Here is a 57,671-nt window from a genome sequence, read left to right as displayed (position 1 = left end):
GGAAATGTGGTGAGGGTATCGGCAAGGGCCTGCATCTTTTCACTTTGTTCAACGTAATAGTTACTCTATCACTGCGCTTCAGCAATCGTACCTAGGAAACTCCGCCACTTTTGGGGTGTTGGCCAGACGTTCAGCCTTTAGAATTTAAGCCTATGCCATTGCTGATTTAGGGAAGGAACCAGTTTGCTACCGTTGCCATCTATACGAGTATCCACCGGCATCAGACAGATTGATTTCGAAGCACCTCAGCCATGCCAGAATTACCAACCCTGTGAGTTCCCGATGCCTGTTGCTGCCTGTAAGCTGTTGACCCATAAGGGTCAGTACAGTACTTGTTATATTAAGGTGCCAGATGTTGATGCCAAACTGCCCGCCATTAAAGTAGATGGCCACTATTACAGCCTGTTTCGCCGGTTTGGCCATGGGGCAGCGACCATGAAGGCTTTGGGTAAGCTGGCCCAAAATGGTGATCAGCTGGCCTTAATTAAGCAGGAGAACGGCAGTTATACGATTTGGGCATGGGAAGCAGACGCCCAGGAGTTTAAACCGCCCAGAGATGCAGGACGGGCTTGGCCCACCCATGGTCCGGCCACCTGCTTAATGTTGGGGGATGCCCACCAGTACCACCAGTGTTATGTACAAGTGCCCGATCTGGCGCTGCCCATAGTGGCCATCCACTACACAGATCGATTTTATAGTGTCTATCAGCCTGCCCTAGACGAGACCGCAGCCCTGGAGTTGGCCGCCCAGCTGACTGGGCGCGGTAATGATTGTGCGATCGCATCCACCCCTAAGGGGTTTGCTGTTTGTCTATGGGAACCCGAAGCGATGCCCAAAGCCTCGAGCGAAGTTTCTAATTAGTCCATCCCCCGAGTAGCCAACCCCAAAAAAGGCAGGCCCAAAAAAGGCAGGCCCAAAAAAGGCAGGCCCAAAAAAGGCAGGAAGATTACCGGTAATCTTCCTGCCTTTTTTATCGGTGTATTTATATATTCTTAAATCGACATCCGTCCTGGCAAAATGGGTTGCTCCACCGCATCGCGGAAGCGCTGTACATCTTCACCAAAGTCGATGGGTAGCACGGCAACTACGTTCTCGTGGGGCCGAGGAATGATCACCCAAGTTTCCAGAACGCCACCATAGGTTCTTTCTGCCGCTTCAACCCCCGCAGCCATGGCCGCTTTAACTTCAGATACATCGCCCCGAATATTAATGCAGAAGCGGGCACTCCCAGCTCGAATGTAATTGACCAATGTGACTCGTCCTGCCTTGACCATCGCATCTGCGGCGGCTAGCACTGGGGGAAACCCCTTTGTCTCTAGCGATCCTACTGCCTCTGGCATTGCCATTCTCCTTTATTTCGAGCCTAGATTGGCTAATTTTTTTACAACTCCATCGTCTATTCTACGGGAGACCTGGGGGGTTGAATAGACACAGCAGATTGCATTTGCTGAACAAACGTTTCGACCTGTGTAAAGTAGTCCGGTCCCGCCGTCGTGGCGACATTGGTGTGCCCCGCTCCTGGTACCAGCCACAGCCGTTTTGGCGGTGGAGATAGGGCGTGGAGTTGCTCCGACATCATAGCCGCTGTAGTGTCATCTTCGAGACCATGAATATAGAAAACCGGCAGCGACAGCTGGGGGACCTTAGCTGCCGAGTCAAACCGCTGGGTCAAAATCCAGTTCACCGGCATCCATTCATACTGACCGGAAAATCTGACGGCATCGAGCATCGAGCTAAAGGTACTCTGGACAATTAGCCCAGCGGCAGGTCGCTGGGTCGCTAGCTCAATGGCAATGGCTCCCCCCAGGGAATGGCCAAATAACCACAGCTTTTGAGCCGAAATCTGGCGGATTTCTGTGAGATAGCGATGGGCTGCGATCGCATCTTCATACACCCGTTGCTCATTGGGAAACGGTCCAACACTCAGGCCATAGCCCCGATAGTCCACCAGCAGCACATTAAACCCCATGGTCTGATAACGATGGGCCAACCCCAGATTCGACCCAATATTTTCACCATTGCCATGGAGGTAAAGCAGGGTGAGCCCAGAAAGCTTGCCTGGCAACCCCGGTAGCCACCATCCGTGCAGTCCTTGATGGGGTGGCACCGCCGTACCATCCAAGCCAATCCATACCTCTTCATGAGCCAGCTGTTGGTCCGCCGGGGTCTCGGTAATTAGGTCTGTGGGTTTAAAGATCAGCTTGGTTTGATAACCATAAAGCACCCCGCAGAGCACACCATACAGAAGGCCTGCAGCAGAGGCTAACCCTAACAATCCCTTATAAAAAAGCATCGTAAAATATGGCAAGGCCTAGAGGGACCATTCATCTTCCAATGCTTGTAACTGCCACAGCCGGGTCTCCGTCACCGCCGCCAGACAGGCCTGTTCAGCCGAAGCCGATGACCGAGCCACTTCAAATGCACAGTGAGCATCTCGATAGTCTAACCACGTGAGCTGCACATCGGTCAGGGACTCCCCTTGGGCCTCTGTAGCCAGGGCCTGTACGGCCTGATACACCTGGTTGAGTTGAGCATCGGCGTCACCATAGCTACTATCAGGCTGAGTCGTTTGCCGGAGTTCTGCGATGCGATTGTCCGTTATCTGCTCCAGACAGCTAGCCTCTACCATAGGAGCAATGGAGCCCCCCTCAAAGCGATTGGCTTCAAAGTTACACTCGGCATCCCGAAAGACAATCCAGCGTTCTTCAGCAGTGGTCAACTGGGCTTTTACATCGGCATCTAGACCCTGCATCACCGTTTGATAGACCTGGTTTAGCTCCTTGTCCGAAATGCCATAATTTTCCGCTGCACATTGGTTCATCTCTAGCTGGTTAGCCATTTGCCCACAGTCCTTTTTAGCCAGGGCAACGGGGGAGGTACGAGGAGCGGCATTAGTGGCAGCCCCTGCAGGACTGGCAGGTGTGGCCTGGGAGGCATTGTTCTCCGGTGGGGCTGCCGTTGGCGCTGAGGCCTCAGCCGTTGGCGCTGGAACCCCATCAGTGGTGGCCGCTGGGGTCTCCACCGATTCTTCAGGCGCTGTCACCGGTTGCGATCGCCCACAGCCGAACAATCCCAGAATTAAAATTAAGGGGACTAAGGAGACTAATTGATTAGTTAGTTTACCCATGGTTTCACAACACCAGCTTGCACCCTTGGAGTTTAGCGCACTCACCGATCTAGCCTTTAAAAATCTAAAGATTAATCAGTGGTTCTGGCCTCTGGTTTAGCCAAACGCTATAGGTTGAAGAGGAGCCCGATAGTTTGCCTTGCTGCCTAGCCCCATGGTGGGAAAGCTACAGTTCTTAAGTTTATGCAAATCGCCGCCTATCTATATACAGACCCGCAGCTCGACCCACCAGTGGATGGCAATGTGTGGGGCTGGGAGGTGGATCGCATTTATCGGGATACGCCACTCACGGATATACCACTTAAAGAGACGCCGCACAAAGACCAGACCCTGGCCAAGCAGCGCCCCCAGCTGCAGGCACTATTAACTGAAACTACAGCACCTGACTACCTATTGGTGCGACGACTAGAGGAACTGGGGGATTCCTTAGCGGCGGTGGCCGAAAACCTCAGCACCTTAGAATCGGCGGGAACGGTAGTGATTGCCACAGAGCAGGCCTATCAAACCCCAGCTCCCGGCGAATCCCATGGGCAACTGCCAGTCATTTTGGCCCAGGTGCAGGCCGTTCATCGCCAACGCCGCATTCGCCAAGGACATGCGGCTAAACGCTTAAAGGCGCTGCCGCCACCGGGCAAAGCCCCCTATGGCTACCGCCGAGGGAAGCAAGGCTATGTGATTGATCGAACAACGGCTACGGTACTGAAAGCTTTTTTTGAACAGTTTTTACTCTATGGCTCCTTGCGGGGCGCTGTACGTCATATTGCTAAACAATATGGCAAAAAGGTCTCCGCCTCCACCGGGCGGCGGTGGCTCGAACATCCGATCTATCGGGGGCATACCCGCTACGGTGACGGCGGGACAATCCTCAATACCCACCGTCCCCTCTTAGAGGCGGACGAAGCGGCCCAAATCGATCGGTTGCTGCGGCGTAATCGTACCCTTCCCCCCACAACAGCCAGTGCCCCCCGGTCCTTGGCAGGTTTGGTCACCTGCCAACAATGCCAGGCCAAACTGACCGTCAGTCGGGTCAGCGCCCCCCGCCGAGCCCGCGACTATACCTACATGCGTGCCCCTAGCTGCCCAGCCCAGTGCAAAGCTCTATCCTATGAAGCACTGCTGGATCAAACCATTCAAGCTATTTGTACCGATCTCCCCCGGGCGGTAGCCCAGATCCCCCCCTCCGACCGCAATCCTAAAGGGGCGTTAGAGGCTGCGATCGCAACTAAACAATCCGTCCTTCAACAGCTACCCCAGCTAGTCACCCAGGGAATTTTGGACCAGACCACCGCCGACCTACGCACCTACGGTGTTCAGACAGAAATTGCCCAGCTCACGCAGCAACTGGCCCAACTACCACCAGTCAACCTAAAAGAACTCTCCCAGGCCGTGAGCATTCCTCAATTTTGGCAAGACCTCTCCGAACCAGAGCGCCGGTTCTTCTTTCGAGAGTTTATTCGGGACATCCAAATCGTTCGCCACGATAGCGACTGGACATTAAAGCTGATCTTCACCTTCTAACCAACCCGCAGCTAATGCCCCACCGCCTGAAATTAAGCCTTGGCTGCTTAGGGGCCATCAGCATCTTGGCGGATGCTCGATGCTGTTAAACAGTTCGCCTTGAAGACTCTCCGTAAAAACTCCTAGAACTTCCAACAACAACAATTGGTCTTTGTTCAGTTCTCCACAAAAGTCTCCATGAAAGCCATGAGAGCAGCCAATTCTTCACGGGCAACATCCGTATTTACCAGCATCTCATTGAGACTTTTGAGCATTAAATTTGACTTATCAAGGGTGAAAAACACGGATCCCCACAAAACAACAACAAAGGTCATGATGAACAAGTCAAACATTCGCGCTGCACTCGCTATCGCTGCCGTCATTAGCACCATGGGGGCAACCCCTAGTTATGCATTCACCCTTGCCAGAACATCGGCTATTTTTGATAACGCTCAGTTGTCTAATGGAAAAACGGTTGGCAAAGCGGCCACCAATAGCGACTTTGCCAACTATGAGCAGTCTGTTATTAACTACACTAACAATCACGACGGTAACTATGTAGAGTACATCGAGGTTAACGGAGTTTCTCAAGTTCGTTGGGGTGATGGAGTTTATAGCAACACCAACAAAAACTTTGAGGGTGGCGATAAGTTCAATTGGGATTATGGTTGGTATCAAACTGTTGATGGCAATACCAGCTACCAACAAGGTTGGCACAAAGACTACACTGCCAAAAAGAGCGGCCTTGGCTTTGATGGTATTGACAACCTAAACCTGACTGTTGGCCAAATATTTAATCTCGGCACCCTCAAGCATTACAACAACACTATTTGGGGAGATGGTCGCGATGCGAAAAAAACTGACTTTAGTCTTCTGCTAGATTTTGGCGACACAGGCATCGGGCAACAGAAATTTGACTTTGCCCTCAATATTGATGAAACCAATAACAGAGCCAGCAGCCATGCCGGTGGTGTTTGCCCTTACGAAACCACAGGTACCGGCTGCTCCGATAAAATCACTTGGGACTTTGCCCTCGATTCTGAAAGCAGCTTTGAATTTAAAGGGAAACAATACACCCTTGAGTTAGTCGGCTTTAATGACACTGCCAACTTTGATGATGGGGCGGTTACAGACTTCATCTCCCAGGAGAGTGGCACTAGTGAAGCCCACCTGTTTGCCCGTCTCGTTAAAGTAAGGAACGACGACGACACTGAGCAGATCCCCGAGCCTGGTTCCCTACTCGGATTAGGTGCCCTAGGCCTGCTGCTAAGCAAGGCGCGCCGTCAGCAAAAAGAAACTGTCACAGCTGACGTTTAAGACCACACCTTGGCTTGGATTTCTCTTTAATTTCCTCTAAAACAGGTTATATTCTCCAAACTGCAGCGGTTCACTATGCTTCAGTTTGGAGATTTTTTGTGATCACTATTCCCCTGAGACCCACTCGGTTGCCCCCCCAGCATTAATTTGCCATAGGCAGATCAAGGTTTTATGTCCATCCAAGGATCGAGCCATTACCATGAGATGTCAGTTCTACGCCCTTTATCCCCCCATGAGCGTTTTTGACAATATGGCCTTTAGCCTAGATCTGGGGTATCAACTTAAGCCGCAAAAGTTTTGCGTATGAGGGATTCGGCTGCTGTGCTTTAGATGACCTACGGGGCATCGGTAAATCATCGATATGTTCAAGCATCCTAGATCTGCAAGGGCTGTCCAAGGCTGACATTCGGCAGCGGGTGCAGCAGGCGGCCCAGCAACTAGGCACTGAATAAACTCCATAGCGAATTCACCTGTTTGATCGGTATCACGATCAAACGATTTAGACCGTCATTCATTACCCCGATAAAAACAATCCTGTAGAAGTGATCCTTACCTCTACATCGGGCCAACACCCACGCACCAAAGCTATTTTTTTGGCAACCGTAGTATATTAATTTTTGAGGTATCTAATCATTTCTAAACGGTGTAATCTGCTGCCGTTTTTCGTGGGTAGGACTACTAGGGTATAAAGCTATGTATCATTAATCTGGATTATTCTGTCCCGCCCCAATAAAGAGTCAGTGAACTGTGGTAGCCAATTTAGTCCTAAGATGTGAATATTAGTCAAGGTTAAGAACAGCGTCATCTGCTGCCAAATATCATGCCTCCTGATGGTCTTTCGATTGGCTATACCCAACCAACATTTGCCACCAGGCAAGGTGCTATTGAGCAGGCAGTGGAGCGTTTGATCCAGCATCCTCAGCACCTGCGGATCAAGAAACTCTTGTTTAGTGTGTGCTACGGGACATGGGAAAATGAGCCCACTACCCTGGATTCTGTTTCCATAGGGTCGTTGGTTACTATTTTATTAGGCCGCTACTCTACCCTGTCCCAATGTCGAGATAGTCTACATAGGAAAGCCAATAGCCTGAACCGGCGGAAAGTGTATAGTGCGATCGCAAACGTTACGTTGTACTATCTGCGAGACGTCTTTGACCCCCAAGTTCCGTTCTCGCCGTCCACCGATCAGCAGGCAGCTAACCTATCTGCATCGGTCCAGTCCCTGGCAAAATCAAAACTCTATCAGTCCGTTGTAGACGCCATCTCTACATCCAGCAATCTAGAGATGATTCAAACGTTTTTGGGCTACCTGGGCCAGGCACCGGGAACAATTGCCGATACTACTAGCACCGATTTGCTCAGTCTGGTGCAAAATGCCCACCGTCAGTCCCCGACTCCGCTAGAGCTCAAGCAACATCTGATGGCCATCCTCAAATATCAGACGTCCCCCATCCAGTCCCAAGGCGTCATGAAGGAAATCCTCAGGGCATTTCGACCGCTTTACATCTCTGCCAAGACGCCCCCGGTGGTCACCAGCCCCGATAGTCTCACCACCCTAGAGCAGGAACTAGCTCAAAAGTGTGATGTCCATCAAGTCAGGGTATTGCTCTATTCGATCCTCTATGGTCCCTATGCGGATAGTCCACTGCAACGGGAGATGCTGCGCATCAAGACCCTGCGGGATCTCCTGCAAGAAACCTTTGACTATTGTCCAACCTATGGCGATTTTGAAAGCAAGCTAACAATTTTAGCCCACTGTTTAGAGACTTCGGATGGCATCAACCGAGCCCTCAAGGTCATGCTGGTGTCCCTGTATGGCTACTACACTAAGGATAAGCGCAAATCTGACCGCAGCTCTGACCGACGGTAACTCCACGACTCCCCCTAGTTGGCCGATGGGCGTTGACCCAGCAGTTTTTCGCGCAGGTGCTTGATGCGATCGCGAAACTTGGCCGCTTCCTCAAAGTCCAGTTCCTTAGCCGCCGCTTTCATTTGTTTTTCCAACTGGCCAATAAATTCAGGAATGTCCTCTAGGGAAATATCGTCACTGTGCTCATAGACTGCCTCCAGTTCTTGGGCATTGAGACGGCGAGAGACCTCCAAAAACGAGAGAATGGCATTGCTATTACGGCGCACAATCGGTGTCGGGACAACGCCATTCTTTTCATTATGGGCATGTTGAATAGCCCGCCTGCGCTCAGTCTCATCAATGGCTCTGGCCATGCTGTCAGTCATATTGTCAGCATAGAGAATGGCCTTTCCCTCCACATGCCGCGCCGCCCGTCCCATGGTCTGAATCAAGGAACGCTCCGCCCGTAGGAAGCCTTCTTTATCCGCATCTAAAATCGCCACCAGGGAAACCTCCGGTAAATCCAATCCTTCCCTCAGCAGATTGACCCCCACCAGCACATCAAAATTACCGTTGCGCAAATCTTGAATAATCTCAATCCGCTCAATGGAGTGAATCTCCGAATGTAAGTAGCGGACTCTCACCCCATGTTCTTCAAAGTACTCAGTAAGGTCCTCCGCCATGCGCTTCGTCAGGGTGGTCACCAGGGTACGTTCATTGCGCTCCGCTCGATCTTTAATCTCTCCCAGCAGATCATCCACTTGCCCCGCAGTCGGCCGCACAAAAATCTCGGGGTCTAATACCCCGGTGGGTCGAATAATCTGCTCAACAATTTTACCCTCCGAGATTTCCAGCTCCCATTCCCCCGGTGTGGCAGAGGCAAAGATGCAGTTTTTCACCTTTTGCCAAAATTCTTCCGCTTTGAGGGGGCGATTGTCGGCGGCACTAGGTAACCGAAAGCCATGATCGATTAATACTTTTTTGCGGGCCTGGTCGCCGTTATACATCCCCCGCAGCTGGGGAATGGTGACGTGGGACTCATCAATTACCAATAACCAATCCTCAGGAAAGTAGTCCAGGAGACATTCGGGAGACTCCCCAGCCTGTCGCCCAGCCAAATGCCGAGAGTAGTTTTCCACACCGTTGCAGTAGCCTACCTCCCGCAACATTTCCAGGTCATATTTTGTGCGCTGCTCCAGCCGCTGAGCCTCAAGCAGTTTCCCCTCCTTCTCAAACAACTCCAACTGGTTACTCAATTCTTCTTGAATACCGTTGCAGGCTTCCTCCAGCTTGTCATCCGGGGTAACAAAGTGGCGAGCGGGGTAAATATTCAAGGCCTCCATGCTTTGGAGCGTGGCTCCGGTCACTGGGTCCACATAGCGAATGGCATCAACCTCATCCCCAAAGAACTCGACGCGGATAATGCGATCTTCATAGGCGGGGCCAATTTCTAGCACATCGCCTTTCACCCGAAATCGTCCCCGCCCGAGGTCAATGTCATTGCGGGTATACTGCACCGAAGCCAGGTCCCGCAGCACCTGACGCTGGTTGAGTTCCATCCCCACCCGCAACGGGATCGATGCCTTGAGATATTCTGTCGGAATCCCCAAACCATAGATACAGCTGATGGAGGCCACCACAATCACATCCCGCCGCTCAAACAGTGAGCGGGTGGCGGAGTGGCGCAGCATATCGATTTCTTCATTGATCGATGCCGTTTTGGCAATGTAGGTATCGGTGACTGGGATGTAAGCTTCCGGCTGGTAGTAGTCGTAATAGCTGATGAAGTACTCAACGGCGTTATCGGGAAAAAATTCCCGCAGCTCGTTACACAGCTGGGCCGCTAGGGTTTTGTTGTGGGCCAGCACCAGGGTGGGCCGCCCCACCTGATCGATCACCCGCGCCACCGTGTGGGTCTTGCCAGTGCCTGTGGCCCCCAACAATGTCTGGTATTGGCTACCTTGGGATAAATTTTTGAGTAGACTTTCAATGGCTTTGGGCTGGTCGCCCTTGGGTTCAAATGGGGCTTGAATATTGAAGTCTTTCATGGGGCAATCGGGCTAGAGCAGAGATTCGGATCGACCGATGGACCTAACGATCTTAAAAGTAATATCCAAAATCTGCACAGGAGTTTTCTAACCAGGTCTGCATTTAGCCACGGCTACTGCAACACACCATGCCAGTTAAGCAGCTGGGCTGATAGTGATGTGCGATCGCTAGAACTCGCTACCCTAATAGATATAAACAGTAAATGGTCTTATGTGGGGCGATCCACGGAGGTGCTACCGATGAAAATTTGGCGTTGGGGATGGCTCGGCCTGGTGGTTGCAGCCAGTGCCTGTGGTTTAGTCAAACAAGTGGACGGTAGCCCCTCGGTGACAGGTCCCCAAGGCAGCCCCCTAGACGGCACAGAGTCACTGGCAGATGTTACCGATAACAATAGCTGTGGCCCCATGACATCCCAAGTCCCGCTCCAGCCAGCCACCGATACGGAGCTGCCCTCTGAGCGGTTTGACTTTCGACCCACTACAGTGGAGGCGACGGACACCACCCTGACCTTTACGGGGAAACGCTACGAGTTTACCTTTTGCAAACTAGATCGCACCTGGGGCATCCAATCCTTAGAGCCCGCTCCAGCTAAAACGGCAGAGGAGGCAGAAGCAGAGTACGCAGAATACTTTGAGGCCCTGGCTGAGCCGGACTATGAAACGATTACCGCTCAAGAACAGTCGTATCAGGCTCGGGTGCGGCTGGATGCCTCCTGGCTAGATCGAGAGGGTGGCCCAAGTAATAACGACATAGAACAGGTGGTTTTCGAACTGATTAAACCGGGGGAAAGTCAGCCCGTTGCCAAAGTGCTCTACACCAACACCGATATTATCCAGCGCGAACTAGGGGAAACAGCGGGGGTGCCCAACGTAACCCGTGCCCTAGCCACCGATGAGGCCCTGTGGTGGTCCATCGGCTTTGAGCAGGGCGAAGGAGCCAGCGGCATTACTACGGTGGTGCAGTACACCTTTGAAACCGATGAAATCACCCTTTGGCAGCCCACGGACCTGGGAAGTGCCCAAATTACCGATCTTGCCGTCACGAATGCTGAAACAACCTCCGGCACCGAAACCACACTCTGGCTAGGCACCCAATATTCTGGGGAAGGTAATCCATACCTACCGGCCAAGGGTCTGGTGGCCTATAGTCCAGCCAAGAACACCGTCCAAACCTACACCGTGGAAAATAGCCCGTTACCAGGGGCGATCCCCACCCGCCTATGGGCGGAGGGCGACGATCTGCTATGGGTCGCTACCGCTAACGGCGTATGTGAAGTAGACTGGACCGCCATTGATCAGGCCAATAATTGGGACTGCTGGCGGTTTACCGCCATGGCCGATTTACCCATGAATCAGGCGCTATATCCCAGTTTGTTGGCGGAGACCGCCTTGGATAGGCCAGATGGTTCACCCCCGGCAGAGAGCCCGGTCGAATTATTATGGCTGGCTGATACCGACATCACGACACCCGAGTCACCGCTGCGCTACGAAATTAGCTATGCCCCCGGCCTGACTACCGAGCTGAGCCAAGGGGCCGAATACTATGTTGACCCAGAGGATGCCCCCGATGAAGGCTATTTTTGGTGGCCCGGGCAAGATTGGAGCTGGCAGGGGCAACGGTTTGGGCGTTACTGGGATCAGGTGGCTGTCAACTATGTGGGCGGTGGCCCCCAGGGCATTGGCCCCACCGACTATGAGACCTATGTGGCCGACTGGAAAATTATGCGTGGAGAGTTTGAACTGTTGAACCTGACAACAGAAACCACGGAAATTACATACTACTCTGCGTGGATTGATCAGACGGGCATTGAGCCTTGGGTAACCGTTACTGCAGCTACCAATGCAACACGAGATGCAGCCAATCCAACGGAGGCAATCCTAACAGAATTAAAGCAAGCGGCTCAGTAGTGTCTAAGATAGCAGCCTGGAAAGACCCGGCAGATGCATGCCCAATGCTCATGCCACCCATGCCGTATTTACATCACTCTCAGATTCGACTCCGGAGCTTGTTTTACTATCAATAACAACACCTCAACAGATGCTATTGCCATGCTAAGACTGATCTCTTGGCATGGCATATTCGTTGCCATGGACCGTGGGGTTTAGGGACTTTACAGTCCAGAAGTTTTCGTACTACAAAGTGTGCCGATGGGCAAGGGGGCAGAGGCACTCATATCACTGAATTACAGGTTATACGGTCCACATCCAAACGACCTAGGACAGCGTCGAAAATAGCTGTGACCAATTAATGGCAGCCGGTCGTTCACCCTGGTTAATGATCTCAAAGGTTTTATCTGTGGTGGTTGCCTCCCCTAAGCATTCCACACAGGCGGCAGCCACATCTTTGCGGCTAGTCTGTCCCAGCAGCCGATCGCCCTGGCCCAGGACAACCCCCTGTTTCCCCTCGGTCGATGCCTTGATCAAGGTATTGAGATCGTAGGATGTGTAGGGACCATCAATCAACCGCCCAGGGCGTAGGATGGTGTAGCCTAGGCCCGAACTCTTCAACGCATCTTCCGCTAAGGCTTTAGCATCTAAAACACCATAGGCGTTGAGTAGGTTAAAGGGGAGGTTTTCCCTGCGTTCCACCCCCAGGGAGGACACCAGGACAATGCGTTGAACCGAGGAATTTTGGGCGGCGGCAATTAAATTTTGTACGCCTTGACCATCAGCCATGGCGGGAGAGTTTTTTGTATATTGCTGACGATAGTCGGCATCCAAGAAAATGCGACCCCAAGCAAACAACTGCTCTAGGGGCTGGGCTGGCAATTCGACCTGCCACTTGTCCGAGGGAAAGGCCGTTGTGCCACTGCAGCACAGCACGGCATCAATGCCATCTAGGAGGTTGGTCAAGGTTTCTGGCTGCCGCAGATCAGCCTGCACCAGGTCGACTCGCCCGTCAAACAGGGTACGGGCTTTGGCAACATTACGGGTTGAGGCTCGCACCCCATAGCCCTGGTTCAGGGCATAGGCTACGGCCAATTGCCCTACGCCTCCGGTGGCACCGGTGATCAGAATGTGCTGAATAGTGGACAAGGTATTGGGTGTGAAGGGACTCATTTTCTCTCCTCAGTTAAGCTTAAAACGCCTAGACAACGCCTAGACAATTCAACTGAGAACAGCTGCACTAGAATATAGCTTTGCACCCGTAGGTTACGCCAGTGAGTTCATGCCAAGGTTGAGCACCAGAACCTTTGGAGAACAAGAACTTAGGGCACCAAAGCTATGGGCCGCGCACCAAAACATCTACAGCCTATCTCTTCACCACCATGCTGCAACTTCGCCAAACCTGGGATAACCGCCACTTTTTTAAGGGCACTGACGATCCGCAAATTGCAACCACTATTGCGGAAATCCAGGTGAAAATTCCTGAAATTGCAGCGGCCTGTGCCCCCTTTGTCGAAAGGATTGAAACGGCTGAAACTCTAGACGAGGAAGAATTTGATGTATTGATTACTTGCTTGCAAGGCATTCACCAAACCCGTACCGCCTTGGTGAAACAGCTGGGCAATGTGCAGACCTATATCTCCACAGCACTGAGTGTGGATGCAAAGGATGAGCATGCCAGTCCGTTGCGGTCAACACTGCAGCAAATTGGCGCTGAACTGAACCAGGCAATGACGCCCATGGAGGTGTTTTTAAATCGGGTGCGGCCTGAATTTATTCAGGTGTTGAGCCATGATCCGGTGCTAGCTGAGATGGGCTTTTTGCTCACCCACCAGCGCAAACTCAGGGATCAGCTGCTGAGTGTTTCTGAAGAGAATTTAATTGCGGGCCTCTCGGTCAGTGGCTTACAAAGCTGGGGCAACCTTTACACAGAGCTGGCTGGCACCCTCAAATGTGACATTCAAGGTGAAACCGTGGGGCTGGCAAAGGCGGCTAATCTAGTCAGTAGTCCCCAGCGGGAGACTCGCCTGGCCGCCTGGCAGGGGGTTCGCAATGCTTGGATTGGACATCAGGAAACGGCGGCGACGATTCTGAATGCGATTAATGGCTGGCGGCTGGAGGAAACTAAAAAGCGGGGAACGGTTCGAGAGCTGCATTACTTGGATAAAAGCTGTCATCAAAGTCGCATTGAACGCTCCACCTTGAATGCTTTGATGGATACGACCTATGACCATCGAGCCATGGGCCAACGGGCCCTCAAGGCGATGGCTAAGGTGCTCCGGATTACCCAGATGGCTCCTTGGGATTTGAGCGCGCCAGCCCCGGCAGCAGGAGATGTCCAGGCCATCTCTTTTGATGAGGCGATTACGCTGATTGCTGATGCCTTTCGCCAGCTGACGCCAGAAATGGGGGACTTTGCGGTGATGATGGCGGAAAAGGGCTGGATTGATGGGAAATCGACGCCAAATCGGGCAACGGGGGCCTACTGTACCCGGTTTGCTGAACCCCGTGAGCCTCGCATTTTTATGTCCTTTGAGGGCACCATGACCAATGTGATCACCCTGGCCCATGAGCTGGGTCATGCTTGGCATAACTGGGTGATGCGTGATTTGCCGTTGATGAAAACCTATTACCCCATGACCCTGGCGGAGACCGCTAGTATCTTTGCGGAAACCCTGGTGCGGGATGCTCTGCTACGGCGGGCTGAAACCCCGGCGCAAAAACTGGAAATTCTTTGGCAAGATGCGACCAGTGCGGCAGTGTTTTTGCTCAATATTCCGGCTCGGTTTGAGTTTGAGAAACGGCTGGTGGAGGCCCGTAAACAAGGAGTTGCGATCGCACCCAAACTCAAAACCATGATGGCCAACAGCTGGCAGCTGTGGTACGAAGACAGTCTGTCAGAGTATGACGACATGTTTTGGGCCACTAAGCTACATTTTTCCATTGCCCAGCTCGGTTTTTATAACTATCCCTACCTATTTGGCTACTTATTTAGTTTGGGCATTTATGCCCAGCAAGAACACCATGGCAGCGGCTTTAACAGTCTGTATACGGCCATGCTACGGGACACCGGGGCCATGACTGCCGAGGAACTCGTGGCCCACCATCTCCAGCAAGACATTTCCCAACCCCAGTTTTGGCAAGCCAGTCTAGGGATCATTGAAAAGAGTGTTGCCGAGTTTGAAGAATTGGCCAACGCCTACTAAACGATCCCTTTGTCGCGGTGTTAGATGCTGCGTTAGATCCTGATTGCACTCCCCCAATGGCGCTACCCTAGGAAAGAACTTTTGAGCATTTGGGATATAGGGCAGCATTCACTATGGTCACTAGTACATCCCTCGACTGGATCTTTTTTGACTGTTTCAACACCCTAGTCGACGATTTTGATACCTCCGGTCATGAAGCTGGTTTGGCTCCCATGTATCAGGTGCCGGTAGCCGCCGGTCTTTACCAAGATATTGAGGATGTGCGGGCTGACTACCATCGCTGGCGGCTAGATCACATTGCTGGGCAGTCCCATGAGCAGTCACTCCAGCAACGGTTTCGCAATCTACTGGCCACCTACCGTCCGGAGGCAGACCCCGCCACGGTTGACCAAGTGCTGACGGAGATGGAACTGCAGTTTATGGATTGCTTTCCCCAGACCTTAAGACTGCCCGCTGGAGTGGAAAGCATGCTGCAGAGATGGCAAGGTCAGGTATCCATGGGGGTGATTTCTAACTTTTTTCTGGCGGATTGGCCCGCCAAAATGTTAGAGCGCCATGGCCTCAGACCCTACTTTAAATTTGTCTTAGACAGTGCCGACTGTGGCCAGCGTAAGCCTGGAGAGGCGGTTTATCATATGGCCCTGGAACTGGCCGGAAACCCACCACCTGAACGAGTACTGTTTATTGGCGATCATTTGACTAATGATGCGATCGCACCCCAGCAATTGGGGATGCAGTCGATTTACTTTGATCGCTCAGCCGAGCGCAGATCATCATCCGTCGCCCCACCCCATATCAAGGCCATTACCCACTGGGATCAATTCATTCTGGACCCTTAACTGAGGCCAGGAATGGCGCAAAAACGTGATGGAGGACGTGTCACTGACAGAATATCTTCACCTTAGGGCAGCCTAGCGCTAACCTAGGCCGAGCAAAACTGAATGGATAACCTCACCGTATAATAGAAATTATTGACAAAAGTAAATCACTATTTCTAATCCACAATTCAAAAAGTAATCCCTAACCATAGCCCCTTACCCATCCATCTCAAAACAATAAATGCCGAATGGATGTCAGCCCTCAGCGCTTTCAATCCATCAGCCCATTTAATTTTCTGACTCTTTAATTGATTATTAAAACTTATATGTCCCTGAAATCATCTACTAAAGTTGCCAGCCTCGTTTTGTCTGGTTTGATGGCCGCCACCTGCTTTGCTGGCCTGGGGCGTCAGAGCGTTAAGGCAGAAACAGCTAAGACTGAAGCAGCTAAGACTGAAGCAGCTAAGACTGAAGCAGCTAAGACTGAAGCAGCTAAGACTGAAACAGCTAAGACTGAAGCAGCTAAGACTGACACTGTTCCCGCACCTGGCACTACTAATAATAGTCAACCTGATGGTCAGAGCATCCAACCACCAACAGGGCCTATCCCAGCCTCACCCCAGACCAAAAGGCTCCGTAATTCCAAAGTCAAGCACAGCTCAACCACTCCAGAGCCCCTCGAACCCTTTATTCAAGCTGATGCCGTTGCCCTAGGCCAGTGGTTGATGATCAAAAGCGTCAAAACCCTGGTAGCCACCCCCTCCTCCGGCGGGGCTAAACCAACCAGCGCGGCTAAACCAGCCACTGGAGCTAAGCCAGCTAGCCCAGCCACTGGAGCTAAGCCAGCTAACCCAGCCCAGTCTCGTGCCACCGCCCCTACTTCACCGGTGCAGCAATCTGCTCCAGCGCCAAAAGTCAGCGTCAAAGCACTACCCCCAGAGCCATCCAATAATGCGACCATTGATAGCTATACGGAAATGCGGGTAGCCCTGACTAAGCAAGCGTCTAATGTCATGGTGGCCGCATCCTCAGGCGGCGCCCTAATTACCCCTGACGGCAGCCTCATTGAAGACCTGGCCGCCGGAGTTGGCTATCAAGTCAGTGCCAATGGCCAGGGCCTGTTGGTCAATGGTCAGCCTGTCCCAAGCGCAATCTGGCTAGAACCCGATAATGGTTATGTGGCCGTGGGAGATCGCTGGTATCGCGGGCGTCTGCTGCTGCTGTGGCAGGATGGTGGAGTGATGGCGGTAAATTATGTGTTGCTACGGGATTATCTGTACAGCGTGGTGGGAGCTGAAATGTCTGCCAGTTGGTCCTTAGAAGCCCTAAAAGCCCAAGCCGTGGCCGCCCGTTCCTATGCCATTGTGCACACCGTCCGGCACCATGGCCGGGCCTATGACCTGGATGATACCCAACGCTACCAAGCCTATAAAGGGGTATTAACCGAAGCCAGTTCCACCCACCAAGCTGTCCATGACACCGCCGGAGAATTTATTAGCTATGACGGTGGCGTGGTGGAATCCCTATATGCGGCTAACCAAGATATTGTTGACGATGCCCACAGTGGCTATGGCATGAGCCAAACCGGGGCTTTAGATCTGGCTCAGCAGGGCTATCTTTACTACGAAATCCTATCCGCCTATTACCCTGACACATCCGTTGGTCGGATTGATGTTAACTAGAAATACCTGTTTCTAGCTCTAGCTTTCAGAGATTCCCCATGGTGCGACCATCGTTGTTGTCACGTAAAGAGACTAGCGGCTCGCCATTGTCTTTAAAGTGCCTTCACCACCTTGCGAGCTAGGGCACAGGTCAGATTTTGTCCTTCAATAATGACGGGACCCAGAACAGTATGCACCAGCAAACGATTGTTGTCGGCCTTAATCACCTGACGTAGGTTGTCTGGCACCATGATTTGCCCCGAGACAGTCCCCGGCAATTGATTACTCAGTAGATCAGCCCGGACTGGGATCCTAGGGGCAGTTTCCCCAACCTTAGTTTGGTGGTGTTGAGGATACTTCGAAGGCGGTCGATGTTCTTTAGTATTGCGATCAAGCCAAATCACCATCTCTGATATGGACAGGGTTTTCTCTCCTCGCCACGTCTTAACGTAGATAGTACCGGTATCACACAGCATCTCTTGTACTGGGTACCAGCGCTTCTGGCATAACAGCAGCATATCCATCAGCTGCAATTTACGATGGTTGATCCACCAAGTTTTCCAAAAAGCTGAGGCTTCCTGACAGTGGGCATGATAACCTGCTGGCACACTGTGGTAATCGTATTGGGTAAATGTTGCCCCATCTAATTGGTCTTGCTGTAAGTGCAGGGGAAGAAAGCAAGCATCTAGGGTCAGCTGATTGAGCAACTCCCAATAGTCAGATTTGAGCCGGATAACAATATTGGGAAGCCGATCAGTGAGTCGTCCTTTGGCCAGTAAAATGCCCTGGGTTGTCAGCAGCTGGGTTTCATTCAACGCTTTCTCCATCCGCAGTTCTCGATTGGCTAAAAGAGAATCTTCGCCCTTGAGGAACTTCTGGATTAGGGTGATGTTATCAATGGCGGCTTTCATAGGGAACGACAGCGGTCCTAATAGTGCGGCAGATAGTCTAGGGATAGACTATGGATGTCTTGTGGTTCCAGTATTCCCACCTGAGTCCTAAGATGCAGATGCATTTAGGCTGCTGACCATGATTTAGAGAAAATATCGATGACGTCCCATCTGTGTCCGCTTCTGGGCATTGGTCCTATGATGGTTCGTATTCGAGACGCTGTTTGTACTCCATGAGCTCCCCCCGCATCCACCCAGATACCATCGACGATGTTCGCCAACGGGCGGATATCGTCGATGTGGTGTCTGAGCATGTGGTGCTTAAAAAGCAGGGTAAGGACTTTACGGGGCTATGTCCGTTTCACGATGATAAGTCCCCTAGCTTTAGTGTGAGTCCATCGAAGCAGTTTTACTACTGCTTTAGCTGCGGGGCAGGTGGGAATACCTTTAAGTTTTTGATGGAACTGGGGCAGCAGTCCTTTACGGACGTGGTGCTGGACCTGGCCCGCCGTTACCAGGTGCCGGTCAAAACCCTGGAACCGGCCAAGCAGCAGGAGTATCAGCGGACCATTACGCTGAGGGAGCAGCTGTTTGAAATTCTCACGGTGACGGCGAAGTTCTATGAACATGCCCTCTATCAAAGTGCAGGACAGCAGGCCCTGGAGTATTTGCGATCGCAACGCCAGTTCAGCGACGATATTCTCAAACGGTTTACCTTTGGCTATGCCCCCGACGGTTGGCAGACTCTCTATGGCTACCTGGTAGAGCAAAAAAACTACTCAGTCAAGCTCGTCGAGCAGGCGGGGCTGATTGTCCCGAATAAAAACGGTACAGGCTACTACGACCGCTTTCGGGACCGGGTGATGGTCCCCATCTACGATCCCAACGGGCGGATCATTGGCTTTGGCGGCCGTTGTTTGGGGGATGGGAAACCCAAATATCTCAACTCGCCAGAAACTGAGCTATTTGACAAGGGTAAAACCTTGTACGGGTTAGATAAGGCGAAAGGTGCGATCGCAAAGGAAGACCGCGCCATCGTCGTGGAAGGCTACTTCGATGTGGTAGCCCTCCACGCAGCGGGCATTACCAATGCCGTTGCCTCCTTGGGCACGGCCCTCAATGCAGGCCAGGTGCGCCAGCTGCTGCGCTACACCGAATCGAAGCAAATTATTTTCAACTTTGACGCCGATGCCGCCGGAATTAAAGCAGCCCAACGGGCCATTGGGGAAGTGGCCGAAATGGCCCACCGAGGAGATGTGCAGCTACGCATTCTGAACATTCCTGACAGTAAGGACCCCGACGACTATCTCCGCAACCACGTCGCAGACGAATATAACGCCCTGGTGGAATCGGCCCCCCTCTGGCTCGACTGGCAAATCCAACAAACCCTGCTCCCCCTAGATCTAAAACAGGCCGACCAGTTTCAAACCGCATCCCAGGATATCGTTCAACTGCTGGCGGACATTGCCAACGCCGACACCCGCACCCACTACATTCGCCACTGTGCCGAAATCTTTAGCCAGGGAGATGCCCGCCTGGTGCCCCTGCTAGCGGAAAACTTTTTGGCCCAGGTACGCCGGCAGCGCCGCTCCCCCGGGGATGCCCAAAAAAACTTCAAAGTCGCCATCAAAAAAAGTGCCCTAGAAGAAGCGGAGGGCTGGCTGCTAAGGGTATACATTCACATGCCCACCCATCGTCCGGCGGTGAAACAGGCCCTGGAAGAACGGGACTTGCAGCTTAGTTTCTCGCACCACCGAGCCCTCTGGCGCATGATGGTGCAGTGGCAGCTAGCGGATGATGCCCAAACAGAAACCTCCCCTGTGGCCCTACTGGAGCAACTGCGCAACCTAGCCTCAGAATCCACGGGACCGCTGTCCCAGGTGCACCATCTCCTCTATTTAGATGAAAAAACCCAGCGGGATATTCTCCGCGCCCCTTTAATTATTCGGGCCTCGGTGGCCTGCATGGAGAAAACCCTCTGCGAAAAGCGCTACCGCTATTTCCTGAAACTCTGGGAAGAAACGGACATGGAAATCCATCCCAATGAATGCGCCTATTATCAAAAGCAGAGCTATGCCGAGAAAAAACGCATTGCTGAGCTAGAGCGGGAGCGCCAAGTCGCCTTTGAAGACCTAGCAAGTCTCCCTTGGGTGGGGGAGTTTTATGGTCAGTTAGACTCGTGAACCAGGCCTATTATCGGCGCCCTTTAAAGATGCGTCCCCACCCCGTACTGGGGCCATCCACTCTAAGCATTTGGAGAAAATACGTCACGGGAAGCTTTTTACCCTTTTTAGCGGGCTGGGCCGTTACGGGCTTGGAGCTGTCGGTTGGATTATTGCCGGTTGGATCGTTGCTGCTTGGGCTGCTGCCGGTTGGACCAAGCCTTGCACCAATCCCTGGGCGTGCAAATGCTTCAGAATGCCGCCGGCCCCCATCTGCCGGGCCGGGACTGTTAAGACATTGGTGCTGCCCCATACCCAAGTGGATTGATTACCCGAGCCGTACTGGAAACCATTCCACAGGTCAAATCCCCAGAGATAGGCGGCTAAGGTGCGGGGGTTTGCCTGGTGATATTTCTTGGCAATTAGAACGTCAGCAATTTTTTGCTCAAATAGGTCCGGTGCTCGAAAATTCCACTCTTTGTAGTGCAAAATCCCGGCAAACCACCAGGGGACGCTGGTTTTTGTCTCAATTACGTCGTAGTGCGATCGCAAATCCACCATCCGCTTAGCAATGCCATGGGCTAATCCCAGGGACTCTGAACGCACCGTGCATCGGTCAAATGCCTGCTGATACTCCGTGTGAAGAGCGGCTTGTAATTTTGAACTCATGACATTCGGGCACTAGGCCAGGGACTTTTGCCCATGGTACTCAGTTTTTGAACCATCTCAATCGATCGGGAATCGGTCGGTAACGGTACTTAATTTGTCGTCCAGTCCAGTCCCCAGGGCACCCTAGGTGCCAGGATGATGCGGGTTAATTATGGCAGACCAAGACCTGGGCATTTATGGGGAACAACTGGTAAAGGACTGGCTAATCCAACAGGGGTGGGAAATTCTCCATCAGCGTTGGCACTGCCGCTGGGGAGAGTTAGACTTAGTTGCCAAGGGACATAACGCCCAAGGGGGAAACCTGAGCAGCCAAATGTTGGCGTTTATTGAAGTAAAAACCCGCAGTCGAGGCAACTGGGACCTGGATGGCCTGTTATCCATCACCCCAGGAAAACAACGCAAACTCCTCACCACCGCCCGACTATTTTTGACCCGCCATCCCCACCTGGCCAAGCTACCGTGCCGATTGGATGTGGCCTTAGTCAGTTGTCATACCGTTCAGCCTAAATCAGGCAAAGCCTATTTAGCCCTGCCCGATGGGCAACGATATTTAGTTTTGCAGGATTATTTGGTGAATGCCATCTCAGGGTGAGCGAGTTGACGTAGCCTAGTCATCTTCCTAATCCCCCCCGCCTAATGACCAATGGCCCTAAGCCAAGGTCTCAGGGCAATATCCCAACCCTTCCACAAATTGCTGGCGAAACTCTTCGATTTCGTAGCGGTCTGGCTTGCCGTGGGAAACGACGGCAACCTGGTAGCGACGCATTACATCCACCGGAGTTTGGCCCGTTTCTAGCCCCCACAGGGCCATGCGAATCCGATAACCGGGAGTAGAGCGACCACCCACCTCGTCTAAAAAAGCTTGAAAATTCGACGCTGTATCAGCAGCCACGCTTTCATGTAATCTGATCCGAACAATCCAGCCGTCAATGCGATGGATCACGCTGACAAATTCTAGCGGTAGCTGAGTCAGGCGATGTAGCCGTTCAACAACCCGCAGAACAAGACTGGCATTGGATAGATAGTAAACGTAATCCATAGTTATAACGCAGTGCTACAGTCTAGATCGTTTTGATTATGAGGTGGTGCTCATCTTGGGTATAAACCAATATGTCAGAACAAAACATTTAACTAGCTTTACTAACAGTCTGGCATTAAATCGATCGGCTGGGTCTAGCTGACTAGCAGCCTTCATCAAAAAATCAACGGTTGTTTTCCCGCTGTTTCTTTGTCCCATGTCCCAATCAACTAATCCTCCACTGCCCCATAGCTACGACTCCACCCATCAACATCAAGCGAATGGTGATTATGCCTTAGCGGCTTATCAGTATGACTTACCCTCTAACCTCATTGCCCAAGAGCCAACCAACCCTCGAGATCAGTCTCGGTTGATGGTTGTTTCATCTAGAACGGAACATCAGCATGTCCATTTTAGAGACTTGCCTAAGTTTCTGGGGGCTGGGGATCTACTTATCATTAATAATACGCGAGTCATTCCAGCCCGAATGTATGGATACAAACCAAGTGGAGCAAAGGTTGAAGTTTTATTACTAGAGCCTCGTCCTCCCCAATGGCTGGCCCTGGTCAAACCAGGGCGTCGGTTAAAACCGGGGAGTTGGATTCATTTTGGGCCAGATGTGGACCAGCCGTTGCTTAAGGCCCGGGTGGAGGACTGCGATCGCACCACTAACGGTCGATTACTTACCTTTGAATCCACCACAGACACCCCCGTAACTCAGCTAATGGAAGCCTTGGGAGAAGTGCCTTTGCCCCCCTACATTCAGCATTCCCAGGCAGAACCAGAGCAGTACCAAACCATCTATGCCCAACATCCCGGTGCGGTAGCAGCTCCCACTGCCGGTTTGCACTTTACTCCAGAAGTATTTCATGCCCTTGAACAACGGGGCGTCCAGAGAGCCGAGGTCACCCTCCATGTGGGGTTGGGCACCTTTCGCCCCGTGGAATCCGCTGCCATTAAGGACCATCAAATGCATGCTGAATGGGTAGATTTACCCCAAAAAACGGTGGATTTAATCCAGGAAACCAAGGCTCGGAACAACCGTGTTTTTGCCGTCGGTACCACCACCGTTCGTACCTTGGAGGGAGTGGCCACCCAAGAGGGTCAACTCAAGGCTTACCAGGGCCCAGTAAATTTATTTATCTACCCTGGCTATCAGTGGAAAGTCGTAGATGGCTTAATCACGAATTTTCACCTGCCGGGCTCGAGCCTATTAATGCTGGTCAGTGCCCTAGTAGGCCGTCAGCGTTTGATGGAGCTTTATCAAGCGGCGATTAGTCAATCCTATCGATTTTATTCTTTTGGTGATGCCATGGTTATTTTGCCGGATGCCCGTCAGTGATATTAGGGAACTCAGCCATAGCCTATGCGTCATTTTCCATGTCCCCCATGGAGAACGTGTTATCGTACGGACTTCTACTGGAAGCATTGTTTCGATGCCGTTCTCCTTTTCTTACCATGGTTTGCAACACTTTTCAGGATGCTACTGCGGCCATGGAACAAAGAGGGAGTACTTTTCGGCCCACAGTTCTCAGCTGAACTAAGGCAATACGTTTATTTAAGATTGCCTAAAGCAATACAAGTTTACTATAGTGGGTGATGCTGGCTGCCCCATGGCCAGAACTGATGGGATTGCACCACTATGACCTCACTGGCCCAATCAAATCCGGTCATCGGAACTGTCAAAGGCCCCGGCGAAGACGGCAACCAATATCTTTTTATTACCGCCGATAACCATCAGGTCAAAATTGGTGAGTTTGTATTTTATAAAATCGCTGCCCCCAATGACAGCTCTACGACCTGGGAAATTCTAGGCAAGATTTCTGACCGGCGACTGATTGATCATTTGCCCGACCGCCTGTTTGCCGATACCCAAATTAGCCCTGATACCATCGCCTCGTTGATCGGGTTTGCCTACCCCAATCCAGAAATTTATGAAGTCACGGTGGATGTCATCGGCTACTTCCACCCGGCCCTAGGGTTTATCAATCCCCGCATTACCCCCACCCCAGGGGCTAAGGTCTGTATCGTGGCCGACGACCGCCTGCAGCAGGTGGTAAACAAAAAGCAGCCAGGGGAAATGGGGTCTGCCCACATTGGGTCCCTTTTGCTGCGGGCCGGGGAAGCGGTACCTGTGGCCCTAGACGTGAAAGAAATTGTCAGTACCCACATGGCCATTTTGGCCGGTACGGGGTCTGGCAAAAGCTATACGGCAGGGGTGCTGATTGAAGAGCTTTTACGACCCTACAATCGAGCAGCGGTCTTGATCTTTGACCCCCACGGAGAGTACAACACCTTGGCAGAAATGCGTGGCAAGACAGACTTTCAGGGCAGTGATGGCTATGCCCCCAAGGTGCAAATTCTCACCCCCGAAGATATTCAAATTCGCATGTCTTCCCTGGACTATTACGACATTCTCACCCTCTTGCCAGAGATGAGCGACCGACAGCAGTCCATCCTGAATAAGGCATTTACCATTTTGGGTAAGCATAAGCGGGGTGACTATCGATGGAATGTCAACGATCTGATTGCAGCGGTTTATGAAGCGGATACCACCGCCGATGACGAGGGCAATGACAAGGTGGGGTCATCGGCCCCAGCCTTGGAATGGAAGCTGGATCGTCTGGCCCGCTCCCCCTACTTTCATCAGGTGAACCACATGGCCCCCCGTGATCTGTTTGAGCCGGGGCAGGTTACCGTGCTGCAGATGAATGAAATTAGCCAAGAAGAGCAGCAAGTGATCTGTGCGGCGGTGCTGCGCCAGAGTTACCATGCCCGCATCAATACAGCCCGGGACAAAATTGAAGCTGGGGATGAAAACTATCTACCCTTTCCAGTCTTCGTGCTGGTGGAAGAGGCCCACCGGTTTGCCCCCGCCAAGGAACCATCCCGCTGTAAAGCAGTGCTCAGAACCATCCTCAGCGAAGGGCGAAAATTTGGTCTGGGGGTGGGATTGATTACCCAGCGACCGGGCAAACTCGACTCCGATGTCCTCTCCCAATGTATGAGCCAGTTTCTCATGCGCATTGTGAATCCAGTGGACCAGGAGAGTCTGAAGTACGGTGTAGAAGCGGCTGGTCGGGACTTGCTGAAGGAGCTACCGGCCCTAACTAAGGGGCAGGTGATCATTTCGGGGGCCTGTCTCAATACACCGGTGCTTTGCCAAGTACGTCAGCGGCTCACCAGCCACGGTGGAGAAACCCTCAATGCCCCCCAAGCATGGCAAGGCTACTTTCAAAAGCATCGGCTACGTACTCAAGAAATTAAAGACGCTCCAGTGGCTGCCAAGTCGAAGTCAACCACATTTAATGGGGTCAGTATTGAATAACTGAGGTGAATCATTGAGCTGAGAGGATGAAGCCAGGGCTAATTCTCTACTTGGCGAGCTTTTTGTAATAGGCTGGCGCTATTTGAACGATAGGCATCCACCCGATCTTGGGCAATTTGATAGCGTTCGTCCGATGTGGGAACCTCCGCCATCAGATCCGACGCTTGCTGCCAGCGAGCCGCCAGGGATAACCAATCAGAAGATGTTTTTGCAACTGCACCATCTTTAGCTGACTGCTCAGCAATGCGGACAGCCCGGGCAAAGGAATCATAGGATTCTGGCAAGGGAAGTTGATTCGATGCCAGTGGGTTGGGGGTGGTCTGGCCTAGAGGACTGGTGGAACTAGTGCTAGAAGTCGGAGGGATATCGCTAGAAGCAATGGATGGAGCGAACCGCTGCTTATAGGCCCAAATACCTACCCCCAAAACGAGTAGGGCAAGGGACAGGCTACCAATCATGCCGCTGAGCAATGACTTGCGCTGACGTAGGTCAGACTTAGACGAGCCTACGGGCATCGTCCCCCGCAGCTTAGGGCGCCTAACATCACGGGCAATCCGCTTAAACCAATGGGGCTGCTTCAGGGTGATCATTTCCGCCCACAGCAGATGGTGATCGGGATCTCGGTTGACTTCCTCAAACCACAGTAACTGCTGTTCTTGAACCAAACGGCTATTGATTTTAACCCGCCGAATACGGCGAGGTGAGATAGCTTCGAGAATTTTGCGAATAGACTCCACCACCAACGTTTTTTCCAGCTGTTCCTGGGTGGGGGCTTCGCACAATAGCTGAAGTACATTATCGGCAAAGACAGCCCGGGTGCGAATGCCGTGATCTGCTAGCCGCTCGTTAAGAATTTGAATAATTGCTGCGACGCTACCGTCTTGGGCTTGCCCAAAAACGTCGTTCACATCGGTGAGTGTAGTTGTAGACATGAAAACAGCCTCCACGAGACTATTGCTGCAATCATCCCAAGTAAAGGTAGGTTACCCGATTAAAGCTGACAGGGGGTCACCCAGGATGTTCCTACGTCATGGAAGTTAAGGTTACCGCAAAAAAGCCATGACCTTTCACTCGTGTTACAAGTTCAGTATTTCTGACGATGCCTGATTCTCTATTAAGCACCTGGCAGCTAAACCTGTTTAGTCAAGTCCATGGCTCCCTATTCAGCACCTAGCACCTGTTTAGTAAAATCCATGGCTCCCTAAGTATTCTCCGGATACAACAGGTTTATTTTTGGGGAGTGAAAATTTAGAGTTTTGCCTTGGATGCCCTGGGTCAGGGGTTTTATGGGTCAGAAATTTTAGGGGTTAGGGGTGTCCTGGGCCAAGTCGTTCATCCTGGGGGACTAAATGGGGTGTTTCATTGAATTTTAAAATTTTCCAACACTCTGGATTGTGTTGGCGACTTCTAGTATTAGCCGGGTTGAGGAGCCAAAACTCAAATAGAGCTGTGTGGCGAATGGAAATTTGCCAGGTGCGATCGCAGCCCAAAATCACCCTAATCAGCTGCTGCATAAATCCCCCATGGGTCACCATCCACACCACATCCCCAGGGGCATGGCGCTGCCAGAGGGTCTGGTACCAGGACACGGCTCGCTGGTGAGCTGCCATCAGGGTTTCTGCCCCAGGGACAGGCCGATAGTCGAGGGACTGGGTGAGGGCAGCACAAACTTGAGGATGGCGATGGCTGGCCTCGGCCCAGGTCAGACCTTGAAAAATTCCCTGGTGTAGCTCCTGGATAGCTGGGACTAGCTCTACAGGGCGGTCGATGGCCAAATAGTGAGCTGTTTCAACGGCGCGCTGTAGGGGACTACTGTAAAGGACCGTGGGTGTCCCTTGCTGGTGCAGGTAGGCCGCTAGCTGCTGAGCTTGCCATCGCCCCAAGGGCGATAGGGGGGTGGACATTTGCCCTTCTAAGCGCTCATCGATATTTCCTAGGGATTCCCCATGACGCATTAGCCATAGCTTGAGGTAATTCGTCATGACTGGGGCTGTCTAGTCTGGGCGGAGTAGGTTTGAAGCGGGGCCATGGGTGAGGTAAATAGGTGAATGGTAGAAATATGTGAATGTAGAAATATGTGAACTGAGAGCAAAGCTAAAAAGTCCCCTAGGAAGGGTTTGCGGGTAAACGTTTACAATGTAGGCGTCTTACAAACTATGCAACCAATCCATGCTGCTCAAGTCCACCACACGCCATATTCATATTTTTGCGGGAGACATTGAGAACAACGAGCTTGTGCCCAGCGAGAGCCAGCTCACCTTAGATGTTGATCCTGATAACGAGTTTAATTGGTCCAATGAAGCGCTCCAGCAGGTCTATGGAGAGTTTGACCGCTTGGTCGAGGCCGCCGATGGCGAAGCCTTGACCGATTACAACCTGCGCCGGATCGGGTCTGACCTGGAGCATTTTGTCAGAACGCTACTCCAGTCAGGTCAGATTAGCTATAACCTTCGCAGCCGGGTGCTCAACTACAGTATGGGCCTACCCCGCGTGGTATCCGAGAGTGATTAAATGTCCAAACCCCGAATGTCAGGCCAGTAATCCGGAGGGCACCGAAAAATGCGTCTCCTGCCAGGCCTTCGTACCCCATCGCTATCTATGGGCGGTGGGGCAGGGGGCCCTAGGGCCAGACAATCTGGATGGACGCTACATTTGGAAGCATCAGCGCATCGTGCTAGATACGGAGCCTGGCACACCGCCCCGGTCGCCCGAGCCGGTACCGCCCCATGTATGGCCCTATTTAATGCTGGCCCCCTTTAGCCTCAACGTTCCCCAGCCCTATGCCCTGCTCAGTTCAGGGACTGGTGGGAGTGCCGGGACGGGAAGTGGGGAGTCTGGGGATGCTGACATACTGCTATTGGATGTCGCCGCCATTGCCACGGCCCCAGGGGATGACAAGCCCAGCCTGTTACCAGCTCTGACTGAGGTTTGGTCAACGGCATCACCCCTGAGGCAGCTTAATTGGCTATGGCAAATTGCTGGGCTATGGCCCGATTTTCTCGAGCAGCAGGTGGCGAGCAGTTTGCTCCTGGGCAGTCACATGCGGGTCCATGGTTCCCTGGTGCGCTTTTTGGAGCTGTCCCAGGATTCTCAGCCGTTTACCCTGAGAAACTTGGGGGCATCCTGGCAAACCTTAATTCCCCAGGCCCAGCCATCCATTCGGGACTTTTTAGACAGTCTGTGTAACTACCTGGTTGAGGGGGACATTACGGTCCCAGCGGTTTTGGTTACCTGTTTAGACCAGGCCATTGCGGCGGCGGCCGCCGGTTATCGGGTGGAGTATGGCCTATCGGTGATGACCGATCGGGGGCCTAGCCGTAAACGGAATGAAGATGCCTGTTTCCCCAGCGGTGGTAGCACCCAAACCCACATTCTTGGCCCCAAGGCTAATTCGCAGCATCGGCCCCCCCTACTGTTATTGGTCTGTGACGGGATTGGGGGCCACGATGGGGGCGATGTGGCCAGCCAGCTTGCGATCGCAACCATTCAACAAGAACTAGCCCCCCTAATGGAATGGCTGGAAGATCAGCCTATCCACGACCCAGAAACCGTCACCTTGGCCATGGAACAGGCCATCTGTGCCGCCAATGATAATATTTCCGAGCACAATGATCGGGCCCAGCGTCAGTCGCGCGATCGCATGGGCACCACGGTGGTCATGGCCCTGATTTTTGGCGTTCATATTTACATTGGTCACGTGGGGGACAGTCGGGCCTACCGGATCAGTACCAACAGCTGCCGCCAGATCACCTTTGATGATGACGTGGCGGCTCGTGAAGTTCGTCTAGGATATGGCTTCTATGCCGATGTTTCCAATCGTTCGGGCACCGGCGCACTGATTCAGGCGTTGGGCATGGCCAATTCCACCGCCCTCCATGTGGTGGTACAGCGGTTAATTCTAGACGAGGACATTGTTTTACTCCTGTGCTCCGATGGATTAAGCGACTACGATCGCATCGAGCAGTTCTGGCCGACCCACGTCTTACCCATCTTGATCGGGCAGCTCACCCCCACCGCAGCGGTGAACAATTTGGTCCATTTGGCCAATACCTACAACGGCCATGACAACATCACCGTCGGCATCGTGGCCGGTCAGATCCAGCCCCTCAAGCCTGTAACCGTGCCCCTACCCTTGCCTGCCCAACCGGAGGTTGCTCAACTCCCCCGGCCTAATTTTCCCCGCCCAAAACCTCCTGCGCCAACGTCAACTCAGCTGCCGGTGAAGCCCACTATGCGTCCGGCCGAGAAGAAAGGGCCTAGCCCCTGGCTGTGGCTACTGGGGTTAACGGGGATACTGGGAGCGGCCACGGCATTAACCATGGTGTTTTTCAGGGAAGAGCCGAGGAACACCACCATCAATGCCGTCCCATCCCTGCCTGAAACCATTCAAGATAAAATCAATCCAGAGACTGACAGTGTGGGCATTGCCCCCGATGAGCTAGCCAGACCAACCCTTACTCCAGGGAGCTATCTGCAACTGCGTCAATCCGTTGACCTGTTGACGACACCACAGCCTAACGAGGACGATGGCAATGCCCTAGGACAATTACCAGACGGAGCCATCGTTCAAGTCCTCACCCGACAAGATGCCGCTGCGGATCAGTCCCGCTGGGTGAAGCTCAAAGTCTGTGCTGTGAATCTCGATGACAGGCCGTCTCGTCCCTCGGATCCAGCTGCAACGGTCACACCGTCGGGTTTAACGTCACTAACTTCTGGCGCTGAAGGTTGGGTGCTGGAAGCCAAGCTAGCCAGCATTGTGGGTACCGCTCCAGTGCTCAACTGTCCGTCTGAGTAGTGGGTAGATAGTTAATGGATCTTCGGTGGATAGTGATTAGTTCGTTTTATATGTTTACCGTGGCAGAACGTTTATGACCGGTTCCATGTCATCTTCAGAGTCACTTTGTCTATGGCTTGCCCTAGATCGGCTCACCGCCGCCGATCCGGAGCACTATGCCATTTGGGTGCTGAAGTCTCCCTACCCTGGAGGCCACGTACACCACGATCGGATTTGGAACCATACCCTATCCCAGGCATGGCAAACCTGGCAGTCGATGTTTTCCCTCCGGGGACTGCCCCAGGTGCCCCATGTGCCCTCGGCCTATGTGCCCCAGCTAATGTTGGATGAGCAGGGCGATACCCCCAGTGCCACCCAGACCACTAGCTACAGCAGTCGCTTAATGCAACACCTGGGGCTAAATCTTTGGCAGTGGTTATTCGATGGGCCAGTGCAGAGCAGCCTGGACCACAGCCGGGGGATTGCCCAGGGCCAGAGTACGGTGATGCGACTGCGGTTGGAAGTACGCGATCCGGAACTGATTAGCGTGCCCTGGGAAATTATGCAGTCCCAGCCTGGACGCCCGGCGGTAGCCCTAAACCAGCAGATTTTGTTTAGTCGCACCACCAGTGATGTCGATCCCTTAGTGGATTGGGGGTTGGACAATGGATTGAAAATTTTATTGGTGGTGGGCCATGACGATGGGGCCAGCTTTGAAGACCGAGCCGCCGCCAACCTCAGCCTGGATAAAGAAGCCACCCTGCTGAAGAATATTTTGGAAAGTCGGGGCGAATCTAATGTGGGGCGACCGGTGGTCCGCCAAGTGGATGTGCTGCTACAGCCTTCCCCGGCAGAACTGGTGCAGCATTTAGAGCGGTATCGCTACAATGTCTTTTTCTATGCGGGCCATGGCATTCCTGCCCCCGATGGCGGTCTACTGTTTTTACAGCCCGACGCTACCCTGAATGGGACTGAGCTGGCCCAGGTGCTCACCCGCTGTCGGGTGAAACTGGCGGTGTTTAATACCTGCTGGGGGGCTCAGCCAGAACGTAGCGGCCAGCAGGCAATTCCCCGCAGTAGTTTGGCGGAGGTGCTGTTGCACCATGGGGTGCCCGCTGTGCTAGCGATGCGGGATTCCATTGCCGATGAAGAGGCCCTGAGCTTTATTCAGGTGTTTGCCCAGGCTTTGGCAGACCGGAAACCGGTGGATGAGGCAGTTGCGATCGCACGCCAGCACCTCCTCACCCTCTACAAATTCAACCAGCCAGCCTGGACCCTGCCGGTGCTCTACATGCACCCCGACTTTGACGGTGAACTCCTCACCCCCATGCCCACGGATATCACCCGGCTACCTGGCGATTCTGGCATTGGTGGCCGGACCGCCCACAGCATTAGCCTGCGCGAAATCGGCGGTGAAGGCAAAGTATGGCCCATTTACCGAGGGCTAATGCGGGTGGGCCGCCTACCCGATAACGATTTAGTAATTGCAGAACCCTGGGTATCGAGCAAACATGCCGAAATTTTTTATCGTCGGGCCGCCGCCGAAACCTCAGAGCCCACCTACTTTTTGCGGGACTTTTCCCGCTACGGCACCTATTGCCTAAGCACCGAAGGATGGCAGCAGATTCATCGCCAGGAAGTGCCCATTGCCTCAGGCATGCAGCTACGCTTTGGCAGCTCTGACGGCTGCTTGCTAGAATTCATCATTGAACCCACAGCCCAAGCCTAAACATATCCCGTTAGGCTGATGCCTAAACATATCCCGTTAGGCTGATGCCTAAACATATCCCGTTAGGCTGATGCCTAAACAGATCTCGTTAGGCTGATGCCTAAACATCCTAACAAAACCAAAAAAATCACTGTTTGGGGATAAGAACCTACGTCTTTTAGCGTAAGTTAACTTTAAGTTCAACATTAGATGCGGAACAATTGAAATCAAGCCTGTATCCTCTTCCTGTCACAGCTCAACGAACTTATGGGAGGGTAAAACTACCATGGTCAGCCACAAAAATTCTTCATCCAATCAGTCCTTATCCGCAGCAGACAAAGCCCAGCAGGAAATGCTGCAGGCTATTTTGTCACCCCAACAGCCCTATCCATGGGCTCCGTCCGAATCCGCCGAGTACTTTAACCAGGCCACTGGCGATGAGTTAGACCTCTCCGATGAGGAAGCCCATGCTGGGTGGCAAACCCTCTCAGCCCAGCTCGATACCATTTGGGGGGGGACTGCATCTATCCAGGCGGCCCTAGCCCAGCGCTTTGCTCGTCGTCTGTCCCAAAATGTGATCGAACAAATCGCCGCTAAGGTGAACCAAGTGGTCAATACAGGCCGCCCCCTAGCCGAGCAGCTGATTGTCTGCGTGCGCGATACCCTCACTGGATGGGATGAGGCCGATCTGCAGGTAATGGCTCGCCCCTTGGCCCACGCCATGCGCGGTCAAGAGGAAATCCTAGAGTCCACGATTAATTCTGTCCGGGATCTTGAGTGGGAAGCCCTATCCCCCATGGAGCAGGCCCGCATTAGTCTCGCGGCAGCTAGATGGGCGATTGACCATATCATGGAACAGTCATAAATGCCCTTTCGGCCCCTAAAAAAACGGACCTAAAGAAACCTATCAGTCATTACCCCTAGCCTCGGGGGTCTTGTACCCTCAGAAGTATTCGCTTACCCCTGGTAGCCTATGCAGCTGATTGGCATGCTCGATTCACCCTATGTGAGACGGGTCGCTATTTCCCTAAAGCGGTTAAAAATTCCATTTGAGCATCAGTCTCTCTCGGTGTTTCGCGACTTTGAAGCCTTTAGTCACATTAATCCCATCGTCAAAGCACCCACCCTGGTCACCGACGACGGCGTCGTTTTAGTGGACTCCACCCTGATATTGCAGTATGTCGAAGGGATCTCAGCCGCGAGCTTGCTACCTGAAAATTCCCAAACCCAAGCCTTACGGTTAATTGGGTTGGCCCTCATGGCCTGTGATAAAACGGTGCAAATCGTCTATGAACGCACCCTGCGACCCACCGAAAAGCAACATCAACCTTGGGTAGAACGGGTAGTTACCCAGCTCCATGCAGCCTATGGAGAACTAGAAAAGAGCACCGACAGTTTGACCTGCAATCCATTGATGCAGGCTGATATCTCTGTGGCCGTGGCCTGGCGGTTTACCCAATTCTATACAGCCGATGTGATCACACCGGAGGCCTATCCTCAATTAGCCAAATTTTCTGCCCAGGCCGAAACCTTGCCAGAGTTTGTCTCCACCCCCTTAGATTAGGGGATGCATGGTGATATTCACGCCAAATTAGTAACCCATGGGGCAGAGTTTTCCAAAGGTCAAAATTATTGCGGTGGGCAAGGTGAAAAAGGGCTGGCTGAAAGACGGCATTGGCCTATATGCCCAGCGTTTGCCTGAAGTTGCCCTCCTAGAAATCAAGGACACTGAGCCAGAGACTGAAGCTCGTAAAGTCCTTGAGTCCCTCAAAACCTACGACAAACTAGTGGTGCTGTCAGAAGACGGCCTACAGTTTGACTCGGTGCAGTTTGGCCATTGGCTAGGGCAAGAAGCCTCGGGCACCCTCGTCTTTTTTATCGGTGGCCCCACCGGTGTGAGCCAGCATCTCAAGCAGACGGCTTACCAGGTGATGAGTTTATCGGCCATGACTTTTCCCCATGAAGTGGCCCGCTTGCTACTGCTAGAACAGCTTTATCGCGGTAAAACCATTTTGCAGGGTGGGAGTTACCACAAGTAATGGCGGCCATAGTCCATTACTTACCGCCATCGTCCCCACCATCACCCCAGGTATAAAACGTTGCTCAACCCTAGGCGTTTTATCAGGAAATTCTCTGAATTGACTGCCCAGCCGAGCGTTCAGGACTCATTCTATAGTACTGTAAAGCTTTGTAAATGACTTTTGAGGCTTCAGGCCAGGGATCTCCATAGGTCTATCAAGGGTTTGAGCTGCAGAAGTCGATTTGATCTGTCAAACGTAGGTAATAAGTGCAATTAACTACCCGCCCAACCGGGTCTTTAGACCCTTCTAAACGAGAAATTCCATTTACTCTTAAAGACCTGAAGGATGCAATCCCAGACTATTGTTTTCAACCCTCTACGGGTCGCTCCTTAGCTTACTTTTTTCTTGATATAGGTATTATTGCTGGTCTCTATGGGATAGCCTATAGCCTGGATTCCTGGCTGTTTTATCCATTGTTTTGGCTGATGCAGGGCACCATGTTTTGGGCCTTATTTGTTGTTGGTCACGACTGTGGTCATCGCTCTTTTTCCAAACATATGTGGCTCAACAATCTGATTGGTCACCTTAGCCACACCCCCATTTTGGTGCCATTCCATGGCTGGCGAATCAGTCATCGCACCCACCATGCCAACACCGGTAACATCGACACCGACGAAAGCTGGTATCCCATTTCAGAAAACACTTATAACGAAATGGATACCATTGGTAGAGCCATTCGTTTTAATCTCTTTCTGTTGGCCTATCCGTTTTATCTGTTTAAGCGGTCTCCCGGGCGTAAGGGCTCTCACTTTATGCCGGGGAGTGACCTGTTTCGTGCTTCTGAGAAGTGGGACATTATCACCAGTACCACCTGTTGGACCCTTTTTGTGGGCTTTCTGGGCTGGGTCGGATTTGAGTTTGGCCTCGGCTTTTTGATTACCTTCTACGTCATGCCCTACCTGGTGTTTGTGATGTGGTTAGACTTGGTAACATTTTTGCACCACACAGAGCCCGATATTCCCTGGTATCGCAACGATAGCTGGTACTTTCTCAAGGGTGCGCTGTCTACCATTGACCGCGACTATGGTTTTATTAACGCCATTCACCACAACATTGGTACCCATGTGGCCCATCACCTCTTTTTGAACATGCCCCATTACCATCTGAAAGATGCCACTGAGGCGATTAAGCCGATCCTGGGAGACTATTACCGTGAGGGTAAAGACTCTGTTTGGACTAGCTTCTGGCGTTCTGCGCGGGAGTGTATTTTTGTACCTAATGAAGGTCAAAAGGTCTATTACCAGCCCCGGCGTTAGTCTAATTTGTTAATGGAGGCCTGATAACAAACCTTCTGCTATCACCTTTTTGACAACATTAACAAGGGCACCACTGTTATAGTGGTGCCCTTATTTGTCTGTCCAGCTTCTGTTCTACTAAGGATTAGCTCCCAGCTAACTTCGCTTTGACCAGCGCCTGAACCTTGCCGCCATCGGCTTTTCCTTTCATTTGTTGCATGGCAGGGCCCATGACTTTTCCCATGTCACGAGGGCCTGTGGCGCCAGTTTTAGCAATTAGTTCGTCGATGACCGCAGCAATGTCATCATCGGACAGTTGTTCTGGGAGATACTCTTGTAGAATAGCAAGCTCTTCGGCTTCTTTTTCCGCCAAGTCATCCCGCCCTGCGTTTTGATATTGCTCGATGGAGTCTTTTCTTTGTTTGGCCAGCTGAGTCACCACTTCAATTTCTTGCTCAGGGGTGAGGCCATCTTGTCCCAGGGGACGAACCTCCGACTCCCTATCAAGGATCACTTTTTTGATGCTGCGCACGGTTTGCAGACGAACTTTGTCGCGGGCTTTCATGGCCGTTTTAATTTCGTCGCTAATACGGTCTTTGAGAGACATGGTTAGGGAAGACGCTACAAACAACGTCTATATAAAAGATTAGATGGATTAGAGATACCTTTAGTCTGCGTTATCTTTTTATCTGGGGTCAGAAGGTTACCTTCTCCCCATGGGTCAGAAGAAAAAGGAAAAAGACCTAAAAAATTCCCCTCCCGAGGGAGAGGAATTTAGGGAGAGTGCTAACGAATTAGTATTGCGGTACCGATGGATCCACTTCGCGACTCCAGGCGAGGATGCCGCCGGTAACGTTAGTACCTGGGATGCCAGCATCCTTGAGAATGGAGAGGGCTTTGGCGGAGCGTCCACCCATTTTGCAATGGGCGATAAGTTGATGGCCATTGACCAGCTGGCGGACTTTCTCCACCCCAGGGCCATTCTCAATCTCGGAGAGGGGGATCAGCACTGAACCAGGAATCTTGGCAATCTCATATTCATTGGGGTTGCGTACATCCAGGAGAATATAGTTATCCATGCCACTGTCCAGGAGACTTTTCAGCTCGGTAACGCTGATTTCGTCACTGGCTGCTTTTTGCGCTGCCTCGGCAGCAGCAGCATCGGGAATGCCACAGAACTGTTCGTAGTCGATCAGTTCCTCAATCACGGGACGGACGGGGTTAGGGCGCAGCTTTAATTCCCGGAACGTCATGTCCAAGGAGTTATAGAGCAGCAGTCGACCGCTGAGGGTATTGCCTTCGCCCAAAATGATTTTGATGGTTTCGGTGGCTTGGATCACACCAATGATGCCAGGGAGAATACCCAGCACTCCCCCTTCGGCACAGGAGGGCACCAGCCCCGGTGGTGGTGGCTCGGGATAGAGATCACGGTAGTTGGGACCGTCTTCATAGTTGAAGACGGTGGCCTGTCCTTCAAATCGGTAGATAGAGCCGTAGACGTTGGGTTTATTCAGCAGTACACAGGCATCGTTGACCAAGTAGCGCGTGGGGAAGTTATCGGTACCGTCTACCACGATGTCGTAGGGTGCAAAAATCTCCAGGGCATTGTCGGAACTGAGGCGCGTGTTGTATAAGTCCACCTGGCAGTGGGGGTTGATTTCGAGAATGCGGTTTTTGGCTGATTCAATTTTGGGTTTATTGACCCAGGAGGTGCCGTGGATGATCTGCCGTTGCAGGTTGGAATAGTCAACTACATCAAAATCGACGAGGCCGATGCGACCTACGCCGGCGGCGGCTAAATAGAGAATTAAGGGAGAACCCAGACCACCTGTGCCGATGCACAGCACGCTGGAAGCTTTGAGGCGTTTCTGACCGTTGAGGCCTACTTCGGGCAAAATTAGATGCCGGGAGTAGCGTTCGTAGTCTTCTTTTGTCAGTTGGATGTCATCCAAATTGGGATTCAGCATGGTTCCTTGAGAACTAAAAAAGAGTGGGGAATGTCTAGTCAGAAGCTGTTAGTTAGCGGTTGTTAGTTTCAGGACGACAGGAGGGGCATTCGATCTTTGGCCGCCGATGCTGGAACAATGTTCATGGGTTCGGGTTGAAATTGATGGTTGTCATCTAGCTGCCAGTTTTGCAGATCGGCAGCGATGGAATGGCGAACGGACACAATGATATAGGCATAGCTGGGCCAGGCAAGGTCGCGATCGCATCCCGAAGGCACTGCTTCAGCATCTGGGTGGGAATGATATACGCCGATAATCGCCAAGCCATCCTGTCGAGCCTGTCGCTGGGTTTCAAATAGATCCTGGGGATCAATCCAATAGCGGCGGGCCTTGGTCATGACAGGGGTCGTTTCCTGGCCATGGGTGGCTAGATCAGCCGCGGCTAAGTCAGCCGCCACATCGTCAGTCCAGGCATTTTCTAACAGCACCAAATTAACCAAGGTTTTTTCATTGGTGACCGCGTCAAACCGACCTACGAGCAAACCACAGCCTTCGTGGGGATAGGCTCGCTCCCCATGGGCTTTCATGCGGTCAATATGCTCTTGGGTCAGGTTCAGAGCCACAATCAGACTGTATAAAATGCGTCAGAGTTTTTCATTGTAGAGCAGATTCTGAGATGCTTCATATAAGCTTTGCTCACATCCTTCACCACAGCCATGGTGGTTAGAACCTGGCAACGCCTTGCCCCGTAACGACAGCAAGGGGTTGCACAATCATCATCTCAGCCCACTGGCCCCATGACTCCAGCGGGGGCAACCGGTTAATTCACGGGTTAATTAATTGTCCAGTAGAGCCTGGACGATCTGATCCATGGCCACCGAATGGGATGCCTTGAATAGGAAACGATCCCCTGGCTGCATCAACTGCTGCAGATGTTTAATGAGGCCACCATGGCTGGTAAATAAGCGGTTGGGCACCGCCCCTGCCCCCTGGGACATCGCCTCGGCTTCAGCCGGGTCCGCCAAAATTAATAAATGGTCCAGCCCTAGGGTGTGGACCAACTCACCAATGCTCCGGTGCAGTTCTACGGACCTGTGCCCCAGCTCTTTCATGGTGCCTAAGACCGCAATGTGGCGCTGGCCTGGCTGCTCCTTGAGTAATCGCAGGGCCGCCGCCATGGATTCAGCGCCCGCATTGTAGGTTTCATCCAGCAGCACAATGTCATGGGGCAGCTCATGGCGCTTGGCCCTGCCCGCTGGCATGTCCACTGTGAGACCACCGGCCAAGCTGCGCCAGTCTAGATTAAGCGCCTGGAGCGTTGCGATCGCACTCAAATAGTTCAACGCATTGTGGCTACCGGCCAAGGGCAGGGGCAAAGCCACCCCGTCCACCACCACCCTCTGTGCTTGGGGGGGACCTTGGATCTGGCCTTGGACCTGGCCCCCGGTGAGACCATAGGTAATGGTTTTCCCAGACCAGACCCGGGCGGCGGTATCCATCAGCCGAGGATTGTCGTGGTTAAGCACAGCCACACCCTCCGGGGGCATGTGGGCCAGCAACTCACATTTGGCATCGGCAATAGCCTGCTCCGAACCCAACCGGCCAATGTGGGCGGTCCCCACGTTGGTAATCACCGCGACATTGGGTTGAGCGATCTGCGTCAGTAGGGCAATTTCCCCCGGTCCCCGCATCCCCATTTCCACTACGGCATAGTCATGATCGGCGGTGACTTCTAATAGGGTCTTAGGCACCCCAATCTCGTTATTAAAGTTGGCGCGGGTCTTATGGACAGTGCCATGGATGCCCAAGGCAGCCGAGATCAGTTCTTTCGTGGTGGTCTTACCGACGGAACCCGTAATGGCCACAACGGGGAGTCCCAGGCGCTGACGCCACCACCGTCCCAGGGTTTGGTAGGCAGCAAGGGTATCTGTGACCTCAATACGGGGGATATCGCCTTGGATCACCCCTTGGCGGGTGATAGCTGTGATCGCACCCGCCGCGATCGCCTGATCCACAAACCCATGACCATCAAAATGCTCACCCTCTAAGGCCAAGAAAATATCTGCAGCCTGAATTGAGCGGGTATCTGTGCTGATGGCGTTCACCACCTGGTCCAGGTGGGTAGGCAGTAGCCTGTACTCTACCAAGCAATCATTCAGGGCATCAAGAATCTGAGAAACCGTAGCAAAACCAGACATATGAAACGTTTGAGTGATGTAACCAGGGCAAATTCATCAGCTCCAATCCATGGGCTCTGTATAAGCTTAATGAAGAGAACATCGTGAATTTACAGAAGCTTTAGCAGAGCTTACTGTTATTCCACCCTATCCGAAAATATCCGTAGGCTAAACTAGATAGACAGTGATGGACCTACTGTGTAATACATCACTGTTCCCAACCCCATCAAGATGTTACTTTGAGCTAGCGCTCGTTTAACAGTGCCGCCACAACCCCATTAGCTCTAATCGGGTTTCCAACAGTTAAATTTGACAACTTTAATTAAACCTTTGATCATCTAAGCCAATTGGCTGAATTTTTATGTCCAAGTTGCTTGCCCTTCAGTAATTTACGGACTTTTTGTCAGTTTTCACCGTGTTTTAGGTAATCATAACCAGTTAGACTTGAGAGAGTTTGACTGGGGTTGTGGTCGCCGTAGTTTTTTCCCTGTATAGGTTTGCAGTTACATAAGGTGTATTTGCTGAGGTTTCTTTGGTGAACGTTCAATCCGGCTACACACAATCGGATTATGGTGCGCGGTTAGTTAGTCCGCAGGAACAGGTCCTTTATGACCATTGGCTCGGCTGTGTTAATTCAGAACAGCCTGAAGCACTGATCCAGCGTTTTAACCAGCTCTTCATTGACGGTACTGGTTATGAAGATCGTGAGGTGGTTAGCAGCCTCGACACGATTCTGATGGATCGTGATGCCGATCACTATTTTCACCATATTCTGAATCGCTGCTGCCACATTTTAATCAATCGCTGGCAAAAAAACCGAGAGTATCAGGCCGCCATTATTGAACTAGTCAGCTTGTTTGAATATGCCCCTAGTGCAGCTGTGCGTGAGGTATCACGGGCACGCTCTGTGCGACGTTTGCGTGAAATCGTAGCTCAATTTGGCAAAACCGAGCAGTACCTGATGCTCAAGCGTCTGGTACAGGTAATGACTCGGGAAAATGAGCTTCAACTTCGCTCACTCCAGCCATTGGGCACCTTGATTGGCCGCTATCCCTACTTATACAAACATTGCTTACTGAGTGAGGAAAGCCCTCAGGAGCAGAAAATCCACGTTCGTCGCATACAGAACCAAGCTCAAACAAAAGTGGAGCTGGATTTATCCCAGTATGTTAACTATCGTGTCAGGCGTTCTAGGTTAAAACGCCAAGGTCTATTAGAACAGCAAGGTCAGTGGTTACGTCCCGCCACAAACCCCACCCTCTTAAGCGATCGTGAGCTAGTTGATTCCCTACAACAGTTTTCTGGCAAAGACTCCCGTGGCCGCACCTATAATGATCTGGCCCTGCGGTTCCGCAGTCAGTGCTGTGAATCCGTATCCTTTAAATCATTTAAGGACAATCTTTACGACTACATTTTGTCCGGTGTTGACCCAGCCTATGGTCGTCAGCACTTTAATGATGCGCTGTATCAGCATTTGCGGGATATTTCCCCTGAGAATGACACCCAGCGACTCAATGACTTCTTAATGGTACGGACCTGTTCTAACTTGTTCAACTTTCTGGTGGTCGATCCCACTGGTGCCCATTCCCACTTTGTCTTTATTGACCTGATCAATAATTTGGGAGCCACACTAACCACAGGTCTATTACTAAGAATTTTACTTTTGTGTCGTAAGGTTAAGCCCTATTTAGAACGGCGCTTATCCACCTTGTTTAGTCACTATGAGTTAGCTAAACAAGACTCCGTGGCATGGCTGGTGAAAATCTTAGAAACACTAAACCTTGCCCTGAGTCTAAACTTTGGGCATCTGGATATCTCCCACGCCTTAGCGTAGGCAGCTAAATCCTACGCCCCGTTAGCCCTATTGTCTAATATGGCGCTGGTGAAAGGATTAGCAACACCAAAACGAATCCAGGCTTCCTTAGTTTTTGGGAGACCTAAAGTAATCTATAAAAGTCATGACCAGATAGGGTTATGACTTTTTTTGTAGGTCAATATATCAATTTTTTTTCCATAAGATGCAAATTTTTATTTTCAGTTTGCTGTATACTCTGCTAACTTTCTAGGCAGCTTGACTGTGGATAAAAGTCATGATTTGCCTGTCCATAGTCACTCCTGTCAAATCGAGCATGCGAAAGTTATGAGCCCATCTAGACGGTCCAATGCCACAGCGGTGCCCCCTGCAGGCACTGCCCCAGAAGCTGACACTTTGGTCGAAGCTTATGCTGAAGATTTGATGGATGACATCTTTGATGATGTTGACCGAATTTTGGCGGGGGATGACGCTGCAATCTATGGCGTATCTGCTATGCCACCAGGGGGCACGCTACCCCTATTTAGCGCTGAAGCGATCACAACCCCGGCCATGCTGGTGCCCTTATCGGCAGATCAAGCGGTAGAGGCTCGCACTGCCGCCCCCATCACGGAAACTGATCCCGCTAGTTCAGCCCCGTCCGATGGGCAGGATGGCACACCCAGCCAACCGTCTAGAAAACTACCCTGGAAAAGTTGGCTCTTCGGGGCAGCCTGTTTATCAGCATTGGCCGCAGGTGGTGTTTGGTGGATGCGGCAGCAACCTGCGTTACAAGCGGTAACGCCCCCCGTTGTGCCGAGTGCTCCGGCCGTTTCTCAGGAAACTGCCTTTGGTGAATATCTCACCCGCTCCCTGCGAGTCATTGGCGGTGAACGCAGTGCTCAAAATGAGAGTCAGAGACCGGGAGTGGTGGCAACGGCTTCACCAACACCATCCGGAAATCAGGTGACGGGCAAACCAGGGGTGATTGAGCGAGTATTTGTGCCCCTCCTACAGCCGGGTAATGGTACGACGACTCCCCGCACCATTACGCCAGGAAACCCGTCAACTACGGCGGCCTCTCCTGCCTTGCCATCTCCCAATGTTGCCAGATCAGGCCAGTCTAGCCAGTCTTCTGATTCCATTCCTAACATCGCGGCAAGTGGCACCTATGAGCTAGTGGGTGTTTTAGAACTAGGGGATCGCTCAGCGGCCCTCTTTGAGGTGGACGGCTCATCCCAGCGGGTTTACATTGGTGAAACCGTGGGGGGCAGTGGTTGGAGTATTGTCTCCATTAGCAATGAAGAAGTGGTAGTGCGCCGTAACGGTGAAGTTCGCTCTATCTACATTGGCCAGAAATTCTAGGGGCACAGTTCTAGGGGCACAGTTCTAGGAGCACCGTCTTTTTTGAGGGTGAACTACATGGGGTAGATATGGCAAATCTATGAGCATATTTGATGATTTCAGCCGCTTTTTGGAGACTCGTTTGGATGAGTTCCTGAAAGCCCACCCCCATTTGGAACTAATGGCCCTTGAGGAGCAGCTGCGGGGGCAAGAAGAGGATGCGATCGCAACCCTCACCACCCTCAAACAGCGAGAAACCGAGCTAGAAGCAGCCGTCCTAGAGACCGCTCAGGACATTAAGCGTTGGCACGAGCGCATTGCCAAGGCTGAAGCCGCTAATCGTCTAGATTTGGTCAAGCCCGCCCAGGAACGGGAGGCCACCCTGCTCCGCCAGGGCAATCATCTGTGGGGGCAAATGAAAAGTGTAAAATCACGACTAGCCCAAACCCACGCCCTGCGACAGCAGATCCAGTCCAAACGCCAGGAACTCAAAACCAAGATGGCCGCAGCCGCAGCCCAGGCAGCGCAGCCACCACCCAGAGACTCCAGTACCACGGGCTGGAACCGCAGTCCGTTTCCTGCAAAACCCTTAGATCCCCTAGAAGAAAGCTTCCAGCGTTGGGAAACGGAAGCGGAATTAGAAGAGCTCAAGCGCCAAATGGGCAAGTAACTCAATCCAGATTGACTCGATGCCGCTTAAGGTACCTCTTTAAACCCCTTTAAGCCCGCGCAACGTATTGACGGTATCAACAACCGCTTGACCCACTCTCTCAATCTCTGCTGCTGTGGTAAAACGCCCTAGGCCAAACCTCAGGGATGCATAGGCTAACGAGTCACTGCGCCCCAGGGCCTTGAGCACGTGGGATGGCGCTGTGCTGGCTGCACTACAGGCAGATCCGGATGAGAGGGCAACCACAGGTTGCAGGCCCAGCAGGAGGCTTTGGCCATCAACGCCGCCAAAGCTAACATTGAGGTTGCCGGGTAAACGTTGGCTGGGGTGGCCGTTGATATGGATGTCGGGGAGTTGATGCAGGTGTTGGAGCAGTTGCGATCGCAATCCACACAATCGTTCACCTTCCGCCGCCATCTCTGCAGCTGCCAACTCAATCGCCGTGGCAAACCCCACAATTTGCGGTGGATAGAGCGTGCCAGAACGCATGCCCCGCTCATGGCCGCCGCCATGGAGCTGAGCCACCAGGTTTACCCGAGGCTGTCGCCGTCGCACATATAAGGCTCCAATCCCCTTCGGCCCATAAACCTTATGGGCCGTCATCGACATGAGATGAATGTTCATCGCCTGGACATCCAAGGGCACCTTACCAATGGCCTGGGCGGCATCGGTATGAAACAAAATGCCCTGATCTTGACATAGTTCACCAATGGATTGAAGCGGTTGTAGCACACCAATTTCATTATTGGCCACCATCACCGAAACCAAAATAGTCTCGGGGCGAATTGCTTTTTCTAAGGCAGAAAAGTCCACCAAGCCATCGGCATTCACCGGCAAATAGGTAACTTCAAAGCCTAGAGACTCTAGATAGCGACAGGGATCCAATACCGCACTGTGTTCTGTTTGGACCGTAATAATGTGTTTCCCGTGGTTAAAATAAGCTTCTGCTACACCCTTAATCGCTAAATTGTTAGCTTCGGTGGCACCACTGGTAAAAACAATCTCCTGCGGCTGGGCATTAATTGTTTGAGCAATGATTTCACGACTCTTTTTAACAGCAGCGTCAGCCTGCCAGCCATAGCCATGGAGACTGCTAGGGTTACCAAAATAATCTGTAAAAAAGGGCAACATTGCATCCACCACCCGCGGGTCTACCGGTGTTGTAGCATGGCAATCGAGATAGATGGGAAGCTCGGCCACAGGGTTTACCCTACTGTTTGTTGAATGGGAACAAATCGGTTAAAAATGCCTAGGGTTCTTACCTGGACCACCGGAATTTCAGTGGTATAGAGACTAAATAACCAAAAGTTCTGTCGCAGAGTATTGTCTTCGATGAAATTCTCAAGGTCATCTTGACCCACCAGAGTGCCTTTTTCAACAGCAGTTTTGCAGATATCGCCTAGGGCTTTGCCCAGGTCACCTAGCCAGCTATCCAACTCGTCGGCTTGGCAAAAAGATGAACGGACTTCGTTTTGCAGAGTTTCTGCTACAAACGCATTGTAACGCTCTTGACTGGGGTTAGTAACGACCAGCACTGCTGCCAATGCACCTAATCCTGCTAAACCTAGAAACGCTTTGACTTTCATGAGGCTACGGTAGTGAACTAGTAATTGACAACTGTCTTACCGTTCTAGCATAAGCAGGTAAAGGTCATATCGCAGAGACCTCAACATTTTCCAGTGCATATTTCTATTAAACTCTAAGGATTAGGTCCTTTTTTGTATTTATAGGTATAGACACAGAGTGATGTGATGTGGTTTCTGACCAAATAGGTATAGTGATCACTGAACAACCTAAAACAATCATTCACCTGCAATTCTGACAAGAACCATCACATTTCTATGGCTCTTGTCTATTCAAAATAGTTTTCACAGACCTTTCACGAAATTAATAATATTAAACACAGGGAAACAAATTGCAACACAAAGAGTGCAAAGACGTTAATAAGTTAAAATTATTAGTCTTTAGTGCAAAATGACTTGCCATCAGCTATGTTTTTTCGTTTCTTGGTGTACTCTGTCAGCTGAGTTGCTTGGAGAAGGTTTGAATGCCGTCAATTGCGATGAAGAATCCCATTGTTAACTCTTCCTTTGAGAAACCGAGTCGCTGTTTCCAAAATCGCTTCACTCCCTGTGAGGGTGGCAATAAGCCTCTCAACCCGGACAGGGTGACGACATGGGGAAAGCCCCTGAAAAACACATTGATTGTGAAATCACCTTTCCGCAATTACTGGGCTATCGCAATGCCGCCGAAAAACGAATTCATCACAAGTACGCTGGCAAGCCACAGAAATAGTCACTCATGAAGAGTCAGGAACTTTTCAGTCAGATTGACACAGGTGAAGGGGTTGACTTGGAATTCAAGTCTGGCAAAGGGGGAGTGCCTAGAAGTCTGTGGGAAACTTACAGCGCCATGGCGAATACTGATGGGGGCATCATCTTCCTCGGTATTGAACAGAAGGGTGAGAATATTGACCTCGTTGGAGTCCCCAATGCCAACAAAATTCTGTCTGACCTCTGGAACACGCTCAATAACCGAGGCAAAGTCAGCATTAATCTCTTAGCTGAAAATGATTTACGAGTAATCAAGATTGAGGGTCGAGAGGACAGTATCATCTCGATGAGGGTACCCCGTGCGACTCGACGACAAAGACCTGTGTTTGTGGAGCAAAATCCCCTCACAGGAACCTATCGGCGAAACTATGAGGGCGATTATCACTGCACTCAGGATGAAGTCGGACGTCTGCTGGCTGACCAGTCGGAAGAACCTGCCGACAGCGCAATTTTGGAAAATTTCGGATTAGAAGATCTAGACGATACCAGCCTGAAGCAATATCGCCAGCGCTTTGCCTCGCTAAGACCGGCGCATCCTTGGTTGAGTGAGAACGATAGAGGTTTTCTAACTAAGCTCGGGGGGTGGCGACGAGAGCGCAGCAACGGACAAGAGGGATTGACGGTTGCTGGATTGCTAATGTTCGGCAGGATGGAGACCATTCAAGAGCCAGAGGCTTTTCCCCAATACCAGTTGGACTATCGTGAAAAACCAGCCGATCCTTCTAAGATTCGATGGACTGACCGCATCACCCTGGATGGCACCTGGGCTGGAAATGTGTTCCAGTTCTATCAGCGAGTCATTCAGAAGCTATCGGCAGATCTCAGAATTCCCTTCCAATTAGGACAAGACCTAATCCGTCGAGATGACACTATTGTTCATGAAGCAGTTCGTGAGGCATTGGTCAATGCTCTCATCCATGCCGACTATCGTGGGCAAGGAGGTGTTGTTATTGATAAGTACCCCGATCGCTTCGAGTTCTCTAACCCTGGTAGCCTGCTGATTTCAATGGTACAACTTCTGCAAGGGGGCGTGAGTGAGTGTCGCAATAAGTCTCTCCAAAAAATGTTTCAGATGATTGGCGGGGGTGAAAAAGCTGGGTCTGGCATCGACAAGATCCGTCAAGGATGGGCCTCACAACATTGGCGATCGCCTAATGTTCAAGAGCAGATGCGTCCCGATCGTGTGCGGTTGGTGCTACCGATGATCAGCATGTTACCTGAGGCATCTATCCAAGTGCTGAAAGATCAGTTTGGTGATGCTTTCGAAACTTTAAATCAGGAAGAAGTGCAAGCGTTGGTCACAGCTGAGCTAGAGGGAGCAGTCACTAACCAACGGATGCAGGAAATTTGTGTTCGCCATTCCACAGACCTTACAAAGATCCTCCAGAGACTAGTCCGACGAGAGTTACTTAGCGCTGTTGGGCAGGGCCGAGGCACCCGATACACGTTACCTGGTAGAGAAGGCTATATTCCGGAACTCTTTGAACCAGGTGCGACGACAGCATTAACGCCTGAATCCTCCCAACGTTTGAGGACAGATTCTTCTCAAAGTCATGTCGACTCCTCACAAAGTTTGAAGGACTCCTCACAAAGTTTGAAGGACTCCTCACAAAGTTTGAAGGACTCCTCACAAAGTTTGGGTTGGGACTCCTCACAAAGTCTGGAAGCATTACCTCCAGCAGACCTCTCAAAACTTAAATCTATCGCCGCCCCAGTTCGTGAGGCTAAATGGTTAAAAAAGGAGCAAACCCAGAGTGTTGTCTTGCGACTTTGTGAGGAACTTTACTTAACAACTGCCCATCTTGCAGAATTAATGAGCCGCAACCCGATTAGTCTCCGGAATCGCTTCCTAACCCCTATGGTACACAATGGTTTACTAGAACTCTGCTATCCCGATAAACCTAACAGACCAGATCAGGCCTACAGGACGGTGAAAGCAACTTCTAAAGGAGGGGAATAGCGTCTCCAAGATGCTTTGGAGGAAGAAGTCACAAAATGAGATCTTCCGGAAAGCGGTGAGATAAAGTTTCACGAGCCTGAAAAATAGAGGGCTTAACGATTTCCGATTGCCTGCAATGTCATACCTGCAATGTCATACCTACAATGTCATACCTACCTTTAACTACCCGATGGAAATTCGTCGGTTGATCTACACCACCACGGCGATCGAAATGCATGGAAAAAACAAGCTAGCTTACTACACTACGCCTTAAATATATTTATATGCACAATACCTATATTTATAAATGCGCATGCATATTGATTTGCGCCTAAAATCTCAAAGCTCTGTGGAGAAAAGCTTTCAGGAATTATTGAAATACTCATTTTTTAAGCGGGTGGGGGGAATCGAACCCCCATCATTAGCTTGGAAGGCTAAGGTTTTACCACTAAACTACACCCGCAGGGTGGGCAAAATTGAGCACGGACTCAACCAGCTTTGCTAGGTTAACACAGTTTGCCACGGGGATACCCAATCAGATTACGACTCTTTACCCTCCATTAAACCGTAAGCGTAACTGGACTCGATCTGTTGGCACAGCTTCTTCCTCGCCTATATTGGTCAGACGCAGGGCGGGGGTAAAGCGGATAGCGTTGGGATCGACGGCAACACTGAATAAACAGTCCGCTAAATTTAGATCCGAGTTTTGAGCATAAATGTCTGGCTGCCACAGACGAAACGAAGACACTAAACCATCAGCATCGACCACCACACCTAAGTCAATCACATCTGCGGATAGAGTGCCTTGACAAGCATGGTTACTAGGGATGTCGAACATAACTGGCATGGTAAACATAGGACTTGGGTACTGGTCGATATGATCACCCCCTGAATCCTTAGGTAGTTGGACGTCATTGACAATACTCACCTGGGTGGGGCCAAGGCCCGCATTTTCCGATCCGGTTTCTGGTTGGGGGGTAGGTCGATTAGGAGCTACAGGCGCTGAGGAAGCTGGCTTTTGAGGGGAATTAGGAGCAGGATCTTGAGGTTTCACCGCTCCCTGGTCTACCGGTTTGGTAGCAGTATTTTGCCCACCAATAGGGCTTGCTAGGTCTGTATTAGACCGTGGCTCTGACGACGTAGGTGCGGACTGATCAGCCGGTGCAGCTTGAGCCAGCGCGGCTTGATCAGCCGGCGCAGCTTGATCTGCCGGCGCAGCTTGATCAGCCGGTTCGACCGCCACTGGAATCGCTCCATCGTCCACCAGTGTGATGGGAATATCGACCGAACCGGCAGGATTACTCACCTGGAACATACGTGGCAAGCCAACGCCCAGCACACCTACATGCAATAACAAGGATGCACCCGCCAAGACGGGCCAAGGTATTGCTTGTAGTTGGGGGATTCTGGAGCTAGCCATAGATGCTCTTGAGAAATAGCTTTGGGCACATAGTTCACACCATAGGTGAGCGCTACAAACGTTAGATAGCAGCAGCTATGTGCGACGCAATCGGATGAAAGCCTTGATCAGATTGCTATAGATGCCCGTGAAGGCAACGGCATTCTGTGGAGGTACCTATCTAACTTAGAAGTCTGCTCAGTTTAGTTTGGCAAGGTCTGGCACACTTTAGCAATTGGCATTTCTTTTGCCGCTAAAGCCAACAGGGGGCGCTGATCGATCAACGCCCCCTGTTGGCTTTAGTCCTGGGGTTTATGCGGGCAATATTTCCGTGGGGTCTAGGGTTTCTATGCTGCCATTGGGTACTGATCCAATTCCTCCCGCTGAGGGAAACCATGGTCCATCGGTGGCAGGCCGGAGGATAAGAGAGCTTTGAGCTTAGGAATCTCAGCACTGTTATAAACCCGAAACTCGCTATGGACTGTAGCACTGGCCTGGCGCACCGCCTGATTAATCACCAAGGAACCTTGAGGATCGGATTCTGATCGGTGGAAGGTGCCGGGGGGAATGCGTAAAATCTGGGCGTTTTGCTCCAGGCGCACCCGATGAAACGGATAGGCCCAATTAAAGTTGACTAAGTAAAATGTCCGTCCCCCAGATAGTGCCAATAGATTATCTTCTTGACGGGGGTGTAGATAAAACTGCCAATCACCTGCTTTAGTACTGTGGGGGCTAATAGCCGGGCCCTGGTGGAAAACTAAATCACGGGCATTGGAGTCAGGAACAGTGATGTTGAAAAATTGGACGCTAGGAGTATCTCTAAATTTTTCGAATGGATAAAGTTCAAACATAGGATTTGAGTGTTGAGCGGCGGCTCAACTGTGCCGATGTACTTAACCTAGCTATCCCCATCTGCAGAATCAAATCGCCCATCGACCTGTATCTATGCGCTAACCGCATAACTTCTCTTGATGAACATTTCCCAACTCAACGTGCTGGTGACCATTGCCCAATGCGGTAGTTTCTCTGATGCGGCGCTGATATTGGACATGTCCCAGTCAGCGGTTAGCCGTGCGATCGCATCCCTAGAAAATGAGCTCAATGTCCCCCTGCTGGTGCGAGGACGCTTAGGAGCAAAGCTCACCCCCATTGGGGAACGCGTCGTCAAACACGCGCACAAAATTTTAGACCTCAGGGAGTCTATCGAATATGAAGTGAACCTGGAAAAGTCTCTTTACAACGGTCGCTTACGCATTGCTTCTTTTCGCAGTGCCGCCACCCATCTGCTGCCGCCCAAAATCGCCCAGTTTCAACAGGCCTATCCACGGGTGGAGGTCAGTTTGGATGAATTTGACCCGGCCGGGGTGGAACAGGCCCTACGCAGCGGCAATGCGGATTTGGGGCTGCTGCCCTTACCCCGCTCCGAGGACTTTACCACCTGGGAAATTATGCGAGATGAGTATGTGGTGCTGTTGCCTAAGGCCCAGGAGACCAGCCCCCAACCCATCACCTGGAGCGAGTTATCCACCCGCTCATTTATTCTGTTGAACTATGCCGAATGCACCACCGCAGTGAAAGAACATTGGGCGCGGTGGCAACAGCCTCTGAAAGTGGCCTACAACGTCAAGGAAGATTCCACCATTGTGAGCATGGTGGCCCAAGGGTTGGGCGCTGCTATTTTGCCGCGATTAGCCGCCATGCCCATTCCCACAACCGTGCAAAGTCACCCCATCCCAGTCCCCCTAGAACGCGTGATTGGAGTAGCAATATTGGCAAATATCCTGCCGTCTCCTGCGGTCACCCGCTTCCTAGAATTCATGAAAACTTAGTTGCAACTAACGCTGAGTCCCACTAAAAATCGGGTTTCTCCACCAGGCAGAAAAATGTTAGGGCCACTGTACAGGCTAGGGCGGCGGCGGCGGATGCATCGCAGCCCAGGGACTGGATCGGAAAGTAGAGGCAAATGGCCAACACTCCCGATAGACCGATGGGGTCGGTGAGGAATTCAAACAATCCCTGGGCAGTTTCCAAGAATTCTAATAGTTTGAGGAACCGGTCTAGTAGGGTCATGGCTGGACTATCCAATCAGCTGATCAAAGACATTTTTGATTCGGGGGGTGGGAGCATTGGTAGAGCTATCTTTAGCAGCTTCTTTGGCCAGAAAAACCATATAAAGTGGTGCTCCCTAACAATAGTAATAGGCCAAAAACACGGGCACACCTAACATTATGCCGAAGATGCTAACCAAGAAAATGTGCGTGGGCAACCATACAGCTCGCATATTTCGAATCAAGGGTCCCTTGGTGATCACCAGATCTTTATTCCCAGGTCAGCCAAAATCCTTGTGTAGAGACTCCAGTAGGCCGTCTCGGTCACGACTCCCGCCAAGGCAGGCAGGGTGACTATAAAGAAAATCCATAAAAATAGGGCATTGAAGTTAAGACCGGTGGCCCCAATAGTATGGATCACCACCACCGCCCACCACCCCCGGAAAAATATGTATACAGCGCCATTAAATTACCGAGCCCGGCAGGTTAATCTTACCGATCCAACTCCGTCCTCGTTTGCGGAGCGATCACAGCAATGCCGCCACCACAAACGCCAGGGCAAAATAGCCCTTCACCTGCTTACACTTCCCCAGGTATAAACTTGTGCAGCTCTATGGCGCTCCCGCAGGGCACCTCATATTATATTGGGCTCAATATATTGGACTCACCACAAATATTGGACTCACCCCAAAGGGGACCAACAATCAGGCACCGTGGACTTACTCCAAGGCGTCGTCGTGGGCAAAGCGGCGGAAGAGAAAATCTAGCGCGTAGTTGCGCAAATCTCTATATTCATTGGTTTCGATGAGCTTTGCACGGTCTCTAGGCCGCTGAAAAGGAATATCTAAGACTTCGCCAATGTTAGCGCTTGGGCCATTGGTCATCATCACTAGGCGGTCTGCTAAGAACAGCGCTTCATCGATGTCGTGGGTAATCATCAAAACGGTGGCCGGATGCGCACGCCAAATTTTGAGCAGTTCTTCCTGCATTTCTTCGCGCGTGATCGGATCGAGGGCGCCAAAGGGCTCGTCCATAATCAACACTTCGGGGCGAGTGGCCAAAGCGCGAGCGATCGCAACCCGCTGCTTCATGCCGCCAGAAAGCTGGGCTGGCTTTTTATGCATGGATTCCGTGAGACCCACCATCTCCAAATGCTCTAGCGTGAGATTTTTTTTCTCTTGGGCAGAGCGATGGGGATAGACTTGTTCAACTGCCAAATGAACATTCTCATAGGCCGTTTTCCAGGGCAATAAACAGTAATTTTGAAAAATTACCATGCGCTCAGGGCCGGGTTCTACAATTTTTTGATCCTTTAGCATGACTTGGCCTGCACTCGGGGTGTTTAACCCGGAGACCATGTTTAGCAAGGTCGATTTGCCGCAGCCCGAGTGACCAATCAGGCAGACAAATTCACCTTCGTTAATGGTCAAATTAACATCTTCTAAGACGATGTAAGGGCCGGTTTTGGTGGGATAAACTTTAGAGACACCGACAAACTCTAGAAACTTAGATGGACTGGGCGAGGGGGGGAGCCCCTGGTCGGTGCTATAGGTGGTTTGCATAGTGTTTGGAACCCGTGGAAAAATCAAGGAGGAAAAATAGGTGATGATTGAAGATGCTGTTGCTAGGCGATTGCGGCGGCCACAGTATCCATCTGCACCTCCTCAATCTTAGTCTCTCGTTTAATCTCCAAGCCTTGAAGATAGGCAACCGGATTATCGGGGTTAAATACACTGCCATCAAACAGCGTAAAGGACGTTCTTTCGGGTTCTAGGCCCGGCCAGTTGAGCTGTTGAGTCGCTTCAGAATAGACATCGGTGCGGCGTACCCTATCGACAATTTCAATCCAGTTGCGAGGGAACGGCACAATGCCCCATCGGGCCATCTGTACCAACACCCACAGACCTTCTACCCGACTGGGACAGTTGGTTTTATTCACATAAAAATCGTTGTATGTCGGGATTAGGGCAGGCGCGGCTTCAGTGCCTCGATCGTAGGGCTCCATAAATCCAGGCAGAATATAGCTAACCTCACAATCTAAATACTGCGGCGCTGTCAGCATCTGGGCAATTTCTGCTCGATGGCTGCGATTATCGCAGTACTCACAAGCTTGAATCAACGCTTTGATCAGCGCCAGGTGCGTATCTGGATATTGACGGGCCCATGATTCTTTGACCCCTAAGACCTTTTCTAAATAGTCTGGCCAAATATCTACATCTGTGACGATCACAAAGCCCACTTTTTCGGCAACTGCCTTGGTGTTCCAGGGCTCGCCTGCGCAGTAGCCGTCGATGATGCCTGCTTTGAGACTGTTGAACATTTCAGCCGGTGGAATCACGCTCAGCTCAACGTCTCGATCGGGATCGATGCCGTCGGTGGCGAGCCAGTAGCGAAGCATCAGGTTGTGCATAGAAGCTTCGGCCACAATACCGAGCTTGTACTTGCGCTCGGGGTGCTCTGCGATCGCACGCTTAAAATCACTCAGGCTACGAATTCCCGCCTCGTAAAATCGCCTTGATAGGGTAATGGCGCTGCCGTTACGAGATAAGGTGAGCGCGGTCACGGTGGGCGATGGCGGCGCTTTGGCTGTGCCAATCGAAAGTGCCAACGGCATGCCGGCCACCATTTGGGCCGCATCTAGCTCGTCGCTGCCAATGCCTTGGGCGATCGCATCCCAGCTTTCTGCTTTGACTAACGTGACATCGGTTAAACCATGCTTGGCAAAAAATCCCTTTTCTTGAGCCACGATCAAAGGCGCTGAGTCTGTCAGAGGCAAAAATCCTAACTTGAGACTGACCTTTTCTATCCCCCTACCGGTGACCACCACTGGAAGCTCAAGCTGACGCTTTTTAGCTTTTTTCTGCTGGTTGAGAAAATAGATAATGTCATTGCGCAGAGTGTAATAGTCGGGATGGTTGACCACCTCTAGGCGATGGCGCGGGCGCGGCATAGAGACATTAATAATTTGACCAATGTGAGAGCTAGGCCCGTTGGTAAGCATGACGATGCGGTCAGCCAGTAGCAGCGCTTCATCCGCGTCGTGGGTCACCATCAAACAGGTCAGCTGATTCTCCTGACAAATGGTGATGAGCTGCTCTTGCAGACTGCCTCGGGTCAAAGCATCTAGGGCACCAAAGGGTTCATCTAGCAGCAGCAGCTTGGGCCGAATCGCTAGGGCGCGGGCGATCGCCACCCGCTGCTTCATCCCACCAGACAGCTCAGTTGGTCGCTTGTCTGCCGCATGGCGCAAATTCACCATGCCAATATTTTGTTCAACAATGTCTCGCCGCTCTGCGGCCGACAGTTTGGGATAGACCTGATCAACGGCTAGCGCAATGTTTTGCCTTACCGTTTTCCAGGGCAGCAAAGAATAGTTTTGAAAAACGACCATCCGGTCAGGCCCTGGCTCTTTGACCGTTGCACCTTCCAAAATAATGCTGCCCTGGGTAGGCCGATCGAGACCAGCAACGATATTGAGCAGTGTCGATTTACCACAGCCAGAATGACCCAGCAAACAAACAAATTCGCCGGGTTTAATTTCCAGGCTAATATTTTTGAGCGCGATGTAGCGACCGCCATCTACCAGAGGAAACACCCGATCAATATGGTCAATCTCTAAAAACGCAGTCATAGTAGGGTCATCCAAAAAATAAGTCGTTCCAATACACGCGCTCGCTCCGAGCAGATCGTTAGTCCTGTGGCTCTGGGGGCACGACCAAGCCTGCGATCGCAGCCACCATCCGATCCAAAATCAAGCCCACAATCCCCACATAAATCAGGGCCAAAATAATCTCGCTGAGCTGAGAACTATTGTAAGAGTCCCAAATAAAGAAGCCAATGCCAACGCCACCTACCAGCATTTCTGCGGCAACAATCGCCAGCCAAGACAGGCCAATCCCAATCCTAAGACCGGTAAAGATATAGGGAACGGCAGCGGGAAACATAATTTCCGTAAAATATTTGAACCCCTTCAGCCGCAAAACCTTAGCTACATTTTTATAGTCCTGAGGAATTTGCTGCACACCCACCGTAGTATTGATGATAATGGGCCAAATTGCGGTAATGAAAATCACAAAAATGGCAGAAGGGTTGGCCTCCTGAAAAGCCGCTAGCGCGATAGGTAGCCAAGCCAAAGGTGGCACCGTTCGCAAGATTTGAAACAGCGGATCTAGCGCGTCAAACATAAACGGACTAGAGCCAATCAAAATGCCGAGGCCAATACCCACTACGGCAGCCAGGGAGTAGCCAATGGCCACCCTTTGCAAGCTGGCTAAGATCTGCCAAAACAGCCCCTTGTCGACACCGCCATTATCAAAGAAGGGATTGAAAATTAAGTCGGCAGTCTCTTGAAACATTTTAATCGGGCTAGGAAGGTTCGCATCGGGACCGTTGCACAACACCTGCCATAGGGTCAAAAAGAACAAAAGCGCAACAAACGGACGAAATAGCTTGACTGGCGGATTTTTTATCCAAGTAACCAGAGGATTCGGCTGAGCAATTCGATTGTCTAGGTTGGCAGTCATGGCAGATTAGGGGGGTCATCGGGCACTAGAGGTCATCGAGCATTAAGAGTAACCGTCCCTGGAACTCATATTGAGCTTAGTGTTCAACGAGTTTAATAGGGTTTCAGCTTGTACCTTGAGCGGTCTTCAGACCTTAAATGGCTGAAACGACCAATCTTCGTCAGATAGCAGGGACGGTTACGCATTAAGACTCAGACAAAACGAGCGTGAGCTTTCTGCTATTAGGCAGAACTGAATGCCCTTAGAAGCAGGAAACTCACGCTCAAAAAATAACTAAGTAGGTAGGTAGGTAGCCATTATTAAACATCTGTGAATTAATCTTCCTTCATGGCCCCGTCCACGATTCCGGAGCTCTAAGGCAAGACTTTCAACAATTTTCCGGATCGAGATCAAGAAGTGTTGAATCAGTGATGCTCCTCCGGAATCGCGGGAAAATTAGAAGAAGGACTTAGATCTTTTTAATTTTAAGGCCATCCAAATAAGCCTTTGGATCTTCTGGGTCAAACTTCACGCCATCAAAGAACGTTTCTACACCCCGAGAGTCACTTGTCGGGATTTCCCCTGCAGCCACTCCAATCGCCTCAGCCGCCTCTTTCCACAAATCAGAGCGGTTCACCTGATCAACCAAGGACTTGGTGTCAGTATCTGCGGGAATGTAGCCCCAACGAATGTCTTCGGTTAGGAACCAGAGGTCATGACTCTTGTAAGGGTAAGAAGCATTGTCTTTCCAGAACTTCATGGAAATATCAGGATCCTCAACCGTCCGACCATCGCCGTAGTCAATTTTTCCTTGAATTCTGCTCAGAATATCTTCCACAGGCACCTTAAACCACTTGTTTTGAGAGACGATTTCGCACATTTCCTGGTGGTTTTCAGGATTATCACACCATTGCTGAGCTTCCAATACCGCTTTCAGCATAGCTTTAGCAGCCTTAGGATTAGCATCTACCCAGTCAGCTCGCATAGCAAAGGCTTTTTCGGGGTGATTTTTCCACAGCTCCCCGGTCACTAGGGCAGAATACCCCTGCTTTTGGTTCACTAATTGCGCATTCCAAGGTTCACCTACGCAGAAAGTCTCCATGGTGCCAATCTTCATATTGGCAACCATTTGAGGCGGTGGAACCGGTACAACAGAAATGTCGCTCTCAGGGTTAATGCCCCCTGCCGCTAGCCAGTAGCGCAGCCAAAGATCATGGGTCCCGCCCGGAAAGGTCATGGCGGCATTGAGTTCTTTCTTAGATGCTTGAGCCTTAGCAAAGACCTCCTTCATTTTGGAGCTGTCGGTGCCAACTTTGAGATCTAAGTATTCGTTACTTAGCGAAATCCCTTGTCCGTTGACATTGAGTCTTGCCAAAATATACATGGGCAAGGGCGCCTTGGTAATTGTCCCCAAAGCCATCATGTACGGCATCGGTGTGAGGATATGAGCGCCATCTATACCGCCGCCCTCTGAACCCAGCTCCATATTGTCTCTGGTAACAGGCCATGAGGCTTGTTTCAGGACTTCTACCTCAGTCATGCCATATTTATCAAACAACCCTTTTTCTTTGGCAATGATTAAGGGTGCAGAGTCAGTTAGGGCAATAAATCCTAGCTTAGCAGCGGTGACTTCCGGTGCATCTTCCGCACTGATCGGAGCAGCTGCCTCTGTTGGAGCAGACGCCTCTGTGTCTGTTTCAGTTTCGCTGTTCGGAGCACAAGCATTTACCAATAGAGCAGCCGCAGTAGCAGTGCCGCTGGTAACTATAAATTTACGACGAGATATTTTGGACATATGGGGCAACCTACAAAAATGTCTAATGAAGAGGAGACAACGGCTATCTTGAACATAGGGTACTAAACGCACCCTTAAACTGACAAAATTGAGAACTGGAAATTGAACCAAGAATTTTGCAGAACCCCTGAAAAACTTTCAAACTCCTCAGCATGGAAGTCTTCAGTCTCTACTGTTGAATCGTTTTGTCTGGACAGGCCGCTATAGGAAAGCGCTGCTATAGGGTAAGAAAAACCAGGTTATATGCTTAATGACTGCGTTTTTAGTTCGATCACCTACTCTAATTGATTGATTGGAGTTGTAATAACTATGACAAACTCCAATAACTGGACAGTGCGAAGTTCATCTCTAACTGGTGAAAGTCTCTAAAAAAGAACATCCCAGTACCCAAACGGTCTGGAATGTCCGAAACTGGCTGAAACCATTACAATCAGCCAGTTCCATTATGGAG

49 protein-coding genes and 1 tRNA gene (1 of these 50 running past the window's edge) are annotated in these 57,671 nt (G+C 51.5%); 25 read left to right on the top strand and 25 right to left on the bottom strand.

Annotation, left to right across the window (positions count from 1 at the left end; all coding sequences use genetic code 11):
* Nucleotides 1–35: the 5' portion of a magnesium chelatase ATPase subunit D gene (bchD, locus tag VB741_RS07585; protein WP_323364557.1), read on the bottom strand. Its footprint begins 2,014 nt before the window's first position; 35 of the gene's 2,049 nt are visible here — the first part of the coding sequence; it begins with the start codon at nt 33–35; its stop codon lies beyond the left edge, outside the window.
* Between the two features lie 247 nt (nt 36–282).
* Between bchD and VB741_RS07580 the strand changes: the two genes are divergently transcribed.
* A complete protein-coding gene (locus VB741_RS07580) occupies nt 283–861 on the top strand; it encodes a hypothetical protein (protein WP_323364556.1) in 579 nt (192 codons plus the stop codon).
* A gap of 131 nt (nt 862–992) precedes the next feature.
* On the opposite strand, the gene VB741_RS07575 is transcribed toward VB741_RS07580, so the two are convergent.
* The 3 genes from VB741_RS07575 to VB741_RS07565 are packed head-to-tail and all read right to left on the bottom strand — an operon-like array spanning nt 993 to nt 3,127.
* The gene (locus VB741_RS07575) at nt 993–1,340 is read right to left on the bottom strand and encodes a carbon dioxide-concentrating mechanism protein CcmK (RefSeq protein WP_323364555.1); all 348 of its coding nucleotides are present in this window, start codon (nt 1,338–1,340) and stop codon (nt 993–995) included.
* Nucleotides 1,341–1,396: 56 nt separating this feature from the next.
* Entirely contained in the window at nt 1,397–2,293 is an 897-nt protein-coding gene (locus VB741_RS07570) for an alpha/beta hydrolase (protein ID WP_323364554.1), read from the bottom strand.
* Nucleotides 2,294–2,311: 18 nt separating this feature from the next.
* Nucleotides 2,312–3,127 (bottom strand): lysozyme inhibitor LprI family protein, encoded by an 816-nt coding sequence (locus VB741_RS07565; RefSeq protein ID WP_323364553.1) that lies wholly within the window; start codon nt 3,125–3,127, stop codon nt 2,312–2,314.
* A 183-nt stretch (nt 3,128–3,310) separates the two neighbouring features.
* Between VB741_RS07565 and VB741_RS07560 the strand changes: the two genes are divergently transcribed.
* The 3 genes from VB741_RS07560 to VB741_RS07550 all read left to right on the top strand — a co-directional run bounded on the left by VB741_RS07560 (nt 3,311) and on the right by VB741_RS07550 (nt 7,811).
* Nucleotides 3,311–4,645 carry a recombinase family protein gene (locus tag VB741_RS07560; RefSeq protein WP_323364552.1) on the top strand — a complete coding sequence of 445 codons (1,335 nt, stop codon included), beginning with the start codon at nt 3,311–3,313 and terminating at the stop codon, nt 4,643–4,645.
* A gap of 144 nt (nt 4,646–4,789) precedes the next feature.
* Nucleotides 4,790–5,941 (top strand): choice-of-anchor K domain-containing protein, encoded by a 1,152-nt coding sequence (locus VB741_RS07555; RefSeq protein WP_323364551.1) that lies wholly within the window; start codon nt 4,790–4,792, stop codon nt 5,939–5,941.
* Between the two features lie 820 nt (nt 5,942–6,761).
* A complete protein-coding gene (locus VB741_RS07550) occupies nt 6,762–7,811 on the top strand; it encodes a hypothetical protein (RefSeq protein WP_323364550.1) in 1,050 nt (349 codons plus the stop codon).
* A 14-nt stretch (nt 7,812–7,825) separates the two neighbouring features.
* On the opposite strand, the gene uvrB is transcribed toward VB741_RS07550, so the two are convergent.
* The gene (gene uvrB / locus VB741_RS07545; protein WP_323364549.1) at nt 7,826–9,838 is read right to left on the bottom strand and encodes an excinuclease ABC subunit UvrB; all 2,013 of its coding nucleotides are present in this window, start codon (nt 9,836–9,838) and stop codon (nt 7,826–7,828) included.
* A 240-nt stretch (nt 9,839–10,078) separates the two neighbouring features.
* On the opposite strand from uvrB, the gene VB741_RS07540 reads away from it, so the two are divergent.
* Nucleotides 10,079–11,746 (top strand): hypothetical protein, encoded by a 1,668-nt coding sequence (locus VB741_RS07540; protein WP_323364548.1) that lies wholly within the window; start codon nt 10,079–10,081, stop codon nt 11,744–11,746.
* 306 nt (nt 11,747–12,052) lie between these two features.
* Here VB741_RS07540 and VB741_RS07535 read toward each other — a convergent pair whose 3' ends face one another.
* On the bottom strand, nt 12,053–12,898 hold the full coding sequence (locus VB741_RS07535) for an SDR family oxidoreductase (protein WP_323364547.1): 846 nt from the start codon (nt 12,896–12,898) through the stop codon (nt 12,053–12,055).
* 209 nt (nt 12,899–13,107) lie between these two features.
* Between VB741_RS07535 and VB741_RS07530 the strand changes: the two genes are divergently transcribed.
* The 3 genes from VB741_RS07530 (at nt 13,108) to VB741_RS07520 (ending at nt 17,431) form a co-directional block, all read left to right on the top strand.
* A complete protein-coding gene (locus tag VB741_RS07530; protein WP_323364546.1) occupies nt 13,108–14,931 on the top strand; it encodes a M3 family oligoendopeptidase in 1,824 nt (607 codons plus the stop codon).
* Nucleotides 14,932–15,044: 113 nt separating this feature from the next.
* Nucleotides 15,045–15,770 carry an HAD family hydrolase gene (locus VB741_RS07525; protein WP_323364545.1) on the top strand — a complete coding sequence of 242 codons (726 nt, stop codon included), beginning with the start codon at nt 15,045–15,047 and terminating at the stop codon, nt 15,768–15,770.
* A 305-nt stretch (nt 15,771–16,075) separates the two neighbouring features.
* Nucleotides 16,076–17,431 carry a SpoIID/LytB domain-containing protein gene (locus tag VB741_RS07520; protein WP_323364544.1) on the top strand — a complete coding sequence of 452 codons (1,356 nt, stop codon included), beginning with the start codon at nt 16,076–16,078 and terminating at the stop codon, nt 17,429–17,431.
* A 92-nt stretch (nt 17,432–17,523) separates the two neighbouring features.
* On the opposite strand, the gene VB741_RS07515 is transcribed toward VB741_RS07520, so the two are convergent.
* Complete coding sequence (locus VB741_RS07515) at nt 17,524–18,321, bottom strand: hypothetical protein (RefSeq protein WP_323364543.1); 798 nt, start codon at nt 18,319–18,321, stop codon at nt 17,524–17,526.
* A gap of 212 nt (nt 18,322–18,533) precedes the next feature.
* Between VB741_RS07515 and dnaG the strand changes: the two genes are divergently transcribed.
* On the top strand, nt 18,534–20,483 hold the full coding sequence (gene dnaG, locus VB741_RS07510) for a DNA primase (RefSeq protein ID WP_323364542.1): 1,950 nt from the start codon (nt 18,534–18,536) through the stop codon (nt 20,481–20,483).
* Nucleotides 20,484–20,606: 123 nt separating this feature from the next.
* On the opposite strand, the gene VB741_RS07505 is transcribed toward dnaG, so the two are convergent.
* Nucleotides 20,607–21,131, bottom strand: coding sequence for a hypothetical protein (locus tag VB741_RS07505; protein ID WP_323364541.1), 525 nt, complete (start codon nt 21,129–21,131; stop codon nt 20,607–20,609).
* 151 nt (nt 21,132–21,282) lie between these two features.
* Here VB741_RS07505 and VB741_RS07500 point away from each other — a divergent pair, with 151 nt between their 5' ends.
* The gene (locus VB741_RS07500) at nt 21,283–21,723 is read left to right on the top strand and encodes a YraN family protein (protein ID WP_323364540.1); all 441 of its coding nucleotides are present in this window, start codon (nt 21,283–21,285) and stop codon (nt 21,721–21,723) included.
* Nucleotides 21,724–21,780: 57 nt separating this feature from the next.
* On the opposite strand, the gene VB741_RS07495 is transcribed toward VB741_RS07500, so the two are convergent.
* The gene (locus VB741_RS07495; protein WP_323364539.1) at nt 21,781–22,170 is read right to left on the bottom strand and encodes a hypothetical protein; all 390 of its coding nucleotides are present in this window, start codon (nt 22,168–22,170) and stop codon (nt 21,781–21,783) included.
* Nucleotides 22,171–22,366: 196 nt separating this feature from the next.
* Here VB741_RS07495 and queA point away from each other — a divergent pair, with 196 nt between their 5' ends.
* Nucleotides 22,367–23,491, top strand: a complete 1,125-nt coding sequence (queA, locus tag VB741_RS07490) for a tRNA preQ1(34) S-adenosylmethionine ribosyltransferase-isomerase QueA (protein WP_323364538.1) — start codon at nt 22,367–22,369, stop codon at nt 23,489–23,491.
* A gap of 300 nt (nt 23,492–23,791) precedes the next feature.
* Nucleotides 23,792–25,477, top strand: coding sequence for an ATP-binding protein (locus VB741_RS07485; protein WP_323364537.1), 1,686 nt, complete (start codon nt 23,792–23,794; stop codon nt 25,475–25,477).
* A 38-nt stretch (nt 25,478–25,515) separates the two neighbouring features.
* Here VB741_RS07485 and VB741_RS07480 read toward each other — a convergent pair whose 3' ends face one another.
* Entirely contained in the window at nt 25,516–26,409 is an 894-nt protein-coding gene (locus VB741_RS07480; RefSeq protein WP_323364536.1) for a hypothetical protein, read from the bottom strand.
* A 375-nt stretch (nt 26,410–26,784) separates the two neighbouring features.
* Entirely contained in the window at nt 26,785–27,459 is a 675-nt protein-coding gene (locus tag VB741_RS07475) for a histidine phosphatase family protein (RefSeq protein ID WP_323364535.1), read from the bottom strand.
* 187 nt (nt 27,460–27,646) lie between these two features.
* Between VB741_RS07475 and VB741_RS07470 the strand changes: the two genes are divergently transcribed.
* From VB741_RS07470 to VB741_RS07440, 7 genes are all read left to right on the top strand, one after another.
* A complete protein-coding gene (locus tag VB741_RS07470; RefSeq protein WP_323364534.1) occupies nt 27,647–27,988 on the top strand; it encodes an NAD(P)H-quinone oxidoreductase subunit M in 342 nt (113 codons plus the stop codon).
* Nucleotides 27,981–30,272, top strand: coding sequence for a PP2C family protein-serine/threonine phosphatase (locus tag VB741_RS07465; RefSeq protein ID WP_323364533.1), 2,292 nt, complete (start codon nt 27,981–27,983; stop codon nt 30,270–30,272). The genes VB741_RS07470 and VB741_RS07465 overlap by 8 nt, the downstream gene beginning before the upstream one ends.
* 85 nt (nt 30,273–30,357) lie before the next feature.
* Complete coding sequence (locus tag VB741_RS07460) at nt 30,358–31,980, top strand: CHAT domain-containing protein (RefSeq protein ID WP_323364532.1); 1,623 nt, start codon at nt 30,358–30,360, stop codon at nt 31,978–31,980.
* A gap of 265 nt (nt 31,981–32,245) precedes the next feature.
* Nucleotides 32,246–32,824: a hypothetical protein gene (locus VB741_RS07455; protein WP_323364531.1), complete on the top strand. Its 579-nt coding sequence runs from the start codon at nt 32,246–32,248 to the stop codon at nt 32,822–32,824.
* Between the two features lie 108 nt (nt 32,825–32,932).
* Complete coding sequence (locus VB741_RS07450; protein ID WP_323364530.1) at nt 32,933–33,523, top strand: glutathione S-transferase; 591 nt, start codon at nt 32,933–32,935, stop codon at nt 33,521–33,523.
* Nucleotides 33,524–33,560: 37 nt separating this feature from the next.
* Nucleotides 33,561–33,998, top strand: coding sequence for a 23S rRNA (pseudouridine(1915)-N(3))-methyltransferase RlmH (locus VB741_RS07445; RefSeq protein WP_323364529.1), 438 nt, complete (start codon nt 33,561–33,563; stop codon nt 33,996–33,998).
* 248 nt (nt 33,999–34,246) lie between these two features.
* Nucleotides 34,247–35,296: a fatty acid desaturase gene (locus VB741_RS07440; protein ID WP_323364528.1), complete on the top strand. Its 1,050-nt coding sequence runs from the start codon at nt 34,247–34,249 to the stop codon at nt 35,294–35,296.
* 124 nt (nt 35,297–35,420) lie between these two features.
* Here VB741_RS07440 and VB741_RS07435 read toward each other — a convergent pair whose 3' ends face one another.
* The 4 genes from VB741_RS07435 to VB741_RS07420 form a co-directional block, all read right to left on the bottom strand.
* The gene (locus VB741_RS07435; RefSeq protein ID WP_323364527.1) at nt 35,421–35,882 is read right to left on the bottom strand and encodes a GatB/YqeY domain-containing protein; all 462 of its coding nucleotides are present in this window, start codon (nt 35,880–35,882) and stop codon (nt 35,421–35,423) included.
* A 187-nt stretch (nt 35,883–36,069) separates the two neighbouring features.
* On the bottom strand, nt 36,070–37,242 hold the full coding sequence (moeB, locus tag VB741_RS07430; RefSeq protein WP_323364526.1) for a molybdopterin-synthase adenylyltransferase MoeB: 1,173 nt from the start codon (nt 37,240–37,242) through the stop codon (nt 36,070–36,072).
* A gap of 68 nt (nt 37,243–37,310) precedes the next feature.
* The gene (locus tag VB741_RS07425; protein WP_323364525.1) at nt 37,311–37,844 is read right to left on the bottom strand and encodes a M67 family metallopeptidase; all 534 of its coding nucleotides are present in this window, start codon (nt 37,842–37,844) and stop codon (nt 37,311–37,313) included.
* 213 nt (nt 37,845–38,057) lie between these two features.
* Nucleotides 38,058–39,419, bottom strand: a complete 1,362-nt coding sequence (locus VB741_RS07420; RefSeq protein WP_323364524.1) for a UDP-N-acetylmuramoyl-tripeptide--D-alanyl-D-alanine ligase — start codon at nt 39,417–39,419, stop codon at nt 38,058–38,060.
* A gap of 514 nt (nt 39,420–39,933) precedes the next feature.
* Between VB741_RS07420 and VB741_RS07415 the strand changes: the two genes are divergently transcribed.
* From VB741_RS07415 to VB741_RS07405, 3 genes are all read left to right on the top strand, one after another.
* Nucleotides 39,934–41,232, top strand: a complete 1,299-nt coding sequence (locus VB741_RS07415) for a hypothetical protein (RefSeq protein ID WP_323364523.1) — start codon at nt 39,934–39,936, stop codon at nt 41,230–41,232.
* 306 nt (nt 41,233–41,538) lie between these two features.
* Nucleotides 41,539–42,555, top strand: coding sequence for a hypothetical protein (locus tag VB741_RS07410; protein ID WP_323364522.1), 1,017 nt, complete (start codon nt 41,539–41,541; stop codon nt 42,553–42,555).
* Between the two features lie 79 nt (nt 42,556–42,634).
* Entirely contained in the window at nt 42,635–43,204 is a 570-nt protein-coding gene (locus VB741_RS07405) for a TIGR04376 family protein (protein WP_323364521.1), read from the top strand.
* A gap of 39 nt (nt 43,205–43,243) precedes the next feature.
* On the opposite strand, the gene VB741_RS07400 is transcribed toward VB741_RS07405, so the two are convergent.
* The gene (locus tag VB741_RS07400; protein ID WP_323364520.1) at nt 43,244–44,404 is read right to left on the bottom strand and encodes a cysteine desulfurase family protein; all 1,161 of its coding nucleotides are present in this window, start codon (nt 44,402–44,404) and stop codon (nt 43,244–43,246) included.
* 5 nt (nt 44,405–44,409) lie between these two features.
* Nucleotides 44,410–44,790: a DUF4359 domain-containing protein gene (locus VB741_RS07395; RefSeq protein ID WP_323364519.1), complete on the bottom strand. Its 381-nt coding sequence runs from the start codon at nt 44,788–44,790 to the stop codon at nt 44,410–44,412.
* Between the two features lie 715 nt (nt 44,791–45,505).
* Here VB741_RS07395 and VB741_RS07390 point away from each other — a divergent pair.
* Together VB741_RS07390 and VB741_RS07385 are read left to right on the top strand one after the other, a co-directional pair.
* Entirely contained in the window at nt 45,506–47,497 is a 1,992-nt protein-coding gene (locus VB741_RS07390) for an ATP-binding protein (RefSeq protein ID WP_323364518.1), read from the top strand.
* Nucleotides 47,498–47,612: 115 nt separating this feature from the next.
* Nucleotides 47,613–47,750: a hypothetical protein gene (locus tag VB741_RS07385; RefSeq protein ID WP_323364517.1), complete on the top strand. Its 138-nt coding sequence runs from the start codon at nt 47,613–47,615 to the stop codon at nt 47,748–47,750.
* Between the two features lie 118 nt (nt 47,751–47,868).
* Here VB741_RS07385 and VB741_RS07380 read toward each other — a convergent pair.
* From VB741_RS07380 to VB741_RS07370, 3 genes are all read right to left on the bottom strand, one after another.
* A tRNA-Gly gene (locus VB741_RS07380) sits at nt 47,869–47,939 on the bottom strand.
* 87 nt (nt 47,940–48,026) lie between these two features.
* Nucleotides 48,027–48,896: a hypothetical protein gene (locus tag VB741_RS07375; RefSeq protein WP_323364516.1), complete on the bottom strand. Its 870-nt coding sequence runs from the start codon at nt 48,894–48,896 to the stop codon at nt 48,027–48,029.
* Between the two features lie 326 nt (nt 48,897–49,222).
* Complete coding sequence (locus VB741_RS07370; RefSeq protein ID WP_323364515.1) at nt 49,223–49,726, bottom strand: redox protein; 504 nt, start codon at nt 49,724–49,726, stop codon at nt 49,223–49,225.
* A gap of 120 nt (nt 49,727–49,846) precedes the next feature.
* Between VB741_RS07370 and VB741_RS07365 the strand changes: the two genes are divergently transcribed.
* Nucleotides 49,847–50,704 carry a LysR family transcriptional regulator gene (locus tag VB741_RS07365; protein ID WP_323364514.1) on the top strand — a complete coding sequence of 286 codons (858 nt, stop codon included), beginning with the start codon at nt 49,847–49,849 and terminating at the stop codon, nt 50,702–50,704.
* A gap of 22 nt (nt 50,705–50,726) precedes the next feature.
* On the opposite strand, the gene VB741_RS07360 is transcribed toward VB741_RS07365, so the two are convergent.
* From VB741_RS07360 to VB741_RS07340, 5 genes are all read right to left on the bottom strand, one after another.
* Nucleotides 50,727–50,945, bottom strand: a complete 219-nt coding sequence (locus VB741_RS07360; protein WP_323364513.1) for a hypothetical protein — start codon at nt 50,943–50,945, stop codon at nt 50,727–50,729.
* Nucleotides 50,946–51,642: 697 nt separating this feature from the next.
* Entirely contained in the window at nt 51,643–52,485 is an 843-nt protein-coding gene (locus VB741_RS07355; protein ID WP_323364512.1) for an ABC transporter ATP-binding protein, read from the bottom strand.
* A gap of 62 nt (nt 52,486–52,547) precedes the next feature.
* A complete protein-coding gene (locus VB741_RS07350) occupies nt 52,548–54,554 on the bottom strand; it encodes an ABC transporter ATP-binding/substrate-binding protein (RefSeq protein ID WP_323364511.1) in 2,007 nt (668 codons plus the stop codon).
* Nucleotides 54,555–54,612: 58 nt separating this feature from the next.
* Nucleotides 54,613–55,446 (bottom strand): nitrate ABC transporter permease, encoded by an 834-nt coding sequence (ntrB, locus tag VB741_RS07345; protein ID WP_323364510.1) that lies wholly within the window; start codon nt 55,444–55,446, stop codon nt 54,613–54,615.
* A gap of 448 nt (nt 55,447–55,894) precedes the next feature.
* Nucleotides 55,895–57,220 carry a CmpA/NrtA family ABC transporter substrate-binding protein gene (locus VB741_RS07340; RefSeq protein WP_323364509.1) on the bottom strand — a complete coding sequence of 442 codons (1,326 nt, stop codon included), beginning with the start codon at nt 57,218–57,220 and terminating at the stop codon, nt 55,895–55,897.
* Nucleotides 57,221–57,671: the final 451 nt, after the last annotated feature.

Source organism: Leptothoe sp. PORK10 BA2, assembly GCF_034932105.1.
Lineage (GTDB): Bacteria > Cyanobacteriota > Cyanobacteriia > Phormidesmidales > Phormidesmidaceae > Leptothoe.
This window is presented reverse-complemented; position numbering and strand designations above follow the sequence as displayed.

Excerpts from the sequence above, each read along its gene's own strand:
- VB741_RS07500 (WP_323364540.1), top strand. The coding sequence starts at position 21,283 with ATGGCAGACCAAGACCTGGGCATTTATGGGGAACAACTGGTAAAGGAC.
- VB741_RS07540 (WP_323364548.1), top strand. The coding sequence starts at position 10,079 with ATGAAAATTTGGCGTTGGGGATGGCTCGGCCTGGTGGTTGCAGCCAGT.
- VB741_RS07520 (WP_323364544.1), top strand. The coding sequence starts at position 16,076 with ATGTCCCTGAAATCATCTACTAAAGTTGCCAGCCTCGTTTTGTCTGGT.
- VB741_RS07530 (WP_323364546.1), top strand. The coding sequence starts at position 13,108 with ATGCTGCAACTTCGCCAAACCTGGGATAACCGCCACTTTTTTAAGGGC.
- VB741_RS07580 (WP_323364556.1), top strand. The coding sequence starts at position 283 with ATGCCTGTTGCTGCCTGTAAGCTGTTGACCCATAAGGGTCAGTACAGT.
- VB741_RS07340 (WP_323364509.1), bottom strand. The coding sequence starts at position 57,220 with ATGTCCAAAATATCTCGTCGTAAATTTATAGTTACCAGCGGCACTGCT.
- VB741_RS07420 (WP_323364524.1), bottom strand. The coding sequence starts at position 39,419 with ATGTCTGGTTTTGCTACGGTTTCTCAGATTCTTGATGCCCTGAATGAT.
- dnaG (WP_323364542.1), top strand. The coding sequence starts at position 18,534 with ATGAGCTCCCCCCGCATCCACCCAGATACCATCGACGATGTTCGCCAA.
- VB741_RS07495 (WP_323364539.1), bottom strand. The coding sequence starts at position 22,170 with ATGGATTACGTTTACTATCTATCCAATGCCAGTCTTGTTCTGCGGGTT.
- VB741_RS07535 (WP_323364547.1), bottom strand. The coding sequence starts at position 12,898 with ATGAGTCCCTTCACACCCAATACCTTGTCCACTATTCAGCACATTCTG.
- VB741_RS07485 (WP_323364537.1), top strand. The coding sequence starts at position 23,792 with ATGACCTCACTGGCCCAATCAAATCCGGTCATCGGAACTGTCAAAGGC.
- VB741_RS07505 (WP_323364541.1), bottom strand. The coding sequence starts at position 21,131 with ATGAGTTCAAAATTACAAGCCGCTCTTCACACGGAGTATCAGCAGGCA.
- moeB (WP_323364526.1), bottom strand. The coding sequence starts at position 37,242 with ATGCTGAATCCCAATTTGGATGACATCCAACTGACAAAAGAAGACTAC.
- VB741_RS07370 (WP_323364515.1), bottom strand. The coding sequence starts at position 49,726 with ATGTTTGAACTTTATCCATTCGAAAAATTTAGAGATACTCCTAGCGTC.
- VB741_RS07350 (WP_323364511.1), bottom strand. The coding sequence starts at position 54,554 with ATGACTGCGTTTTTAGAGATTGACCATATTGATCGGGTGTTTCCTCTG.
- VB741_RS07560 (WP_323364552.1), top strand. The coding sequence starts at position 3,311 with ATGCAAATCGCCGCCTATCTATATACAGACCCGCAGCTCGACCCACCA.
- uvrB (WP_323364549.1), bottom strand. The coding sequence starts at position 9,838 with ATGAAAGACTTCAATATTCAAGCCCCATTTGAACCCAAGGGCGACCAG.
- VB741_RS07475 (WP_323364535.1), bottom strand. The coding sequence starts at position 27,459 with ATGACGAATTACCTCAAGCTATGGCTAATGCGTCATGGGGAATCCCTA.
- VB741_RS07565 (WP_323364553.1), bottom strand. The coding sequence starts at position 3,127 with ATGGGTAAACTAACTAATCAATTAGTCTCCTTAGTCCCCTTAATTTTA.
- VB741_RS07480 (WP_323364536.1), bottom strand. The coding sequence starts at position 26,409 with ATGTCTACAACTACACTCACCGATGTGAACGACGTTTTTGGGCAAGCC.
- VB741_RS07525 (WP_323364545.1), top strand. The coding sequence starts at position 15,045 with ATGGTCACTAGTACATCCCTCGACTGGATCTTTTTTGACTGTTTCAAC.
- VB741_RS07365 (WP_323364514.1), top strand. The coding sequence starts at position 49,847 with ATGAACATTTCCCAACTCAACGTGCTGGTGACCATTGCCCAATGCGGT.
- VB741_RS07450 (WP_323364530.1), top strand. The coding sequence starts at position 32,933 with ATGCAGCTGATTGGCATGCTCGATTCACCCTATGTGAGACGGGTCGCT.
- VB741_RS07375 (WP_323364516.1), bottom strand. The coding sequence starts at position 48,896 with ATGGCTAGCTCCAGAATCCCCCAACTACAAGCAATACCTTGGCCCGTC.
- ntrB (WP_323364510.1), bottom strand. The coding sequence starts at position 55,446 with ATGACTGCCAACCTAGACAATCGAATTGCTCAGCCGAATCCTCTGGTT.
- VB741_RS07410 (WP_323364522.1), top strand. The coding sequence starts at position 41,539 with ATGAGCCCATCTAGACGGTCCAATGCCACAGCGGTGCCCCCTGCAGGC.
- VB741_RS07435 (WP_323364527.1), bottom strand. The coding sequence starts at position 35,882 with ATGTCTCTCAAAGACCGTATTAGCGACGAAATTAAAACGGCCATGAAA.
- VB741_RS07575 (WP_323364555.1), bottom strand. The coding sequence starts at position 1,340 with ATGCCAGAGGCAGTAGGATCGCTAGAGACAAAGGGGTTTCCCCCAGTG.
- VB741_RS07390 (WP_323364518.1), top strand. The coding sequence starts at position 45,506 with ATGAAGAGTCAGGAACTTTTCAGTCAGATTGACACAGGTGAAGGGGTT.
- VB741_RS07455 (WP_323364531.1), top strand. The coding sequence starts at position 32,246 with ATGGTCAGCCACAAAAATTCTTCATCCAATCAGTCCTTATCCGCAGCA.
- VB741_RS07360 (WP_323364513.1), bottom strand. The coding sequence starts at position 50,945 with ATGACCCTACTAGACCGGTTCCTCAAACTATTAGAATTCTTGGAAACT.
- VB741_RS07515 (WP_323364543.1), bottom strand. The coding sequence starts at position 18,321 with ATGAAAGCCGCCATTGATAACATCACCCTAATCCAGAAGTTCCTCAAG.
- VB741_RS07445 (WP_323364529.1), top strand. The coding sequence starts at position 33,561 with ATGGGGCAGAGTTTTCCAAAGGTCAAAATTATTGCGGTGGGCAAGGTG.
- queA (WP_323364538.1), top strand. The coding sequence starts at position 22,367 with ATGTCCCAATCAACTAATCCTCCACTGCCCCATAGCTACGACTCCACC.
- VB741_RS07570 (WP_323364554.1), bottom strand. The coding sequence starts at position 2,293 with ATGCTTTTTTATAAGGGATTGTTAGGGTTAGCCTCTGCTGCAGGCCTT.
- VB741_RS07460 (WP_323364532.1), top strand. The coding sequence starts at position 30,358 with ATGTCATCTTCAGAGTCACTTTGTCTATGGCTTGCCCTAGATCGGCTC.
- VB741_RS07550 (WP_323364550.1), top strand. The coding sequence starts at position 6,762 with ATGCCTCCTGATGGTCTTTCGATTGGCTATACCCAACCAACATTTGCC.
- VB741_RS07395 (WP_323364519.1), bottom strand. The coding sequence starts at position 44,790 with ATGAAAGTCAAAGCGTTTCTAGGTTTAGCAGGATTAGGTGCATTGGCA.
- VB741_RS07405 (WP_323364521.1), top strand. The coding sequence starts at position 42,635 with ATGAGCATATTTGATGATTTCAGCCGCTTTTTGGAGACTCGTTTGGAT.
- VB741_RS07470 (WP_323364534.1), top strand. The coding sequence starts at position 27,647 with ATGCTGCTCAAGTCCACCACACGCCATATTCATATTTTTGCGGGAGAC.
- VB741_RS07355 (WP_323364512.1), bottom strand. The coding sequence starts at position 52,485 with ATGCAAACCACCTATAGCACCGACCAGGGGCTCCCCCCCTCGCCCAGT.
- VB741_RS07385 (WP_323364517.1), top strand. The coding sequence starts at position 47,613 with ATGTCATACCTGCAATGTCATACCTACAATGTCATACCTACCTTTAAC.